The sequence below is a fragment of the Pseudomonas arsenicoxydans genome (assembly GCF_006438915.1).
GTDB classification, from domain to species: domain Bacteria; phylum Pseudomonadota; class Gammaproteobacteria; order Pseudomonadales; family Pseudomonadaceae; genus Aquipseudomonas; species Aquipseudomonas arsenicoxydans_A.
The window spans coordinates 227,054-283,901 of sequence record NZ_RCZE01000008.1 but is presented as its reverse complement, the minus strand read 5'-3'; the positions used below and the strand labels follow the sequence as shown (position 1 = coordinate 283,901).

52 protein-coding genes and 2 pseudogenes (2 of these 54 cut by a window edge) are annotated in these 56,848 nt (G+C 58.7%); 19 read left to right on the top strand and 35 right to left on the bottom strand.

Translation table 11 applies throughout. The features are described 5' to 3' along the window. Together EAH78_RS18785 and EAH78_RS18780 are read left to right on the top strand one after the other, a co-directional pair. Positions 1-71 carry the 3' end of a TetR/AcrR family transcriptional regulator gene (locus EAH78_RS18785; RefSeq protein WP_140668842.1) on the top strand. It extends 583 nt beyond the left edge of the window, so the window shows 71 of its 654 coding nt (coding positions 584-654); its start codon lies off the left edge, out of view; the stop codon is at positions 69-71. Between the two features lie 216 nt (positions 72-287). Then, positions 288-449: pseudogene (locus EAH78_RS18780) on the top strand (alkyl sulfatase C-terminal domain-containing protein); the annotation flags it as partial. Between the two features lie 32 nt (positions 450-481). On the opposite strand, the gene EAH78_RS18775 reads toward EAH78_RS18780, so the two are convergent. After that, positions 482-1,537, bottom strand: coding sequence for an AraC family transcriptional regulator (locus EAH78_RS18775; RefSeq protein ID WP_140668841.1), 1,056 nt, complete (start codon positions 1,535-1,537; stop codon positions 482-484). 272 nt (positions 1,538-1,809) lie between these two features. Here EAH78_RS18775 and EAH78_RS18770 point away from each other — a divergent pair, with 272 nt between their 5' ends. Further along, the gene (locus EAH78_RS18770; RefSeq protein ID WP_140668840.1) at positions 1,810-2,586 is read left to right on the top strand and encodes an enoyl-CoA hydratase/isomerase family protein; all 777 of its coding nucleotides are present in this window, start codon (positions 1,810-1,812) and stop codon (positions 2,584-2,586) included. 176 nt (positions 2,587-2,762) lie between these two features. Here EAH78_RS18770 and EAH78_RS18765 read toward each other — a convergent pair whose 3' ends face one another. From EAH78_RS18765 to EAH78_RS18730, 8 genes are all read right to left on the bottom strand, one after another. Next, a complete protein-coding gene (locus tag EAH78_RS18765) occupies positions 2,763-3,950 on the bottom strand; it encodes an iron-containing alcohol dehydrogenase (protein WP_161599691.1) in 1,188 nt (395 codons plus the stop codon). 42 nt (positions 3,951-3,992) lie between these two features. Then, positions 3,993-5,507, bottom strand: a complete 1,515-nt coding sequence (locus EAH78_RS18760) for an aldehyde dehydrogenase family protein (protein ID WP_140668838.1) — start codon at positions 5,505-5,507, stop codon at positions 3,993-3,995. Between the two features lie 394 nt (positions 5,508-5,901). Continuing rightward, the gene (locus tag EAH78_RS18755; RefSeq protein ID WP_140668837.1) at positions 5,902-7,368 is read right to left on the bottom strand and encodes a DUF1254 domain-containing protein; all 1,467 of its coding nucleotides are present in this window, start codon (positions 7,366-7,368) and stop codon (positions 5,902-5,904) included. A gap of 134 nt (positions 7,369-7,502) precedes the next feature. Then, positions 7,503-9,089 carry a class I adenylate-forming enzyme family protein gene (locus tag EAH78_RS18750; protein WP_140668836.1) on the bottom strand — a complete coding sequence of 529 codons (1,587 nt, stop codon included), beginning with the start codon at positions 9,087-9,089 and terminating at the stop codon, positions 7,503-7,505. A gap of 33 nt (positions 9,090-9,122) precedes the next feature. Beyond that, on the bottom strand, positions 9,123-9,899 hold the full coding sequence (locus tag EAH78_RS18745; RefSeq protein ID WP_140668835.1) for an SDR family NAD(P)-dependent oxidoreductase: 777 nt from the start codon (positions 9,897-9,899) through the stop codon (positions 9,123-9,125). 67 nt (positions 9,900-9,966) lie between these two features. Beyond that, positions 9,967-11,124, bottom strand: coding sequence for an acyl-CoA dehydrogenase family protein (locus EAH78_RS18740; RefSeq protein ID WP_140668834.1), 1,158 nt, complete (start codon positions 11,122-11,124; stop codon positions 9,967-9,969). A 61-nt stretch (positions 11,125-11,185) separates the two neighbouring features. Continuing rightward, positions 11,186-12,427 carry a thiolase family protein gene (locus tag EAH78_RS18735; RefSeq protein WP_140668833.1) on the bottom strand — a complete coding sequence of 414 codons (1,242 nt, stop codon included), beginning with the start codon at positions 12,425-12,427 and terminating at the stop codon, positions 11,186-11,188. A gap of 49 nt (positions 12,428-12,476) precedes the next feature. Continuing rightward, positions 12,477-13,262 carry an enoyl-CoA hydratase/isomerase family protein gene (locus tag EAH78_RS18730; protein WP_140668832.1) on the bottom strand — a complete coding sequence of 262 codons (786 nt, stop codon included), beginning with the start codon at positions 13,260-13,262 and terminating at the stop codon, positions 12,477-12,479. Between the two features lie 285 nt (positions 13,263-13,547). Between EAH78_RS18730 and EAH78_RS18725 the strand changes: the two genes are divergently transcribed. Next, the gene (locus EAH78_RS18725) at positions 13,548-14,099 is read left to right on the top strand and encodes a DUF2889 domain-containing protein (protein ID WP_140668831.1); all 552 of its coding nucleotides are present in this window, start codon (positions 13,548-13,550) and stop codon (positions 14,097-14,099) included. Between the two features lie 93 nt (positions 14,100-14,192). Here the strand turns inward: EAH78_RS18725 and EAH78_RS18720 are convergent, their stop codons facing one another. Both EAH78_RS18720 and EAH78_RS33045 read right to left on the bottom strand, forming a co-directional pair. Further along, positions 14,193-15,845, bottom strand: a complete 1,653-nt coding sequence (locus tag EAH78_RS18720; RefSeq protein WP_140668830.1) for a GMC family oxidoreductase — start codon at positions 15,843-15,845, stop codon at positions 14,193-14,195. A gap of 172 nt (positions 15,846-16,017) precedes the next feature. Beyond that, complete coding sequence (locus tag EAH78_RS33045) at positions 16,018-16,149, bottom strand: hypothetical protein (RefSeq protein ID WP_275671729.1); 132 nt, start codon at positions 16,147-16,149, stop codon at positions 16,018-16,020. 71 nt (positions 16,150-16,220) lie between these two features. Between EAH78_RS33045 and EAH78_RS18715 the strand changes: the two genes are divergently transcribed. Further along, positions 16,221-17,957, top strand: coding sequence for an N-acyl-D-amino-acid deacylase family protein (locus tag EAH78_RS18715; protein WP_140668829.1), 1,737 nt, complete (start codon positions 16,221-16,223; stop codon positions 17,955-17,957). Between the two features lie 277 nt (positions 17,958-18,234). Further along, positions 18,235-19,104, top strand: coding sequence for a helix-turn-helix domain-containing protein (locus EAH78_RS18710; RefSeq protein ID WP_140668828.1), 870 nt, complete (start codon positions 18,235-18,237; stop codon positions 19,102-19,104). 157 nt (positions 19,105-19,261) lie between these two features. Here EAH78_RS18710 and EAH78_RS18705 read toward each other — a convergent pair whose 3' ends face one another. The 8 genes from EAH78_RS18705 to EAH78_RS18670 form a co-directional block, all read right to left on the bottom strand. Beyond that, the gene (locus EAH78_RS18705; protein WP_140668827.1) at positions 19,262-21,625 is read right to left on the bottom strand and encodes an arylsulfatase; all 2,364 of its coding nucleotides are present in this window, start codon (positions 21,623-21,625) and stop codon (positions 19,262-19,264) included. A gap of 80 nt (positions 21,626-21,705) precedes the next feature. After that, positions 21,706-22,182 carry a 2,4'-dihydroxyacetophenone dioxygenase family protein gene (locus EAH78_RS18700; RefSeq protein ID WP_140668826.1) on the bottom strand — a complete coding sequence of 159 codons (477 nt, stop codon included), beginning with the start codon at positions 22,180-22,182 and terminating at the stop codon, positions 21,706-21,708. Positions 22,183-22,280: 98 nt separating this feature from the next. Next, complete coding sequence (locus EAH78_RS18695) at positions 22,281-22,676, bottom strand: hypothetical protein (protein ID WP_140668825.1); 396 nt, start codon at positions 22,674-22,676, stop codon at positions 22,281-22,283. A gap of 11 nt (positions 22,677-22,687) precedes the next feature. Continuing rightward, entirely contained in the window at positions 22,688-23,482 is a 795-nt protein-coding gene (locus EAH78_RS18690; protein ID WP_140668824.1) for an SDR family NAD(P)-dependent oxidoreductase, read from the bottom strand. A gap of 61 nt (positions 23,483-23,543) precedes the next feature. Further along, entirely contained in the window at positions 23,544-24,782 is a 1,239-nt protein-coding gene (locus tag EAH78_RS18685) for a thiolase family protein (protein ID WP_140668823.1), read from the bottom strand. A 69-nt stretch (positions 24,783-24,851) separates the two neighbouring features. After that, positions 24,852-26,408 carry an AMP-binding protein gene (locus EAH78_RS18680; RefSeq protein WP_140668822.1) on the bottom strand — a complete coding sequence of 519 codons (1,557 nt, stop codon included), beginning with the start codon at positions 26,406-26,408 and terminating at the stop codon, positions 24,852-24,854. Positions 26,409-26,428: 20 nt separating this feature from the next. Then, positions 26,429-27,562, bottom strand: coding sequence for a saccharopine dehydrogenase family protein (locus EAH78_RS18675; protein ID WP_140668821.1), 1,134 nt, complete (start codon positions 27,560-27,562; stop codon positions 26,429-26,431). A 48-nt stretch (positions 27,563-27,610) separates the two neighbouring features. After that, positions 27,611-28,894, bottom strand: coding sequence for an acyl-CoA dehydrogenase family protein (locus EAH78_RS18670; protein ID WP_140668820.1), 1,284 nt, complete (start codon positions 28,892-28,894; stop codon positions 27,611-27,613). Between the two features lie 59 nt (positions 28,895-28,953). Between EAH78_RS18670 and EAH78_RS18665 the strand changes: the two genes are divergently transcribed. Then, positions 28,954-29,139 carry a hypothetical protein gene (locus EAH78_RS18665; protein ID WP_140668819.1) on the top strand — a complete coding sequence of 62 codons (186 nt, stop codon included), beginning with the start codon at positions 28,954-28,956 and terminating at the stop codon, positions 29,137-29,139. A 51-nt stretch (positions 29,140-29,190) separates the two neighbouring features. Continuing rightward, positions 29,191-30,114: a carbon-nitrogen hydrolase family protein gene (locus tag EAH78_RS18660; RefSeq protein ID WP_140668818.1), complete on the top strand. Its 924-nt coding sequence runs from the start codon at positions 29,191-29,193 to the stop codon at positions 30,112-30,114. 108 nt (positions 30,115-30,222) lie between these two features. Here the strand turns inward: EAH78_RS18660 and EAH78_RS18655 are convergent, their stop codons facing one another. From EAH78_RS18655 to EAH78_RS18645, 3 genes are all read right to left on the bottom strand, one after another. After that, the gene (locus tag EAH78_RS18655) at positions 30,223-30,711 is read right to left on the bottom strand and encodes an LEA type 2 family protein (RefSeq protein ID WP_140668817.1); all 489 of its coding nucleotides are present in this window, start codon (positions 30,709-30,711) and stop codon (positions 30,223-30,225) included. 55 nt (positions 30,712-30,766) lie between these two features. Further along, the gene (locus EAH78_RS18650) at positions 30,767-32,242 is read right to left on the bottom strand and encodes a nucleobase:cation symporter-2 family protein (RefSeq protein WP_140668816.1); all 1,476 of its coding nucleotides are present in this window, start codon (positions 32,240-32,242) and stop codon (positions 30,767-30,769) included. Positions 32,243-32,467: 225 nt separating this feature from the next. Continuing rightward, the gene (locus tag EAH78_RS18645) at positions 32,468-33,367 is read right to left on the bottom strand and encodes a LysR family transcriptional regulator (protein ID WP_140668815.1); all 900 of its coding nucleotides are present in this window, start codon (positions 33,365-33,367) and stop codon (positions 32,468-32,470) included. A gap of 101 nt (positions 33,368-33,468) precedes the next feature. On the opposite strand from EAH78_RS18645, the gene EAH78_RS18640 reads away from it, so the two are divergent. Further along, positions 33,469-34,560 carry a polyamine ABC transporter substrate-binding protein gene (locus tag EAH78_RS18640; protein ID WP_140668814.1) on the top strand — a complete coding sequence of 364 codons (1,092 nt, stop codon included), beginning with the start codon at positions 33,469-33,471 and terminating at the stop codon, positions 34,558-34,560. A gap of 17 nt (positions 34,561-34,577) precedes the next feature. Further along, a complete protein-coding gene (gene speB, locus EAH78_RS18635) occupies positions 34,578-35,537 on the top strand; it encodes an agmatinase (RefSeq protein WP_140668813.1) in 960 nt (319 codons plus the stop codon). 114 nt (positions 35,538-35,651) lie between these two features. On the opposite strand, the gene EAH78_RS18630 is transcribed toward speB, so the two are convergent. After that, on the bottom strand, positions 35,652-36,704 hold the full coding sequence (locus EAH78_RS18630) for an aldo/keto reductase (RefSeq protein WP_140668812.1): 1,053 nt from the start codon (positions 36,702-36,704) through the stop codon (positions 35,652-35,654). A gap of 202 nt (positions 36,705-36,906) precedes the next feature. Here EAH78_RS18630 and EAH78_RS18625 point away from each other — a divergent pair. From EAH78_RS18625 to EAH78_RS18605, 5 genes and pseudogenes are all read left to right on the top strand, one after another. After that, positions 36,907-37,622: pseudogene (locus tag EAH78_RS18625) on the top strand (helix-turn-helix transcriptional regulator). A 52-nt stretch (positions 37,623-37,674) separates the two neighbouring features. Beyond that, the gene (locus EAH78_RS18620; RefSeq protein WP_140668811.1) at positions 37,675-38,016 is read left to right on the top strand and encodes a nuclear transport factor 2 family protein; all 342 of its coding nucleotides are present in this window, start codon (positions 37,675-37,677) and stop codon (positions 38,014-38,016) included. Positions 38,017-38,042: 26 nt separating this feature from the next. Next, positions 38,043-39,161, top strand: a complete 1,119-nt coding sequence (zapE, locus tag EAH78_RS18615; RefSeq protein WP_140668810.1) for a cell division protein ZapE — start codon at positions 38,043-38,045, stop codon at positions 39,159-39,161. Between the two features lie 18 nt (positions 39,162-39,179). Next, the gene (locus tag EAH78_RS18610; protein ID WP_140668809.1) at positions 39,180-39,761 is read left to right on the top strand and encodes a DinB family protein; all 582 of its coding nucleotides are present in this window, start codon (positions 39,180-39,182) and stop codon (positions 39,759-39,761) included. Between the two features lie 102 nt (positions 39,762-39,863). Next, positions 39,864-40,355 (top strand): GNAT family N-acetyltransferase, encoded by a 492-nt coding sequence (locus tag EAH78_RS18605; RefSeq protein ID WP_140668867.1) that lies wholly within the window; start codon positions 39,864-39,866, stop codon positions 40,353-40,355. 50 nt (positions 40,356-40,405) lie between these two features. Here the strand turns inward: EAH78_RS18605 and EAH78_RS18600 are convergent, their stop codons facing one another. The 3 genes from EAH78_RS18600 to EAH78_RS18590 form a co-directional block, all read right to left on the bottom strand. Further along, positions 40,406-40,615: a hypothetical protein gene (locus EAH78_RS18600; protein ID WP_140668808.1), complete on the bottom strand. Its 210-nt coding sequence runs from the start codon at positions 40,613-40,615 to the stop codon at positions 40,406-40,408. Positions 40,616-40,902: 287 nt separating this feature from the next. Further along, the gene (locus tag EAH78_RS18595) at positions 40,903-42,639 is read right to left on the bottom strand and encodes a phosphoethanolamine transferase CptA (protein ID WP_140668807.1); all 1,737 of its coding nucleotides are present in this window, start codon (positions 42,637-42,639) and stop codon (positions 40,903-40,905) included. A 194-nt stretch (positions 42,640-42,833) separates the two neighbouring features. Continuing rightward, positions 42,834-43,016, bottom strand: a complete 183-nt coding sequence (locus EAH78_RS18590; RefSeq protein WP_081743948.1) for a DUF6026 family protein — start codon at positions 43,014-43,016, stop codon at positions 42,834-42,836. 272 nt (positions 43,017-43,288) lie between these two features. Between EAH78_RS18590 and gnd the strand changes: the two genes are divergently transcribed. Genes gnd through EAH78_RS18575 form a run of 3 tightly spaced genes read left to right on the top strand, consistent with a single transcriptional unit; the run spans position 43,289 to position 46,607 of the window. After that, positions 43,289-44,269, top strand: coding sequence for a phosphogluconate dehydrogenase (NAD(+)-dependent, decarboxylating) (gene gnd, locus EAH78_RS18585; RefSeq protein WP_140668806.1), 981 nt, complete (start codon positions 43,289-43,291; stop codon positions 44,267-44,269). Then, complete coding sequence (zwf, locus tag EAH78_RS18580) at positions 44,266-45,789, top strand: glucose-6-phosphate dehydrogenase (RefSeq protein WP_140668805.1); 1,524 nt, start codon at positions 44,266-44,268, stop codon at positions 45,787-45,789. The genes gnd and zwf overlap by 4 nt, the downstream gene beginning before the upstream one ends. After that, positions 45,786-46,607: an HAD family hydrolase gene (locus tag EAH78_RS18575; protein WP_140668804.1), complete on the top strand. Its 822-nt coding sequence runs from the start codon at positions 45,786-45,788 to the stop codon at positions 46,605-46,607. Before zwf ends, EAH78_RS18575 begins: the two co-directional genes overlap by 4 nt. A 115-nt stretch (positions 46,608-46,722) precedes the next feature. Here EAH78_RS18575 and nhaB read toward each other — a convergent pair whose 3' ends face one another. The 3 genes from nhaB to EAH78_RS18555 form a co-directional block, all read right to left on the bottom strand. Further along, entirely contained in the window at positions 46,723-48,225 is a 1,503-nt protein-coding gene (gene nhaB, locus EAH78_RS18565; protein WP_140668803.1) for a sodium/proton antiporter NhaB, read from the bottom strand. Positions 48,226-48,301: 76 nt separating this feature from the next. Continuing rightward, positions 48,302-49,591, bottom strand: a complete 1,290-nt coding sequence (locus EAH78_RS18560; RefSeq protein ID WP_140668802.1) for a hypothetical protein — start codon at positions 49,589-49,591, stop codon at positions 48,302-48,304. Positions 49,592-49,858: 267 nt separating this feature from the next. Continuing rightward, positions 49,859-50,125 (bottom strand): hypothetical protein, encoded by a 267-nt coding sequence (locus tag EAH78_RS18555; protein ID WP_140668801.1) that lies wholly within the window; start codon positions 50,123-50,125, stop codon positions 49,859-49,861. Between the two features lie 343 nt (positions 50,126-50,468). Between EAH78_RS18555 and EAH78_RS18550 the strand changes: the two genes are divergently transcribed. Next, complete coding sequence (locus EAH78_RS18550; protein WP_140668800.1) at positions 50,469-51,794, top strand: sigma-54 dependent transcriptional regulator; 1,326 nt, start codon at positions 50,469-50,471, stop codon at positions 51,792-51,794. A 78-nt stretch (positions 51,795-51,872) separates the two neighbouring features. Here EAH78_RS18550 and EAH78_RS18545 read toward each other — a convergent pair whose 3' ends face one another. The 6 genes from EAH78_RS18545 to EAH78_RS18520 all read right to left on the bottom strand — a co-directional run. Then, on the bottom strand, positions 51,873-53,153 hold the full coding sequence (locus EAH78_RS18545; protein ID WP_140668799.1) for a transporter: 1,281 nt from the start codon (positions 53,151-53,153) through the stop codon (positions 51,873-51,875). A 45-nt stretch (positions 53,154-53,198) separates the two neighbouring features. Continuing rightward, the gene (locus tag EAH78_RS18540; protein WP_140668798.1) at positions 53,199-53,948 is read right to left on the bottom strand and encodes a hypothetical protein; all 750 of its coding nucleotides are present in this window, start codon (positions 53,946-53,948) and stop codon (positions 53,199-53,201) included. 33 nt (positions 53,949-53,981) lie between these two features. Beyond that, positions 53,982-54,662, bottom strand: a complete 681-nt coding sequence (locus tag EAH78_RS18535; RefSeq protein WP_140668797.1) for a C39 family peptidase — start codon at positions 54,660-54,662, stop codon at positions 53,982-53,984. Between the two features lie 62 nt (positions 54,663-54,724). Beyond that, entirely contained in the window at positions 54,725-56,101 is a 1,377-nt protein-coding gene (locus EAH78_RS18530; protein ID WP_140668796.1) for a heme utilization protein, read from the bottom strand. A 52-nt stretch (positions 56,102-56,153) separates the two neighbouring features. Next, positions 56,154-56,726: an adhesin gene (locus tag EAH78_RS18525; RefSeq protein ID WP_140668795.1), complete on the bottom strand. Its 573-nt coding sequence runs from the start codon at positions 56,724-56,726 to the stop codon at positions 56,154-56,156. Between the two features lies 1 nt (position 56,727). Continuing rightward, positions 56,728-56,848, bottom strand: partial view of a hypothetical protein gene (locus EAH78_RS18520; protein ID WP_140668794.1) — the 3' end only. 317 nt of this gene lie beyond the right edge of the window; the window shows 121 of its 438 coding nt (coding positions 318-438); its start codon lies off the right edge, out of view; its stop codon occupies positions 56,728-56,730.

Below are 56,848 nucleotides of genomic sequence, written 5' to 3'. Positions count from 1 at the left end.
ACTTCTTGGCGATGGTGCACTCGCGCTTGTATGCGGTAGTTGTAATGCCCAGTTCTAAACAGGGTGAGTAGTGACGGCCGGCGGCGCTAGTAATCGTCTTCAGCCGGAAGGCTTGCACGGTAGGCCTTGGGTGCGTAGCCCGGTTCAAGCCAGAGCCAGGGGAGAATGCTTTTTGGCGGCCCCCATGGCTGGGAGGCAATAGCGGTGCCTGACAGCGCTGAAAGCAGTAGCAACGCGGCTACCAAGCCGAATCAGCTGTTGAGCGCAATGCTTCTCTGGCGGGTGTGATGGAGTTGCGCAGTGGCGGCAAGAAAGTATCGCAATCCCTACGCTTGGCCAGCCCGGATACCATTCGTGCACTGTCCATCGAGAACATCTTCGACCTGCTCGGCGTGCGCCTGAATGGGTCCAAGGCTGAAGGTCAGCATATCGTCATCAACTGGACCTTCAGCGATATTGGCGGTGAGCCAATGCTGCCAATTCAGGGCTGCCGGCGAAAATCCGTCGGCGATAATCCGGTCCAGCTTTTGAAAGCCCGAGTGAAGTTGCTGGTATCGTTGAAACCGAGCAGAAAAGTGATTTCCGTCACCGGGCGCGAGGCCTGGCGGAGATAATTACAAGCGAGCTCCTTGCGGGTGTTATCCAGTAGCTGCTGGAAAGTCGTACCACGTTCCGACAGCTTGCGCTGCAGCACGGCCGGGCTCATGCAAAGCGCGCTCGCCACCTTGTCCCTGCTGCACTTGCCATTGGGTAGAAACTCGATGATCTTCTGTGTCACGCCGGTGATCACGTCGTTTTTATCCAGGCGGGCCAGGTAGCTGATGACAATACTGTCACTGGCTTGCGCCAGTTCCGGGCAGGAGCCGGAGAGATTCTGCAGTAGGTCGGCCTTATCAAAAACCAGCAGACCAGACACCTGTGAAAAGCTCACCGGCGCGCAGAACAAAACTTCGTAGGGTTCGGCGCCCTCATGTGGCATCGGCCGATGAAGCTCAACCCGCAGCGGGTTGAACTCAGGCCTGTATAGCAGACGCATGGTCCGCACCATAAAACCAAAAAATGCGTCCTCCCTCTCGCCACAGAACTCCACCAAATACTCAAATCGTAGCAAGACCTCGTCATCGACTTCAGTGAGGCTGACCTTGGCTGCCTGCGTGACCAAGCGGAAGTAGCGCTCCAAACGCCGACAGAAATCCATCAATGAGCCGCTGGCGGCCAACGAATAGCCCAGCGCGTGGAGGTGGGGAAGCTGGAGGAATTTGGCGACGGTCAGGCCGAAATACGGATTGTTGGTTACGTCCACACAGGCTCGGTATAGCCGGGTCATGGTGGTTGTAGACAGTCGGGTCATCGGGTCGATGGACAAATTCGCCGGTATTCCCACAGCTCGAAAGATCCGTACGCTGTCAACATGGCTTGCTTCCAACGCTTTAGCGATTGCCAAGGCGTAGCTGCCGATGTTGCTGGGCTGCTGCGCGTCTTCGCACAATGGCGATTCAACACCATCGCCCGGTGTACCGGTTTTCAAACCTGACATGATCCTGCCTGTACGAGATGCGAATGTGGATACTCACCTTCGGGGGTCATACGGTCAATCCCCCGGCGGAACCTCTTATTGCCGTAATAGCAACCCCGTATTACTGACCGACGATTGAATCATATTGACAGGTTCAGCCTGTGTCAGCTCCCTACACTGGTCTCTCAATCGGCAATCGCCAAACCTTGATGCTGCGTGTTGCTTACTGATCGACCCTCACTGGTTCGGTAACGCCAAAAACTCAATGAATAACAAAAGCAGCGGGAGCGAATATGAGCGAAAACTTTGAATCCAATGTGGCCAACGGCGTGCTGCATCTGGTATTTACCTCCGAAGACGGCCTTAACACCATGGATGACCGCTGGTTACAGTCGTTGGAAGCAATCCTGCGTCACTCGATTGACGACCGTGCAGTGCGCGCCATATTGCTCTCAGCTCGTGGCTCGGCGTTTTGTGCCGGCGCGAACTTTCTGGGCATGCGCACCAGCGTTCTGAATCAGTATTTTACTGGCTCACCACTGGCGAACCTGATCGATTGCCTGGCGAATTTCCCCAAGCCAATTGTGGCGGCAGTGCACGGCAAAGCTATAGGTGGCGGCGCCACCTTGCTGTTGCATTGCGACCTGGTGGTGGCCGCCGCCGATGCACAATTTCGCTTGCCATTCACCAGTCTCGGTGCGGTACCCGAATTGGCATCGAGCTACCTGCTACCCCGCGCAGCGGGATCGAAGCTGGCGAATGAACTGCTTCTGCTCGGCAAGCTTTTCGATGCGCACAAAGCGCAGCGCGCTGGCTTTGTGAATGAAGTCGTTCCTGCCGGAGAACAATTGGCCTTGGCCCGGCAATGGGCCGAGCAGTTGGCGGCACTCGCTCCGACATCAGTGCAAACGAGCAAACGCCTGTTACGCGAAGCACAACAAGAGGGTTTAGCCAAGGCCATTGCCAGTGAAGGTGCAGCGCTCGTAGCCTCGTTGAACCATGGTGAACTGCAGGAGGCAGTCGCAGCCTTTCTAGAAAAGCGTCGTCCCGACTTCTCCAAATTCCACTGACATCGACACCCACTAGCCACCGACTGGTATGGGCTCTTTCTCGTTGCAAGCCCCCATCGGTTGATGCCCATGCCGATAGCACAACTTACATCGCCAGCGATCATGAACGGGCAGCGTTTTCAGTTGAGGTTTGGAGGCACCTTGCGTGCCCCCAAATCAAACGTCAGCGCTGCGGATCAATGATTGCCGATGACGCGGGTGGCAATGGCTGCGATCTTTTCCGGTGAGATGTGATGGAGCAGGGCCACCGGGTCGCAGGCGACCGCCATGACAATACGCTCCATATCATCGAGCGCAATCTTGAACTCGGCAAAGTCTGTCGGCCGGCCGACTTCCTGCTGGAGCTGTTTGATGCGGGCAATGACCTTGCGCAGCGTGGGCTCCGGTTCTCCATCGGGGATCGAAAAGGCCTTGGCCAACTGGCTGGAAAAGGGCAGGTAGTAGTCGAGCAGTTCTTCCATCACCACAGGCAGCAACACGCCGTTGGCTCGGCCGTGAGGGATTTGATACAGCCCTTCAAGTGCACGGGAGCAGTTTTGCACCGGGGCCGACAATACGGAATTGGCTACTGACAGACACGCCATGTTTGCGGCCTGTAGCATCTCTTCACGCGCTTGCAGGTTGCGCCCGTCATGTACGGCAACCGGCAGGGCTTTCAAAATCAGCTCGATGGCGCTCAGTGCCAGACCATTGGTGAAGGGGTTACTGGCGCTATTGACCAGAACCTCAAGGGCATGAGTCAGGGCACTCATACCGTTATCGGCGGTAATGGATGGAGGCAAGCCGACGGTCAGGTGCGCGTCGAGCAAGGCAATGTCGGACTCCAGATAAGGCGCCACCAGCAATGCCTTGACGCCGGTGTTGTCATTGATGATAAGCGCGCCATTGGTCATTTCAGAGCCGGTACCTGCAGTGGTCGGGATGCTGATGTGAGCGATGCCCATCGGCTTGCCTGCAGACTCCAAACGCATACCTGCGGCCAGCGCATCACAGATATCTTCCAGATCATGGGCGAGGGCGAATTTCACACCTTTGGCCACGTCCATGGCGCCGCCGCCCAGAGCCACGATCGCATCGGCGCCGACTTCACGCGCGTAGCGCGTGGCCGCATTCACACTGTTGCTGCCCGCGACGGGGGACACGTCGGTATAAACCCCAGCCAGTTTCAGTTGATTACCGGCTGCCGCTTCGCGCAGGACGCTGGCCACCGTTTCGACCAGGCCATTTTTTTCAAGCCCTTTGTCACTCAGCAGCAGCACACGTTTGGCGCCCAGTGACGCCAGCAGAGCGGGCAGACGGACCGTTACACCAACGGCACAGTGGACTCGCGTGCGCGCCCAGAACTCAAAATATCCAGTAGACATACCATTCCTCATGATTCTTGTGGGGCCAGGTTTCGGGGCGCATTAATCGAACGTGTGCACAATGCCGTAAGTCAGGGTTTTCTTGGCCGGGTCACGCTGGAAGGCGGTCGTAATGGCCTTGGTCTCAAGGTATGACTCCAGCCCGGCGATACCCATTTCACGGCCCTGGCCACTTTGTTTGTAGCCACCAAACGGCACATCGGTGCGCAGCATGTGCCAGTCATTGATCCAGACTGAACCGGCTTGCAAGCGACGGGCGATCTTTTGTGCGGCCAGTACATCGCCGGTCCAGATGCCTGCCGAAAGGCCATAGTCGGAGTCATTGGCGATGGCAATGGCTTCGGCTTCATCGCGGTATTTGATAACTGCCAGGACGGGGCCGAAGATTTCTTCGCGTACTGCGCTCATCTGGTTGTTACAGTCGGCCAGAATGGTCGGTGCGATAAAGAATCCGCCCTCGCAGCCAAGGACTCTGACACGTTCACCGCCGCATACCAGGCGCGCACCTTGCTCCAGTGCCGAATGGATATAACCCAACACTTTCTGGCCATGAGCGGCATGGCACATTGGCCCGATCTGGGTGTCCGGATTCATTGGGTCGCCTATCTGCAAGCCCCCGGCGATGTGCGCAAGTTTTTCCAGCAAAGGTTCGTAAATGCTTTCATGGACCAGCAGGCGAGTGCCCGACTCGCAGCCTTGGCCCGAGTGCAGCAACACCCCGTACAGGGCACCATGGGCCACTGCATTCAGATCTGCATCGGCGGTGACAATGGCTGCGCCCTTGCCACCCAGCTCCAGGGTCACGCGCTTGAGGCTCGCGGCTGCGTTAACCAGGATGCGCTTACCGACAGCAGTAGAACCGGTGAAGGAGATCTTGCTGATACCCGGATGCAGGGTCATGGCTTCACCCACCACCCCACCCACGCCATTGACGACGTTGAGCACGCCCGGCGGTAACAGCGGGGCAAGCAGCTGCGCCAGGCGTACTGACGTATGCGGCGTGAGCTCGGACGGTTTGACAACCACCGTATTCCCAGCGGCCAAAGCTGGCAGCAGCTTGTTCATGAACAGCACCATCGGCAAGTTCCAGGCTGGAATCAGGCCGCAGACGCCGATGGGTTCCTTCACTACCTTGACGTCCGTCAGCTCTGGTACGGCTCTGGCTGGCAGGCTCTGGGTGAACGGGTAGGTTTTGACCAGGTCGGCCATGGTCATGATGCTGTCGATGATCAGCAGGAAATCCAGTTTGCTGATACGACTGAGAGTGCCGCCAGAACTGATGGCTTCCAGATAGGCCAGTTCCTGCGCATTCTGCTGAATGACGTCGACGAATTGGTTCAGCACTACCGAACGATCCGTGGGTGTCATGTCACGCCAGTCTGGATTGTCGAGGGCGCGCTGCGCTGCCGCAACGGCAAGGTTGAGGTCGTACTCGGTACCGCACGCGACTTCGGCGATCACCTCACCCGTCGCCGGGTTTTCCACATCCATATATTCACCACCGTTCGGCGCCACCAGTGCCCCGTCGATAAAGTGATCCAGTCTGGGAATTGCCATAGTCTCTTCCTTTTTGTTGGTCTCTGAAGCTGCCGTACCGCAGCCGGGTTCAAGCCGGTTGTTCAGCTGTTGCAGGTACGCTGGCGATGCCGGATTGGTCGAGATTTAGTGTATGGCGCAGCGGGGGGAAGGGGCCGGTCAAATGGGCTGGATCGTTGGTCGGTGTAATAACCGGCTTGCGTGCTTCAGGCGATTTATGGCGCAACTGTTGTTGCTACCCTCCGCGAGTGGAAGGTGAAGCCCGCTGTACAACCTTTTGCGATGAAAGCAGGTGCCCGAAATATGCCGTCAAGCAACGGATATGTCCGGGCACCTTTTTAACTGATCTTGCGCACAGAGCATTGCCGGTATTTTTTCTTTACTGGCCCGCGCGGTACTTTGTCGGCCAGTACGATCATTTCACTTTCTCAATGTCCGGCAGTGCAAACGAACGGTCGTAGTAGGGTTCCAGCGGGCCGTAGAGACGCAAGAATGGAAACCACGCTTTACCCGGCACGGTTTGAATCCAGTTCTTCTCATGGCCTTTCGGTGAAGTTGGACTGAAATAGATATCCACAGAGCCATCGGCATTCGTATCCAGACCGTCTGTCGAGACGCGGTCGGGCTTTTGCGCCGGGTTCTGGATGAGCGTGCGGGTGTCGATGTCGTAAACGGTCACTGACCAGAACCGTTGCGCGGGTGGGTTGGGTGGCACGCGCAGGGTGTAGGACTTGGCGCCATCGAACGGCTGCCCTTCTTTGTCCACGAAGGAAGCAAGGTAGACCTGACCGACGCCCGGCGTCTTGGAAACCGAGCCGTTGGACATGCCCCAGGCTGAGTAATAGAGAGCGATCCGCTCATCGAACTGCGTGGAGTTCTCCACGTCTTGCTGCACGTTGTATGAAGGCGGGATCACATACTCCCACGTCGCGTCAGGCCGGTATCGGATGCCCGGGAGTCGACCGCGGAAGTCCATGGTCTTGGCCATGGCTTCGCCTACCGTTGCCGCTTGCTCGAGAATCATTTTTTGCCGCGCGTCGGGAGCGAAGGGCTTGCCACTTTCGATGCCAAGCGGCTTGAGCATCGCCATGAAATAGCGGTCGCGGTCCTCACCCGGCTCGCCCGCGAGGGCTTGGGAAAGCCGCTCCCAATAGGCCGTTCCGCGGGGAATCATCTGACTGAGCAGCGCGCCGTCTGCCTTGGGTGTAAGGAGACGGGCAGGGGGCGGGTTATTATCACGCTCGCTCCAGGGATAGATGTGCACGGCGTCTACAAACGCTTTGGCCTGCGCCGGGTCGGTTTGCAGCGTTCGGAAGAAAATTTCCGTCTTGAACGTGGGCGATCTGAAGACACGATAGCCCTCGGAACCCTTAGGCGCTTCCTGTCCGGGGCCGAGGAAAAGATATTTCCCGCCCCGCCCTTGTTCTGCGCTGGGCAATCCCACGTCTGTGAGGGGACGCTCCCACCAGTCGATCACGGCACCGGCGCTCGGACCTGGCGGGAAATCCAACACCGTCGGGCCCTTTTCGGAGAGGTCGATGAAGCCGTAGTAGTAAGGGGTGTTGTTATTGCCCGCGAGGATCGTGCTCTTGCTGCGGTAGTCATCGTAAATGGCGAGGTCGCCGCTCTTTGCGCCCGTGTCATGCACCAGCCCCTGTCGGTTCTGCTCGACGCCGACGATTGGCAATCCCCACAGGTAGCACTGCACGGCACGCTGAAAATCCATTTCGTCATACAGCTTGGTGGCAGTCTGCTGCGTCGGCACGCCCAGCTCGAAGTCGAGCTTGCCAATGCGGGAGTCAATGGTCTGTGCGCATACAGTTGTTGCAGTCAGCGCGCATGCGAGCGTGGCGGCCAAGTATTGCTTGTGAATGCTGTCCATCGATGTCTCCAATTATGCATTCGGAAGATTAGCAGGCTCATCGGAATTGACGCAGACGAGCTCAAGCCGGTTGTTCTCCTGTTGCAGGTGCCCGGAATATGCTGTTCAGCAACAGAACCAGTCCGGGCATTTTTTCAACTGATCTTGCGTGCGAAGCCTTGCCAGTACTTTTCCTTCACTTGCCTGCGCAGCACTTTGCCGACCACCGATGTGGGTAGTTCGTCGACAAAAATCAGCGACTTCGGCGCCTTGTAACTGCCGAGCCTGTTTTTGGCTTGGGCAATCAACTCTTGCTCGGTAACGGTGGCGCCACTGCGCAGTACCACTTCGGCGTGAACGGCCTCGCCCCATTCGGGGTGGGGGATACCGACCACCGCCGCCATCAGCACCGCCGGGTGGGCCGCCAGACTTGCTTCAACCTCCACCGCATAGACGTTGAAACCGCCGCTGATGATCATGTCTTTGAGCCGGTCAACGATGTAGAGATAGCCATCGGCGTCGATGTAACCCAGATCGCCGGATTTCCAGGCGCCGTCTTCGAATTCGTCCGCCGTAGCCTGCGGGTTGCCGAAGTAACCCTTGATCACTGCTTTGCAGCGGATGCGGATTTCGCCGGTTTCACCCATGGGTAGAGGCTTGCCGTCCTGGTCCGCGATAAACACTTCGACCCCCGGCGTAGCACGGCCGGCAGAGGACAGGTGCTGTAGTGCTTCGGCATCTCCGGGCTGATGCGCAGCCTTGTCCAGCACGGCAATGAACATTGGCGTTTCCGTGGCGGCATAACCCTGGACGAAAATCTGCCCGAAACACTCGACCAGTTCACCGAGTTTGTCCGGGCTCATCGGCGCCGCACCGTAAATCAATGTGGTCAGGGACGAGAAGTCCTTGGGGGCAGCTCGCTGCATTTCCAGCAGGCGATAGAGGACGGTTGGCACGAGGAACGAATGGGTGACCCGTTCCTGTTCGACTTCCTGGCGCCAGCGCTCCATATCCAACTGGTTCATGGTGATGTTGGTGCCACCGGCGTAAAGCGTCGGAAAGAACAGCATCAGGGTGCCATGGGATAGCGGCGAGACATGCAGTAAACGCGTTGCATTGGAGATCGCCAGGTCAGTGTTGATAAAGCCTGCGTCGCGGCACGCCATCCAGTTGTCGATGGAATACATCGCGCACTTGCCCTTGCCGGTAGTGCCACCGGTGAAGCGCAACACGCAAATGTGTTCATCGGTATCGAGTTCAACGTCGTTATCAAGATCCGAAGCGGCTTCTACTAGCGTCCAGAAGCAGTGCACGCCAGGGCGTGCTGCTTGCTCGGTAAAAGGTGGGTCCATCAGCACAATCGCGCAACCGCGGCTGCGCAGCGTGTCGTAGTAACTGTCCAGCAGCCGGGTTTCGAGGAACACCACCTTGGGCTTGACCAGATCCAGTTGTCGCGCGTGCTCTTCCAGCGGGTCGCGCAGGTTGGTCATCACCACCGTGCCTTCCTGCTTGAAGGTGGTGGGAAACAGCATCAGGCTGAGATTGTCATTCTCCAGAATCAGCATGAAGTGGTCACCCTTGCCGATCTGCAGCGTGCTGCGCAAAACGTCGGCGATGCGATTGGTCAGCAGGTGGTATTGCTCGTAAGTGAAGCGTCGGTTGCGCTCGACATTGACGATGGCCTCCTGGTCGCGATTTCGCAATGCGATCAGGCGCATGACTCGAGAAAAATTCATCTTCATGTTTGGCTGCTCTTTTTGTTCGGGAGCCTTGGCTTATTTGGCGCGCATGCGCGAAGCGGCATCGAGGCGGATGGTCTCGCCATTGACGTAGGCGTTTTCGATCAGAAAGGCGCAGCAATGGGCGAATTCGCGGGTGTCTCCCAGGCGCTTGGGCGATTCCATTTGCTCTTTCAACGAGTTCAAGACCTTCTCGTCCAGCGCTGCGACCATTGTGGTCAGGAACAGGCCGGGAGCAATGGCGTTGACGCGTACGCCAATGGCACCGAGTTCGCGGGCCGCCGGCATGTTCATACCGATCACACCGGCCTTGGTGGCGGAGTAGGCGCACTGACCGACCTGGCCTTCATAAGCGGCGCCGGAAGACACGTTAATTACTACGCCACGCTCTTCACCGGCTTCTGCCTCATTTTTAGCCATTTGCTCAGCGCATTTAGACATGACGTTGAACACGCCATTGAGGTTGATTGCGGTGGCTTGGGCGAAGCGAGCCAGTGGCGAAGCCTTGCCTTCCTTGCCCAGTACCTTGAAGCCAGTGGGTAACGCAGCACCGTTGATGCAAACGTGGATCGCACCGAATTTCGCCATTACCGCGTCGACCGCGTTTTGCACCGAGTTTTCATCGCTGACATCGGTTTGCACGAACATCGCCCGCTCGGCGCCAATGTCGGCCACGGCCTTTTCCCCGGCTTCGATGTTGAGGTCGAAAATTGCCACGCGACCGGCTTTCTCGCCGGCCAGGTAATGTGCGGTCGCCAGGCCCAGGCCCGAAGCGCCGCCGGTGATCACGATGACTTTGTCTTGAATACGCATAGTGTGTCCCTTGTTGTTTGGCTCTGGGGAGCCGAGTCTTGTTTTCAGGTGTTAAAGCAATGCTTGATCAGAACGCGTTAACCCCGGTCAGGGCGCGGCCGATAATCAGTTGCTGGATCTGCGAGGTGCCTTCCGGGATCGGTATGACGATGGCTTCACGGGCCAGCTTCTCGACCAGGAAGTCGGTAGTCACGCCCGCGCCGCCATGGATCTGTACCGCTTGGCGGGCGATGGTGACAGCGGCTTCACAGGCGAAGTACTTGGCCATGGCCGCTTCCATTTCCGCCGGAATACCAGCACCGATCATCTCGGCGGCGCGGTAGGTCAGCAGGCGCGCCGCATCCACGTTGGTGGCCATTTCCGCGAGCATGGCGCTGATCAATTGGTGGCCGGCGATCACCTTGCCGTGTTGCTTGCGCTCCTTGGCATAACGTACGGCTTCTTCCAGCGCGCGGCGGCCGATCCCCAAGCCCTGGGCCGCGACGAATACCCGCGAGCGCTCGAAGAGCGACAGGGTGTTTTTCAACGCCTCGCCTTCCTTGCCGATAATGTTGCTGACGGGTACACGAACATCGTTGAGGAAAATTTGCGCGGTCGACTGGCTGTTCAAGGCGATCTTGTGGATGTCGCGGACTTCGTACGGATGTTCTTTGCGGTCGAGTAAAAAGTGGGTCAGTCCCTTGCGTGGGTCATCGCCGGTGCGACAGGTGCAGATCAGGAAGTCGGAGTAGGAGCCGTTGCTGATCCAGGTCTTTTCACCATTGATGATGAAGTCGTCACCCTCGCGGCGGGCGCGGGTTTTGATCTCCAGTACGTTGGAGCCGACGTCCGGTTCCGAGATACCCATGCTGACAAACAGGTCGCCGCTAATCAGGCCCGGCAGGTAGCGCTCGCGCAGCTGGTCCGGCGCCAGTTTTTCCAGTAGCTGTGCGCCGAAGGAATTGATCAGCACAGGCGTCGACAGGTCGACCGAACAAGCGGCGACTTCTTCGAAGAGCATGATCATGGTCGGCCAGTCGAGGCCCAGGCCACCGTTGGCTTCGCCGACCGCGCCCGAGATCATGCCGAACTCGGTGAGTTGGCGCATGACCTCGGCCATCTTCTCGCGCGGGATGAATTTGTCGCGGTATTCCTTGTTGAATACCGGGTCGATCTTGTCGGCCAGGAAACGGCGGAAGCTTTCAACGGCTTCAACCTGCTCCGGGGTACGCATGACATGTCCCATGATGTTTTTCCTTCACTGTTCTTGTTGACTGGGCCCCGGTGACGGGGGGCAGTGACAGGATTTAGTGTTTGGCGAGGATGGTCACGGCGACTACGGCTTCTTCGATGCCGTACAGACCACCACCGTTTTCCTGGATGGCAATGCGCGCGCCTTCGACCTGGCGTTTGCCGGCTTCGCCGCGCAATTGCGTGACCAGTTCGTGGATCTGGCCAAGGCCAGTAGCACCGATTGGGTGGCCCTTGGATTCCAGGCCTCCGGACGGGTTGATCGGGATCTTGCCGCCCACGGTGAAGTCACCACGTTCGGCCGCCGGGCCGCCTTCGCCGAAAGGCACCAGCATCAGCGATTCAGCATTAAGGATTTCGCCAATGGCCGAGGCGTCATGGACCTCCGCGACGCTGACATCGGACGGATCGACACCCGCCTGGGCGTAGGCTTTCTGCGCCGCAAGGTGGGCGACGATTTTTTCTGGCTCGTCCAGCCCGCGCGAGGTGCCGGTCTGCACAACGCTGGCCAGTACGCGAATCGCGCGTCCGCCAGCCCCCTTCAAGCGCTTCAGGCCGTCGGCGTTGCACAGCACCACGGCCGCCGCACCGTCACTGATCGGCGAGCACATAAGTGTGGTCAGCGGGTAGCAGATGGGCGGGGAGGCCAATACTTCGTCGATGCTGAAGGCCTGCTGGAACTGGGCCAGGGGGTTGTATACCGAATGCTGGTGGTTTTTCGCGGCGACCGCTGCGATCTGCCGCTGGGTCGTACCATAGCGCAGCATGTGGTTGCGGCAGATGGCGGCATACACGTCCATGAATACGCTGTATGGGCGTTCGGAAACCGTGCCCGGCGGCGGCACGATGCCTTCGCCCATGGCCAGCAGAGTATTTTTGTTCTGCTCCACGGTGGTGATATCCCAGCCGCCATCGAACACGGCGAACATCTTGGCCTTGTCGGGGACGTTCATTTTTTCCGCGCCGACGGCCAGAGCGATGTCGCATTGGCCGGCGCGCAGCGCCAGGGTCGCCAGGTTGAATGCCGAGGAACCCGAAGCACAGGCGTTCTCCACGGTGAACACCGGTACACCTTCAACGCCGAGGCGGCGCATGGCGATCGGCCCGGGAATAGCGGTCTGGCCCTGCAACATGCCGTTGGTCAAGGTGCTGTAGTACGCCGAGCCGATGTCGCTGGCGCTGGCGCCGGCATCCTTCAATGCCAGGCCCACAGCCTCATCGACCATGTCGTACACACTGCGCTCGAGCAAACGGCCGAAAGCGGTCATGCCGACGCCCACTACATAAATATCGTTCATCGTTTGTTCCTGTATCGATCGCGTGGAAAGCCCAATGGGCGAGCCGGGCTCAGCGGCCCTTGAATTGGGCTGCGCGTTTCTCGGCAAAGGCCTGCAGGCCTTCCTGGAAGTCGGCGGTGCGCAGGTGTTTGCGCAACATGACCTGTTCATGCAGCAAGGCGTCGTCGCGGGTCTTGTCGGCTGAGCTGCGTGCCACTTCCTTCATGCGGCGCAGAGCAATCGGGCTCTTCTTCGCGATCTGCGCGGCCAAGGCCAAGGCGCCATCGGCCAGTTCGGAATCGGCGTGGACTTCGCAAACCAGGCCGTAGCCTTTCATCTCGGCGGCCGAAAGCGATTTGCCGGTCATCAGCAGGTACATCGCCATATTCAAAGGGATCAGGCGCGGCAATACCGCAGCGCCACCGGCACCCGGGTACACGCCGAAGTTGGCGTGGGCATCGGCGAGGGTCGCGCTGTGCGCTGCGACGATCATGTCGGCACACATCGCCAGCTCCAGGCCGCCACCCATGGTCACACCGTTAAGGGCGGCGATGACTGGCTTCGGGAAGTTGCGCAGTTGGTCGAAGACCACACTGGCGCGGTCAAGGAAGTCCGCTTCACCGGCTGCCAGGCTGCTACCGGCGAGGATTTCCTTCAGATCGGCACCGGCGCAGAAGGCAGGCCCTGCACCGGTGAGGATGACTACCCGCAACTCGTCATCGCGGGCGATCTCGTCCAGACGCCGTTCGAGTTCGGCCAGGATCGCGAGGTTCAGTGCGTTCATGGCCTTGGGGCGGTTGAGCGTAAGGCGCGCAACCGAACCCGCGATCTCGTACAGCAAAATATCTTCACTCATGACAACTCACCTTTTTTTGTTAGCGGCATCGGGCGCCGAGTGGTTCGCAGTGGATGAGTCGATAGTAAGAATGGCCTTGATGGTGGTGCAGGTCATTGCAATGCTAGCGGTGGTCCAATTGGTGACTGGAAGGCAGGCAAAAAAAACGCGCAGGATTTGTGCGTTACGCAGGGGACCGGTGATAGGGGCGAGATGACCGGCGCACGAGCCCGCTCATCCGCACCATCGTGAGTCCTTTTCAACAACAATGCGCAACTGGCGCTCTTCACTATCAGGAGTTCAAACATGACTGACGATGTCGATGAGCAGGGGCGCCGACTGATTCACCGGCGCGAGGTCCAGTGTCTGGGGTATCTGCGAGCAGATGGTCTGTGGGATATCGAAGGGCGGCTGTCCGATAGCAAGACTCATCCAGTGACGCTGGTCGAAGGGCGCGAGCTGGTGGCGGGGCAGACCTATCACGGCATGTTCATCCGCTTGGCCCTGGACGATGACTTCATAGTGCGCGAAGTGCAGGTCGACATGACCCAGGTGCCGACCAGCGAGTGCCGTGGCGCCATGTCGGCTTACGACAAATTGTTGGGGGAGCGCATTGGCGCCGGCTTTTCGCGGCGAATCAAGGAGCTATTCGGCGGGGTTGGTGGCTGTGTGCATCTGACAGAGCTATTGCTGCCCATCGCCACCACGGCGTTTCAGACCATCCCCATGGGGCGCGCCATGGTTGCGCCGCGCACCGCTGCCGATACCGAGGCTTACCGCCGCGCCACCGGTAGACTGCTCAATACCTGTCACGCCTTGCGCGAAGACGGTTCCATTGCAGAGTTGCTGAAAAAATAATCTGTCACGGCATTTGCACTTTTCCCCGGTGCGAACAGGAGCAGGATCATCCGGTCGGCACCGCCATCGATGATGGCGGTGAGCGCAAGCGGGTTACGCTGGGTGATCCAGTGCATTGGCCTCATGACTGGCCTTTGATGCAGGTGCTGCGCGGTCCTGGCGAATAAACTCAGCCGCCTTTTCGCCGATCATCACGGTGGCTGCCGTGGTGCTGCATCCGATAATAGTCGGCATGATCGACGCATCGGCCACCCGCAGACCTTCCAAGCCGTGCACCTTCAGTCGGGCATCCACCACGGCCATGGCATCTGCGCCCATCTTGCAGGTTCCTACCGGGTGATAAAGAGTATCCGCGCGGTTGCGGATGACCTGCTCGATCTGCGCGTCGGTCTGCATTGGCGTATCCAGCACATCGCGTGGCTTGAACGCCTGGAAAGCCGGAGTCTGCATGACCTTGCGGATGACCTTGTAGCCCTCGACCATGGTCGCGACATCGTCCGGATGGCTCAGGAACGCCGGATCGATTAGCGGTGCAACCAGCGGGTCGGCGCTGGCCAGGGTCAACTGGCCGACACTTTTGGGGTGTAACAGGCACGCATGTACGCTCAAACCGTGGCCGCGATACAGGGTGCGGCCATGGTTGGCGAACATGGCGATGGTCAGCGCCAGCTCGATATCTGGCTGGGCCAGTTCCGGCGAAGTCTTGACGAAGGCGCAGGCCTCGGCAAAGTTGCTGGTCAGAGGGCCCGTGCGTTTGCGCCAGTAGCTGATCCCCGCTTTCAAGACATCCCAGAAACCGGGCAGCGACAGCCCCAGCAGCTTGCGGGACTTGACCCGATACGAATGCACATAGTCGATGTGGTCCACCAGATTTTTACCCACGCCTGGCAGTTCGTGAACGACGGGGATGTCAAATTTCAGCAGCTGGGCAAGAGGACCTACACCCGACAACAACAACAGTTGCGGGGAGTTGAAGGCCCCGGAACTCAAGATCAGTTCGCAGCGGGCGCGCAGCTCACGCTTTACCCCGTTCTGCACGAATTCGACACCTACCGCACGCTTGCCCTCGAAGAGGATTCGCGTGGCATGGGCATGGGTTTCGATGTGCAGGTTCTTGCGTGCCCGATTGGGCGTGAGGTAAGCCTTTGCCGCGCTGCAACGTTGCCCGTCTTTCTGCATCACTTGCGCGCGACCGAAGCCTTCCATGGGAGCGCCATTCTGATCCGGGCAGGCCGGGTAACCAGCTTGCCGGCCCGCCTCGACGAACGTCTCGCCAAAGGGGTTGGGTGAGGAATGGAAGCGAACATTGAGCGGGCCATTTTGCCCGTGCAAGGCGTCTTTGAAGTTCTCGTTATGCTCGGCGCGCTTGAAGAACGGCAGCACCTCTTGATAACTCCATCCCGGGTTGCCCAGTGCCGCCCAGTGGTCGAAATCACCGGGGTGGCCGCGATGGTAAGCCATGGCATTGATCGACGAACTACCACCCAGGGTCTTGCCCCGTGGTTGATAGCCGATGCGGTCATTGAGTCCAGCCTGAGGCACGGTCTGGTACTGCCAGTTGTTGATCGAAGTCGGCACCATGGCCGCAAATCCGGCGGGTATATGCACCAGTGGATTGCTATCGGGGCCGCCTGCCTCGAGCAGGCAGACTGAAATGTCCGCATCTTCCGACAACCGGCTGGCGACCACGCAGCCGGCAGCACCGCCGCCTATCACGATGTAATCGAACATGACGTTCTCCTTCATGATTTGTTCTCTTTGTTCGAAGCAGAAAATTTGCATTGTCATCAAAAGAGGCAGGGAGCACAGGTCAATCTGATCCATTCGTCGGTCACGGATTCGGGGTGGCCGAACAGCGATGGGATCGGTCAGGTTACTTCTATCAAGGATTTGACGTGGTATGTCTGTGGGGAAGTTTTCAAGCGATCTTCGGATAGGAAAGTCGGGATTGAAAGCGGATAGGCGACATCTCGGCATGAGCATATTTCGACAAAAATGTGCGCTTTCCATGTGAGTTGTCGATACCTGGAAGAACAATCATTGCATCCATGTCCAACCTCCATACAGCGGGGGGAGCCCAGCTCTACCTGCACTGTGCAACTTTCTGATTTGAGGTGAGCGATGGTGAAGGTATTTGATCTGGTGATTCGCGCAGGCATGGTGGCGGACGGTTTGGGTAATCCGTTGTTCGAAGCCGATATCGCGGTGCTGGATGGCCGGATTGTCGAAGTGGGCAAGGTATCTGGTTCGGCAAAGGAAGAGATCGATGCGCGTGGCTTGGTGGTGACACCAGGCTTTGTGGATATTCACACCTATTACGATGGTCAGGCGATGTGGGATTCGCGGCTGGCTTCATCGAGCTGGAATGGTGTCACGACTGTCGTCATGGGCAACTGCGGCGTCGGATTCGCGCCGGTGCGCACGCAGGACCGCGAGCGCCTGATCGAGCTTATGGAGGGGGTGGAAGACATTCCCGGAGCCGTGTTGCATGAGGGGCTTGACTGGGAATGGGAAAGTTTTGGCCAGTTCCTTGCTGCCTTGGAAAGGCGACCGCATGACATCGACATTTGCGCTCAGCTGCCTCACGGTGCCCTGCGCGTGTACGTGATGGGCGAGCGTGCCACCCGCCTTGAAGCGGCGACTGCCGAGGATATCGCGCAGATGCGCCTACTGGCGAAAGAGGCCATGCACGCGGGAGCCATCGGCTTTTCGACGTCGCGCACAATCAACCATCGGACTCTCAATGGCGATCCGACCCCTTCGCTGCGCGCCGCTGAAGAGGAGCTGATGGGCATCGCGATGGGCCTGAAGGATGCGGGGCGTGGTGTCATTGCCCTGATCACCGATTTTGATGCACCCGACCTTGAAACGGAGTTCGCGATGATGCGTCGCATCGTCGAGCGGTCGGGTAGGCCAATGTCATTTTCCCTGGCGCAGCAGACACACAAGAAGGAAGCGTGGCGCCAGTTGCTTGCACTGACCGCCGATGCGGTCGAGGCGGGGCTGCCTATGCTCGCGCAAGTGGCACCGCGTCCGATTGGCACTCTGCTCGGTCTTCAGGCAAGCCTCAATCCATTCTTTGAGTGCGCCAGCTACATGGCAATTGCCCAGGAATCCCTGGCGCAGCGCGTTGCACTGCTGAAGGAGAGTGATCTTCGACAGCGGTTACTGGAAGAAATAGAGCTGCCGCCAGCGAGTGGTTTGGCGCGGCATCTGACGACGTTCGAGATGATTTTCCCGCTTGGTAACCCGGCAAACTATGAGCCGGACCGCGATACGTCGGTGGCGGCGCAAGCGGCCAGACAGGGCCGCAAGCCTGCGGAGTTGGCGTACGACATGTTGTTGGAGGATGAAGGCCGCAGTTTCCTGTACGCGCCGTTTGCGAACTACGCGGATTTCAATCTTGATGCCTGCGGCGAGATGATTGCCGACCCGAACACGGTGATGGGACTGGGCGACGGCGGAGCACACGTGGGCGTCGTTTGCGATGCCAGCTTCCCGAGCTATCTGCTGACACATTGGGGGCGGGACCGTAAGAGTGGAAAGTTCACCTTGTCCTGGCTGGTCAAGCGCCAGACGAGCGACACGGCACGTGCTGTCGGGCTGTTTGATCGAGGGGTGATCGCACCCGGCATGAAGGCGGACCTCAACGTCATCGATATGGATCGGTTGGCGCTGGACCAGCCGCAAATGCACTTCGACCTGCCGGCTGGCGGCAAGCGGTTGCTGCAGGGCGCGCGTGGATATGTCGCCACCATTGTGTCAGGAGTCCCGATCTATCGGGAAGGAGAGGCTACAGGTGCATTGCCAGGACGACTGGTACGTGGCCCGCAGAAGAGCGATGGCGTAGCACTCTGAGAGTAGGTTCGATTTGGCCAAGGGGGACAAAACGTCGGCCATGCTCTTTTTGTCGAGTTCTTGGGTGATGGCTCGCAGGGCATTTTTTGCAGTCGGATGCACGGGCTGCTAAATGGCGGATTCTTCTTCAGTCAGCGGCGTTTCAAAGGCCGCCTCAACCAACGGCGGGCAAATGCCGGTTGTCATGTAAATTGACCATCGCGCTTCCTCGACTGAAGATGCAACGGCCTGCTTGGTGTTTGCACGGGGCTTGAACATGGCTGCGATGGAGATACCGATGAGTCCGCAACAACAAGTCCACGAGGCAATGGGGTTGCCGATGGTTGGCGGCATGCTGTGCCGTGAAATGCCTTTGTATGCCGAGCGCTACTTCCTGCATGCGACCGATCATGCCGTTCCACCGATTGGTGTTATGACGTTGCTCACCCAGTTGGGTGGTTCGCGGGTACAAGAGAGCATGAAAGGGGAGCTGCGCTCGACATCGCTGCCTTGCGTCTCGCTATTGATGCCCGCCGGTTGCGCAACCCATTGGCATTACTCCGGCAGTGTCGATTTCGCGGTGTTTTACCTCCCTGAACGAACTGACGGGGTTTTTCAGAGCTTGCGTGAACTCTGCGTTGGCGCCCAGGCTCCGTTGCCTTTCAGTGATGCCTTGGTGAGCGCCGCTGCGCGGCAACTGATGGACGAGCTAAACCTGCGGGCAAAGGCCGATCAGGGCTTCATGGCAAGGTTGGCCACGGTCATGCTCGAGCAGGTGGGCCGGGCGCTGCGTGCTGATACCAGCAGCGGCATTCATCCGCCTCATATGCACCTGGCGCGTCTGCAGGCGGTGCTGGCCTACATCCGCGAGCATCTGGCGCAAGAACTGTCGATCAACCAGCTGGCGGAACAGGCCGGGGTCAGTCCGGCGCATTTTCGCCGGCTGTTTCAGCGCGCCATGGGCCTGCCACCCCATCGTTACGTGATGAATGCGCGGCTGGAACATGCACGTAATTTACTTATACAAACCGATCTGCCGATTCTGCACATAGCTCTGGAATGTGGCTTCTGTACCCAGAGCCACCTGACGGCTGCATTCAAGACGGCACATGCAACTACGCCGGCTCAGTATCGAGCCCAGGCCGGGGACAACAGGGGACGAGCATGAAGGCAGTCGGTTAAACGCCATTTTGCGAGTCACGGAAACCAGAAAACCCGCACGGGGCGGGCTTTCTGGAGTGGTGCAGCCTTTCAGAGCCCGCTCTAAGTGGCGGGGCAGGGGCATTTGAACACGCTCCTGCTCGGCCCGGGACTCTGTAGCAAAGTCAAGGCAGGTAGGTCACGTGTACATCATTGACCTTGCCGTTGAAGGCGAATGGTGCACGGTCAAAATAATCCAGGGTGACCGGGGAGCCGAGGTCTTCAGCCACGTCGAAGGTCTCGCTCGCGGTGAAGGTCAGGGACGGCGTAAACGGCGTCACGCCTTTGGCAACTTCCTTCCCATTAAGCAGCAAGCTCAAGTTGGCGGGTGCACCGAGTTTGGCTGACGACATCGTGGTGAGTACTTCGATGCTGACTTTGCCGGCGGGTACTCGTTCGGTGGACCGGAGTTTGACGCGAGCAATTGCCAGGTCGTTGTATTCGTAAACCAGGAAGCCGTCATCCATATACAAGCTGACCCCACCACCAATACCGCCCAACGCATACAGCACGCCACTGGCGCCGGCTGGAACTTCGGCGTCGACGACTACTTTGCTGTTCTGGCTACGCAGGTTCGGTGCGGCGAACTCAGGGAAGCGCTTGATGCGATCGCTGAAGTGCCACTCGTGCTGCGTGGTGGCTATCCGTGCGGCCGGATTGAGGAACGGGTACAGACCCGCGCCAATCGGGTAAACGTGGTTGGCCTTGGCCTGCACGTCGAATTCCGCTTTCAGCTCAGCCAGTTTTTCCGGGTTGGCCGCGGCGACGTCTTTGGCCTGGGAGTAGTCATCCTGCAGGTTAAACAGCGACCATTGATCCTTCTCAGGATTCCATCCCATGAACTGGGCAAAACCTTGTACCCAAGGTTTGCGCGGGCCGAACACCGAAGCCATCCAGCCGTCCTTGTAAACGCCACGGCTGCCGAACACTTCGAAGTATTGAGCCGGTTTTTTCGATTTCACCTGAGCGTCATTGAAGGTGTAGCGCATGCTCACACCGTCAATTGGGTCTTGAGCGATACCGTTGACCTCTTTGGGCGGCGTGATCGACAGCACGTCGTAGACGGTCGGGGCAATGTCGTTAACATGATGGAATTGCCCGCGAACCTTGGCGTCTGCCTTGATCTGCTTCGGCCAGGAAACGGCCAGTGGCGTGCGCGTGCCACCGAAGTAGCCGGCGACCAGTTTGGTGCCGACAAACGGCCCCGAACCTGCCCAGGCCCAAGCCGAGTTGTACATGCTTTCAAGTTTGGGGCCGCCGAGCGCCGACAGGCCGCCGTACATTTCATCAAGGACTTTCAACTGCTGTTCTTTGGGAACCGGGATTCCGTTCTGAGCCAGCAACTCATTGATCGTGCCTTCCATGCCTTCGGCAGACGCACCGTTATCGCTGAAGACATAGAAGATCAGCGTATTGTCGCGCTTCCCTTCACGCTCCAGCTCGTCGAGGATCTTGCCGGCCTGAGTGTCGGCGTGTTCCAGGAACCCGGCATACACTTCCATCAAGCGTGCCTGATATTGTTTCTGCTCAGCCGACAAGCTGTCCCAGGCGGGCATTTCCGCCGGGCGCGGCGTGAGGACGGCGTCCTGCGGGATAAAGCCCAAGGCTTTCTGGCGCTCGAATGTCTGTGCGCGATAAGCATCCCAGCCACCGTCAAACTTGCCTTTGTATTTGTCTGCCCACTGCGCGTTCACCTGGTGTGGGCCGTGTACGGCACCCGGCGTCCAGTACATGAAAAACGGTTTGTCCGGCGCGTAGGTTTTTTGATCCTGCAGCCAGTTCACGGCCTGATTCGCCAAGTCCTCACTGAGGTGATATTTCGGGTCGCGTGGCGGCTCGATTGGCGTGGTGTCGCGGTACAGGCGCGGCTCGTACTGCGAGGTTTCGCCGGCCAGGAAACCGTAGAAATGTTCGAAGCCGTAGGCGGTCGGCCAGCTATCGAATGGGCCCGCAGCCGTCGTTTCCATCGGCGGGGTGTTATGCCATTTGCCGAACGCAGCGGTGCTGTAGCCGTATTGCTTGAGCACTTCGGCCATGGTCGCCGAGCTTTTCGGAATCTTGCCGGTGTAGCCATCCCAATCGGTGGCCAGTTCGGCAATCACGCCGTTGCCGACGCGATGGTGATTGCGTCCGGTCAACAACGCGGCCCGGGTGGCGGAGCTGATCGCGGCAGTATGAAAGGCGTTGTAACGCACGCCGCTGTCGGCAACCCGGCTCAGGGTCGGCGTATGGATCGCACCGCCGACGGTGTCGGACTGCGCGAAGCCGGCATCATCGAGCATGATCACCAGGATATTCGGCGCGTCGGCCGGCAAGTGAGATTGTTGCTGGCGTTTTTGATGCTTCGATGCTTGCAGCGTCGGTTGGGCGTCACTGGCCGAAGGCGTCGGCGGGAAGGGCAGCGAGTCTTGTGCAGAGGCGACCGAGCTGGCCAGCAGCGCGCAGAGTTTTAATGTGAACCGCCCGGCGGGTTGCAGCTTCTGGGACATGGATGTCTCCGTTTTTTCTTGTAATTGCAACAACACAGCCGCCCGGTCGAAACCGGGCGCCTGCGACACTGGGAGGCTGATCAGACCGAAAAGCTGGTGATGTCTTTAGGCTCGATATCATTGGCTTTGCAGAACGCCAGATAACGCTCGACACTGGATTTCCAGTTTTCGATGGCGACAAGGTTGTTGTTGTCGTCGAAATACAGCAGGTCACCCACCGTAATGTTCAGGGTGATGATTTCATCGCCATATTCAGTCAACCCGATCGGGGTATGACTGGTGCCGGCGGTTTCGAAAACCACGCCGCCCTGTTTCGAAATCCAATCGTGTTCCAGGTATTTCCAGGCGCCCTTGATGGTGTAGACGACGACCGTGCCGGAATGATGATGCTTGGCCAGAGGAACGCCCGCCGGAGCCTTGAGCAGGGTGATGGTCTCGCCGCGAATCGGGTCGCACTTCAGGTATTTGATGAAGACTTCATCGCTGTAAGGCGTGAAGGGGACCCACGGCAAGTCATCGGCGTCGATCGAGGCGGTATCGATGTTTTCATAAAACATTTTTGTTGTTCTCTTGTGGGGTGAGAGGGTTCACGGTGTTCAGAGGCATCCTGTATCGCCTGCGCATTTACCACCCCCCCATTGGCGAGGGGGGATGATCAGCAGCGCTGTGCCGCAGCCAGTCGGCTGCCGCTCAAGTAACGCCAGAACAACACCGCAAAGAGGATGTCACCCGATGCCAGGGCCGGCAGTTGCAGAGGGATGCTGCCCGCCAGCCAGTGCCCACCTATGAGGATGGCTACCATGATTTTCAGGAGCAGCCCGAGCACGATGTAGGGCCTGAAACGAACCGGATCGCGGCTGACCATCCAGTACGCCCAACCAAACATAACCACCAGTCCCATGGTGATTTGAATGAACAGGGCAGACGTCGGCGTGATCTCCAGTCCCATCAGATCGGCAACCGGACGCAGGGCTATCAGCATTGGCAGGCCGGCGAGTACGTTGAAGCAAGCGGCGGACTTGAACAGCCCATTGGTGTATTTGGTTTGCATGATTCGATTCCTCAAGCCATCAGTTTGAGCAGTTTTGGATAACTGTTCGGGAACAGTCGACTCACCCAGAACACGGTTCTCGACTTGTTCCCGGTCAAAATGCGTTTCGAGCCTTTGCGCAGGCCTTTGATGATGTCGGCGGCACACTCCTCAGCAGGGGTCAGCAGCATGCCGGCGGCGAGGGCCGCGAACTTTTCTTCTTCTGGGCCGCCTGCCTTGCAGCGCCGGCTGGCTTTTTCGATGTTGGTCTTGATGCCGCCGGGGTGAACACACACCGCGCGTACGCCGGTGTTCTCGAGTTCCGACCACAGGCATTCGGTCAGGCCGCGAATGGCAAATTTCGACATGTTGTAGGCACTCTGCATCGGATAACCCAGCATTCCGAAAATGCTGGAGATGTTGACGACGCAACCTTCGCGTTGCTCCAGCATCATCGGCAAAAACGCCTTGGTGCCGTAGAGCACGCCCCACAGGTTGATGCCGAGTTGCCACTCGTACTCTTCGATCGACGTGTTGGCTACCGTGCCGACAACGGTGGCGCCTGCGTTGTTGATGACGAAATGCACAGTGCCGAAATCGCGTTTGACCTCGTCAGCGTGGGCTTGAAAGGCGTCCCATGACGCCACGTCCAGTAGATAGCTGTTGACGTTGCTACCGGCGGGCAGGCGCCGCAGGGTTTCGTCGAGACCCACGCGATTAATGTCGGAAAGCGCCAGGCGCGCACCGGCTTCTGCCAGTTGAATCGCCAGTTCCCGGCCAATGCCGGAACCTGCACCGGTAATGACCACTACTTTGTTTTGAAACATGTCTTTTATCCTTGTTATTTTGATGTTTCACCCGCCACCGCCCATCACCAGGACTGGAGGGTTACTTACTGAGAATGTGAATGGCGACAGCGGCTTCTTCGATGCCCTGCAATCCGCCACCGTTTTCCTGAATGCCGTGGCGCGCGCCTTCGACCTGGCGTTTGCCGGCCTCACCGCGCAATTGAATGACCAGCTCGCAAAGTTGACCGATGCCGGTAGCGCTGATGGGATGTCCCTTGGATTCGAGACCGCCCGACGTGTTGACCGGGATTCGGCCACCGAGCGTGAAATCACCGCGTTCGGCGCACGGCCCGCCCATGCCGGGTTCGGCCAGTCGCAGGTTTTCGACCTGGATGATTTCGCCCATCGCCGAGGCGTCATGCACTTCGGCGACATCGATATCTTCCGGGCTCAGCCCTGCGAGTTCATAAGCGTGGTCGGCTGCACGTCGCGAGATGTTCAGCTCTGGCTGATCGAGGCGACGATGGCTGAAACTGCGGATCACGCTGGCCGCCACCTTGATGCAGCGACTGCGATCCGCGCCGATACGCTTGAGGCCTTCCTCGGTGCAGAGGATTGCGGCTGCAGCGCCATCCGAAAGCGGTGCACACATCGGCAGGGTGATCGGGTAGGTGATCGGCGGTGCTGCGAGGATCTCTTCGATGGTGAACGGCTTGCGAAACTGCGAAAACGCGTTGTGCACCGAATGGGTATGGTTCTTGGCCGAGACCGCCGCGATCTGCCGTTGTGTGGTGCCGTAGGTTTTCATGTGATAGCGGCACATGGCGGCATAGATTGCCATGAACCTGCTGTAGGGTTTGTCCGACTCCGAACCTTCGGGAATATCGACACCTTCGCCCATGTTCACCAGCGTTTGGTAGTTCTCTTCGACGCGAGACACGTCCCATCCACCCTCAAAAATCTGGAAGGCCTTCGCTTTGTCGGGAATGTTCATTTTTTCGGCGCCCAGCGCCAGAGCGACATCGGTCGTGCCAGCCTGGAGGCTTTGCACGGCCAGGTTGAACGCCGAGCTTCCAGAGGCGCAGGCGTTTTCCACGTTGTAGACCGCAATGCCCTCAATGCCGATCTTGCTGAACACGACCTGGCCCGGTATGGAAATCTGGCCTTGCAGCGGGCCGTTGGTCATGCCGGCATAAAAGGCGATGCCCAAGTCCTGGCGGCTGCAGTTGGCGTCTTTCAGTGCGCCTTCCAGCGCTTCGCGCGCGAGGTCGTCGAGGCTGCGCTCCAGATGACGGCCGAAAACTGTCATCGCGATGCCGGCAATGTAGATTGTGCTCATGCAACTCTCCTGACGGACGCCGCATGACTGCGGCGCCGTTTTACGATGGTGGGGGCGAGGGGCGGTGAATCAGATCTGGCGTTGCGCGCCGTCCCAGTAGCGGGCACGCAGGTCTTTCTTCAGAACCTTGCCCACCGGGCTGCGTGGCAAACTGTCAACGAAGTCCACGGTTTTGGGTGCCATGACGCCACCCAGCCGGGATTTGCACAGATCGATGAGTTCCTGCGACGTAACGGTATGCCCGGGGTTGAGTTCAACCACGGCCTTGACCGCCTCGCCCCATTTCTCGTCGGGCACGCCGATCACGGCGCAGTCCTGTACAGCCGGGTGGCTCCACAAGACTTGCTCGACTTCACTCGGATAGACGTTGAAGCCGCCGGTGATGATCATGTCCTTCTTGCGGTCGGTCAGGTGCAGGTAGCCTTCAGCGTCGATATGGCCGATGTCGCCGGTGTGCAGCCAACCATCGACGATGGTCTGCGCGGTCACTTCCGGCTGTTTGTAATAGCCCTTCATGACCAGATCGCCCTGCACGCAGATTTCACCGGTTTCGCCCCGGGCCAGAATCTGCCCTGCATCGTTCATCATTTCGACCCGAATCAGCGGGTTGGGGCGGCCGACCGAGGACAGACGGCTGTCACTGGCCAGTTCACCGTTTACCAGATGCTCGTCCGGGCGCAGGTTGGCGATGCTCGCGGGGGCCTCGGTCTGACCATAACCACCGGCCATGATCGGACCGAAGATTTCAATGGCCTTTTTCAGCTTTTCGACTGACATCGGCGCGGCGCCGTACAGCAGGTATTTCACCGAGGAGAAGTCGACCTTTTCGATGCCGGGGATTTCCAGCAGCTTGTAAATCACCGTCGGCGGCAGAAAGAATTCGCTGACCTTGTGTTGTGCAATGGATGTCAGCATCAACGCGGGATCTGGTTTTGGAAGCACGACTACCGTGCCACCTTGAGCGGTGCAGGGCACTGCCAGCAGACCTGCGGTGTGGGTCATTGGCGCGGCGGCCATATTCACCGGTTTAAGCCCGTCGCGATAAGCACAGGCGAGCATGAAGTGCGCAATGAAGGTTTGCGCACTGCGATGCGTATTCATCACGCCTTTGGGCTTGCCGGTGGTGCCGCCGGTGGGCGACAGCATGACCACGTCGTCCATGTCATAGGCGACTTCCGGGCGTGTCGACGGCTGGCCTGCGGTCCAGGTGTCCAGCGACGGTGTATCGCCGTCGGTGGCGTCGATGCAGATCCAGTGCTTGATCTTCGGCAGGGAAGGCCGGATGTCGGCCATCGCTGCTGCGAATTCGTGCTGGTAGAACATCACGTCACAATCGAACGCGTCGAGAATGTCGGTGTTCTCCTGAACGGCATTGCGCCCGTTGACCGGAATCCAGGTCATGTTCGCGCGCCACAGCCCCAGGGTACAGGTCCAGGCCGTCACGTCATTGCCAGCCCAGATCGCGCCTTTGGTTCCCTTCGGCAAGTCCAGTGCGAGCAGCGCGTTGGCGATGCGGCAGGACAGTTCGCCGATTTCATTAAACGTAAAGGAACGCTCGCCCTGGATGTAGGCGATGGCGCTGGGATCAATGCGCCAACCGCGATCATAAAAATCGATAATTGCCATGTCAGTTCCTGAGTTGCAGGTCAGAGCTGGGTAACGGTGGCGCGGGCCAGACCACGTTCTTCAAGGAAGCCCAGCAGGTAGCGATGACCAAAGGCTTTGGAGCCGGAGACGAAACCGACCTTGTTGGTGTCGCCATCGATCAGTTTGATCGCCGCTGCAGTCTGCAAGGCGCCGGTGGCGATGTAAGCGGTAGTGCCGTGCACGGTGGCCCGCACGGCAGACAGCTGGCCGCGGCCGATGGCGGTATCGACCATGCGTGTAATGGTGGTGCGCTCGCGCGGCGGCATGGTCGGAGTAGTCGACTGGACCAATTGCTGGATGACGGCGTCCTGCTGTTCGGGTGGCAGGAACTTGTACTCTGACTCCCACTTCTGGCCCACGGCATGCACCATTTTCATGACGTCGTTGTCGTAGAAGCCGACGCAGGAAACGCAGGAACGCACCCGGGGATCATTCTCGAAATACACCGGCAACGAGGTGCCGCCCCATGGCAAGGCGAAGACCGGGCTCAAGAAGTCAGGCGAGGCGATGTTGAAGGAAGTGCCCATCGCGTGCGGTACAAGCTTTTTCTCCCACAGGTAGCATTGTTCTGAGCGAAACAGCTCGAAAATCGATGCGGTCGAACCGACGGTGACACCGGCTGCGCCGCCACGCGGGCCACGGCAGAGTGTCGAGGTTTCCAGCGCGTCGATGCCCGGGTGTTCCAGGGCCAGTTCGGCGGCGATTTCAGCGTAGGTGTACATGTAGGACAGCGAGGGTGATACCACCAGACCGGCCTGCGCATACAGCTCGCCGAACTGCTCACGGACCTGGCGCATGTAGCCCTGTTCCCCGGTGGTGTCGAGGTGATGGCAACCCGCCTTGAGTGCTGCTTCAACGGTGGTCAGACCGAAGTGGACGAACGGGCCGACGGTGTTGCAAACGACCTTGGCGCCTTTGAAGGCGTGGGTGAGTGCTTCAACGGTATGGTCGGCTTCGATGATTTCGTAGGTGGCCGATTCCAGACGAACCACGCGTTGCGCCATCATTTCTTGCGCGCGCTTGGCATTGCGAGCGACGGCGGTGAACGGGATGTTCTGGTCAATCAACCAGTCCATGGTCAGCATGCCGGTGTAGCCGCTGGCGCCGTAAACTACTACAGGGTATTTAGCCATTTCGTGAGCTCTCTTGTTTTTGGAGTATTGCTGGATGGGGTGTCGAGGTCAGTGCTGCGACCAGCCTTCGGCATAAAGTTGTTGGCACAGCAGGCCAACACGCATGGTGATGACGTAGTTCTCGCCGTCCTCGATCAACGCCGAGCGGGCATCGCGGAACAGCTTTTCAATCGGGTATTCACGGGAAGTGCCCGCGCCGCCGAACAGTTGCAGGGCTTCGCTGACGACCTTCATGCATTCTTCGGTGACGGTCACTTTGGCCGAAGCAGTGGCGTATGGATGGGTATGCGGGGAGAGGCGGGCGTAGGCCAGCGAGCGCCGCGCGACACTGCGTGACAACTCGACACGGCGCATCATGTCGCCCAGGCGATAGCGGGTCAGCTGATGGTCAATCAGTAACTGGCCGCCCTGTTTGCGCTCGTGGCAATACTGCAAGGCCAGCTCAAAAGCCGAGCGGGCGACACCGGTGAAAACCTGCGACATGTGCGTGCCGGCGTAGGACCACGCCGACGATTGATTGCCGTAGTACTGGTCTTTTTCTGCGACCGCAAAACGGCGCGGTACGGTGACGTTGTCGAAGTAAATCTCGCCCTGGGGCAGTGAGCGCTGGCCAATCTTGTCCAGCGGTTTGCCACGGGAAATGCCGGGCAGGTCAAGGGGGATAATGACCGCCAAGCCGTGGGGCCGACCGTCGGCATCGAAATAACCGTCACCGTAATCGGCGGCGATGTAAGCCAGACCGACCTGCGCTACGGCACCGTTCGATACCCAGGCTGAACACTGGCCATTAAGGACGATGTTGTCCTTTGTGACCCTGGCGCTGAGATTGCCCTTGTTGCCGGCTTGATCCTTGGGCCATTCGCGTTTCATGTCGTAGACCATGATGTCGCTGCCCTTGTCCGGATGGGTAATCATCCAGCAACCGATCTTGCCGGTGCACAGCTCCACCAGTTCCTGGTTGCCAACTGACATCGCCATCTGCAAAGGAAAACCTGCAGCGCCCAACGAGACCCCCAGGCCAGCATCGCCCCATCCCATCTCTTCGCCAATCAGCGATTCCAGCCGAATCGCGACGTCGGGCTCGAACTGGGAAAAGAAATCAGGGGTAAGTCCCAGCTTCGAGGCTTCCTGATAGACCGTCCAGAACGGCGAGCCAGGGGCGCAAACATCCTCGGCGCTCATTTTATCGAGCTCCTGGCCGATCGGACGCAGAACGTTTTTGGCGAATTGGTGCACGGAATGCTGGACGGCGCGCTCCACTTCGTTAAGCGGCGTTTCAAAGCCGGTCAGTCCTACATCCGGCAGCTGTAAGGTGTCGTGCAACTTGATCATTGTCATACCCCTGCGCCTGTTATTGGCATTCAGATGCATCTGTTTTCTGGGGTAGGAAAATGACGTGGTTTGATCGTTTAAACCCCCCCATTGAAGAGGGGGAGAAGAGAGCGCGAGAAATGTTGCATCCGGATCGTTGCGGGCTCTTCAGGCAGCGCTTTGAAGACGTTGAGCAGGTTGAAGTCGATGGTGGTGATATTCATCGTGCTCATATCATTCAGCAGCGAATCGGGCTTTATTCATGACCCTGCGGCGCCGGAGAATGAGCAATACCTGATGCCAATGGAGTCACTGCGATGCCCAAGTCAATCGTTGCCGCGCTGCAAATCGGCGCCTTGCCCGGAGGCAAAGCCGACACCCTGGAACAGATCCTGTCCTGGGAAAACGCCCTTACCGAATCCGGGGCGCAATTGGTGGTGATGCCCGAAGCGTTGCTCGGCGGTTACCCCAAGGGCGAAGGGTTTGGTACGCAGCTGGGTTATCGCCTGCCGGAAGGGCGTGAAGCGTTTGCCCGGTATTTCGCCAATGCCATCGACGTGCCGGGCGCCGAGACTGAAGCCCTGGCCGGGTTGTCGGCACGTACCGGGGCCAATCTGGTGATTGGTGTGATCGAACGCGCGGGCAGTTCGCTGCATTGCACGGCACTGTATTTCGACCCGCAGGCCGGGCTGATTGCCAAGCACCGCAAACTGATGCCCACCGGCACCGAGCGGTTGATCTGGGGCAAGGGCGATGGCTCGACGTTGCCGGTGATCGACAGCCAGATCGGGCGGATTGGCGCGGTGATTTGCTGGGAAAACATGATGCCGCTGCTGCGCACGGCGATGTACGCCAAAGGTATTGAGGTGTGGTGCGCGCCGACGGTGGATGAGCGCGAGATGTGGCAAGTCACCATGCGCCATATCGCCCACGAAGGACGCTGCTTTGTGGTCAGCGCCTGCCAGGTTCAGGAGTCACCGCAGGCGTTGGGCGTGGAGATTGCCAACTGGCCGGCGGATCGGCAGCTGATTGCGGGGGGGAGTGTGATTGTCGGGCCGATGGGTGACATTCTGGCCGGGCCGTTGCGCGACGGCGCGGGTTTGCTGACGGCTGAAATCGACACGGACGATTTGATTCGCGCGCGATATGACTACGACGTGGTCGGGCACTATGCGCGGCCGGATGTGTTTGAGCTGACGGTGGATGAACGCGCCAAACCCGGTGTCCGATTCATCGCATAACAAATGTGGGAGCGGGCTTGCTCGCGAATACGGTTCATCATTCAGCAGAGTATTGACTGATCCACCGCTTTCGCGAGCAAGCCCGCTCCCACATTGGATTTGTGGTGATCAAGATTGCGGGGTTTGCCGGGGGACTGCGATCGTTCCCGGCAGGCTCAGTTTGCCGGTATCCGTGAACCGCATCGTGCCAAACAATCCGCCCGCCAATTTGCCGCGCAGCACGTACGGCAAATCATTGAGCGATTGCGCCTGACTCAGTCCGAGGGTTTGGCGCAGCACCGAAAACGCCGAAACGCTGACCGGCACTGTCAGCACCGTTTCAGAGAAGCGCGCAATCGACCCCGACTGATCGCTCATGCCCGAAGCCAGCGGCTGTCCATTGACCTCCAGGTCCAGCGCTACGCCGTTGTAGTCGATGGGGCTTTCATTGGGGTTCTGCACGCGGATTTTCACCGCAAAACGAATTTCCATGCCCTGGCTTTGCAGCGGTTCGATGCCGACCACATTGATGTTCAACGGGTCGCGATTCGGGAACAGGGCGCAGGCGCTCAACGACAGTAAAAGCAGAGAAAGCAGGACGGCGTGGACGCTGCGCATGAAAAGACTCTCGAAAAGAAAAGGGCTGAACCGCTCAAGGCTCAGCCCTTGAGCCTTACGGACGGTTCAACTGTGCGACAGCCCCAGGCGTTGCGGGTTCAGCCTTGGCCGGCACATCGGGGTTTTCCATGACCTGCAGGATCGAGGCTTCCGGATCGAAATCGTCTTCTTCCAGCGCCATGAACTCCTCGGGCAGGAAGATGTTCAGCACGATAGCGCACAACGCCCCGACGGTAATCGGCGATTCAAAAATGTTGTGCAGCGCCAACGGCAGCTCGCGCAACACCTCAGGCACCGCCGCTACGCCCAGGCCCAGGCCGAGGGAGATCGCCACGATCAGCATGTTGCGTCGATGCAGGCCGGCTTCGGCGAGGATCTTGATCCCGGCCACCGCCACGGTGCCGAACATCACCAGTTCGGCGCCGCCGAGTACCGGTTTTGGCATCAGTTGCAGCACCGCGCCGATCATCGGGAACAACCCCAGCAGCACCAGCAAACCGGCAATGAAGAACGCCACGTAACGACTGGCCACACCAGTGAGCTGGATCACGCCGTTGTTCTGCGCAAACGTGACCATCGGCATGCTATTGAATACGGCAGCCATGGCAGAGTTGAGGCCGTCGGCGAGCAGGCCGGATTTGATCCGGCGAATGTAGATCGGGCCTTTCACCGGTTGCCGGGAAATCATCGAGTTGGCAGTCAGATCACCGGCGGCCTCCAGCGGCGATACGAGGAAAATCACCGCGATCGGCACAAACGCGACCCAATCGAAGTTGAAGCCGTACTTGAACGGCACCGGCACACTCATCAGCGGCACATCGGGCAGGCTGGCGAAATTGACGTCGCCCATCAGCCAGGCCACGACATAACCCAAGGTCAGGCCGATCACGATAGCGCCGAGGCGCAGAAACGGCACATCGACCCGGTTCAACAGCACAATGGTGCCGAGCACCAGGGCGGCCAGCGCCAAATGACTGGCCGCGCCGAGGTCTGCTGCACCGAAGCCGCCGGCAATGTCAGTCATGGCCACTTTGATCAGCGACAAGCCCATCAATGTGATGATCGTGCCAGTCACCACCGGGGTGATCAGCATCCGCAGTTTGCCGATGAACTGGCTCAACGCGACTTCAATGAACGCCGCAAAAAAGCACACGCCAAAGATCGTCGAGAGGATTTCATCGGTTCCGCCGCCCCGCGCCTTGACCATGAACCCGGCGCTGAGAATCACACTGATGAACGAAAAACTGGTGCCTTGCAGACACAGTAAGCCAGAGCCGACCGGGCCAAAGCGCCGGGCTTGAACAAAGGTGCCCAGGCCCGAAACGAACAACGCCATGCTGATCAGGTAGGGTATTTCGTTTTGCAGGCCGAGGGCACCGCCCATGATCAGGGTCGGGGTGATGATGCCGACAAAACTCGCCAGTACATGCTGCAAGGCGGCGAAGACGGTGGCGGTCAGGTGCGGACGGTCGTTGAGGCCGTAAATCAGGTCGTTGTTGCGCAAGACGGGGGCTTTTTCAGAGGCGGTCATGGTGGGTTGCGTGCCAAACGGCGGGCCGGGTCAGAAAATGGAGGCGCAGGATGCCAGCAGTGGGCACTGAGGGCAAACGGTACAGTGGTCGTGTACGCAGACCTGTGGCGAGGGGGCTTGCCCCCGTTGGGATGCGAAGCGGCCCCTGCATTTCGTCAGGCTTACTTTGCATGCTGATCTTACGACGGCTACGCCGCCCAACGGGGGCAAGCCCCCTCGCCACATTTACTTTGAGGTGAAGGCTGAAAGCAGGTCCTGCTCAAACGCCTTTTGCGCATCCCCCGGCACCTGAGCGCGATGCCGCGCCAGGTGGAATGCCACTTCAAAACTCATGTCGCCCTCGCGCACGGCGCGCAACAATCCCTTGTCTACCCAGCTGCGGGCGAAGTGATCGGGCAAATAACCGACATGCTTGCCAGACAGAATAAAGGCGAGGGTGCCTTCGACCTGTTCCGAGCGCGCCGAACATAATTTGCCCTGAAACGGCTCGTCACTGCGCAGGAAGCGGTAAGGGTGATCGACCCGGTCGCAGGCTTGCAGCGCTTCGTCGTTCGGCGCGTCATCGGTGAACAATGGATGACCGGGGGCGCAGTACAGGTGCTGGGTTTCGGTGAACAGCTCGCGATAGTCAAACGCGCTTTGTACCTGGGAGAAATAACCGATGGCCAGGTCCAGTCGTTGCTGCAGCAGCAAGCGTTCCATTTCCCCGGGCATGGCACTGATCAGCTCGATGCGCACCGACTCGTCCCGCTCACGAAAGCGCCGGATCGCGTCCGCCACCTGTTGCAGCACGGATTGATCAAGGGCTTCGGACAGTCCCATGCGTACTTCGCCGATCAATCTGCCCGCCACGCCGTTGGATTGATGCCGAAACGCTTCGATGGATTCAAACAGTCCGCGCGTCGCGGTCAACAGTTGCTCACCCTTGGGCGTGATCTTGAAGCCACCCTTGCCGCGACTGCACAGGCGATAACCCAGCCGGGTTTCCAGCTTGGCCATTTGCTGGCTGATGCTTGATTGGCTCAGGCCCAGTTCACCCTGGGCGGCGCTGAAGCCACCGCACTCGACCACGCGGACAAACAGGCGCAGCAGTTGCAGGTCGAGATCGTGAAGTTGCCCGAGCATCAAACATTACTCCGTCATAAAGTCAGGTTAACAAACTTGATATTTCGCCAATGTAACCGAGCGCGCAACCTGCAACCACTTCCTCTGGTCAGGTGTTCGTCATGGCTCTCAAGTTCAAGCTGTGTTTCCCCGCGTTATTGCTCGCCATGGCTGTGTCGGCCCAGGCGCAGGAAAAAACCGTCAACCTCTACAGTTGGGCCGATTACGTGGCGCCTGAAACCTTGCAGGCCTTCGAAAAGGAAACCGGGATTCACGTGCGCTACGACACCTTCGATTCTTCGGAAGTGCTGGAAACCAAACTGCTGACGGGCGGCAGTGGGTATGACGTGGTGGTGCCGTCGTCTAGCGTGTTGGCCCGTGGTCTTACGGCCGGTGCACTGAAGGAAATCCCGCACGAAGGGCTCAAGGGTTACGCCAACCTGGATCCGGATCTGCTGGAAAAACTGGCCGTTGTCGATCCCGGCAATCGTTACGGCGTGCCGTATACCTGGGGCACGTTGGGTTTGGGGATGAACGTGGAAGCGGTGCAAAAGCGTTTGCCGAATGTGCCGCTCAACAGCCTCGACCTGCTGTTCAAACCGGAATACGCCAGCAAGCTGAAAGACTGTGGCATCGCGATTCTCGATTCGCCGCAAGAAGTCATCGGCCTGGCGCTGCACTACTTGGGTAAAGATCCCTACAGCACCGACAAGGCTGATCTGACAGCCGCCGAGGCGTTGTTGCATCAGTTGCAACCCAATGTGCTGTACGTTGCCACCGGCCGGCAGATCAGCGACCTGGCCAATGGCAGCGTGTGCCTGGCGCTGACCTACAACGGCGATGCGAGCGTGGCCGCCGATCAGGCACGCAAGGCCAACAAGCCGTTTGAGGTGGCGTACCGGATTCCCAAGGAAGGCACGATCGTCTGGCAGGACAATCTGGCGATTCCCAAAGACGCGCCGCACCCCGAAGAGGCCCGGGCTTTCATTGAGTTCATGTTGCGTCCTGAGTCCGTCGCGGCGCTGACCAATACGCTGTTCTTCGCCACGGCCAACCAGGCGGCCACCCCGCTGGTGGATGAAGCCGTGCGCACCGACCCCGATATTTTCCCACCGTCCGATATGCGCATACGCCTGTATGCCGACCAAAGCATGAGTCTCAAGGACCTGCGTTTGCGCACTCGCCTGTGGACCACCTTCCGTAGCCACCAATAATTAAAAAGGAGATCACCATGGACGTCCCGATGCAAAACGATCAAGCCATGACCCGCGACAGTCTCTACGGGACTTGCGCCGAAAGCACCTACGCCGGCATCACCAGTTTCATGCGCCGTCGCTACAGCCGCGACCTGCGCGGTGTCGACGTCGCGGTCAGCGGTGTCCCGTTCGACACCGCCACCAGCAACCGCCCCGGCGCACGGTTTGGACCACGCGGGATTCGCGCCGCATCCACCGGAATTGCCTGGGAGCGCCACTGGCCGTGGACGTTTGACCCGTTCGATCACTTGGCTGTCATCGACTACGGCGATTGCGACTTCGATTACGGCTCGCCGCACACGGTGCCGGAAAGCATCGAAGCCCACGCCGAGCACATCCTGAACAGCGGTAGCGCGATGCTGACGTTCGGCGGCGATCACTTCATTACGTACCCGCTGCTCAAGGCCCATGCGCGCAAACATGGTGCGTTGTCGTTGATCCACTTCGACGCCCACAGCGACACCTGGCCGGACGAAGAGGGCAAGCGGGTCGACCACGGCACCATGTTCTGGCACGCGGCGAAGGAAGGGTTGGTGGATCCGTCGCGTTCGGTACAGATCGGTTTGCGCACCACCAATGACGATCACCAGGGGTTCCAGGTGCTGGATGCGCGCCAGGTGCATCGCCAGGGTTGCGAGGCGATTGTCGAGGCGATCCGGGCGAGGGTAGGGGATAACCCGGTGTACCTGACGTTCGACATCGATTGCCTCGATCCTGCTTTTGCGCCTGGTACCGGGACGCCGGTTTGCGGCGGCTTGAGTACCGTTCAGGCACTGGAGATTCTGGGTGGTTTGCGCGGGATCAATCTGGTGGGCATGGACGTGGTGGAAGTTGCACCGGCCTATGACCATGCGGACATCACCTCGCTGGCGGCAGCGACCTTGGCGATGGAAATGCTGTGTCTCTATGCCGCCAGACACAAGGTCGACCGGTAGTACACCAACCCGATGTGGGAGCGGGCTTGCTCGCGAAGGCAGAGTGTCAGCCGGTACAAATGCTGACTGAAACACCGCCTTCGCGAGCAAGCCCGCTCCCACATTAGATCGCTGTCAGGCCACCGGGATGATGGGCAGGTCGAGGGTACGGTCACCGCTAAACCGTGAAAAAGAGCCGGCAAGCGTTTCGTGCGGCACACCTTTGGCCACATCGCTTGCGCCATCGAGTCGCGACAACTGATCCGCGCTCAGTTGCACGTTCAGTGCGCCCAGTGTTGCATCCAATTGTTCACGGGTGCGCGAGCCCAGAATCGGAATCAGCGCAGTGCTAGAGCGCTGCGCTTTTGCCCGCAACCAGGCAATGGCCACGTGCGTCGCGCTCGCCTCGAGTTCGGCTGCAACGGCGAGCAACGTATCAAGAATGGCGGTTTCCCGGGCGCCTTTTTCCGCATGAATCAACATGCCGAGTTTGGCCGCGCGATTGTCGCCATCGTTGGCGCGGTACTTACCGGTGAGAAAGCCACCACCCAATGGTGACCATAATGTTGCGGCCAGGCCCAAGGCTTCAGCCATTGGAAGTTGTTCACGTTCGGCAGTGCGTTCCGCCAGGCTGTATTCCACCTGAATGGCTGCGATCGGCGAAAAACCACGCACCTCGGCCAACACGTCGGCGCGGGCGATGCGCCACGCGGGGAAGTTCGACAGCCCTGCGTAATGGATCTTGCCGGCGCGTACCAGATCATCGAAGCCGCGCAAGATTTCTTCCATAGGCGTCACGCCATCGCTCATGTGCGCCCAAAACAGGTCCAGGTGATCGGTTTTGAGCCGGGTCAGGCTTTCTTCCACGGCACGAACCATGTTTTTGCGGTTGTTACCGGTGTGGGAAATGCTCGCGGACGGCGTCGTCCCCAAGGTGTACTTGGTGGCGATGACCAGGCGATCGCGCTCTGCCGCAATAAATTCGCTGAGCATGACTTCCGACTGACCCGCCTGATAACCGTTGGCGGTGTCGATGAAGTTGCCGCCGGCCTCCAGGTAGCCATCGAAAATACGCCTGGCTTCGTCGCGCTCGGCGCCGTGCCCCCAACCCGTGCCGAAATTGCCAGCGCCCAGCGCCAGTTCCGAAACCCGCAAGCCGGTTTTGCGGCCGAACACTTTGTAATGCATGGAGTGACTCCTGATAAAAGACGCCGGATTAAATATAGATGTCTAACAACATGTATTAAATATGATGCCAGTAATCTATGTCGTCAATGTGCTTTACCGGCAGAGGCCGATCAGGTGACCATCGGACGTTTTCTCTGCTGCCACTTTCTGACAGGGGCCTCTGCTAAGCTCCGACGACTTTTCCAGAAAGAGCCTGCCCATCGTGTCGCGTACCACTCGTTTACTCACGTTGTTACAAGTGCTGCGGGGCAAGAGTCGTCCGGTGACAGCTGCGACGCTCGCCAGTGAGTTGGAAATTTCCGAGCGCACGCTGTACCGCGACATCGCCGAGCTCACCGCGCTCGGCGCTCCGATCTTCGGCGAAGCGGGGGTTGGTTACGTACTGCGTAGCGGTCTGTTTCTGCCGCCCTTGATGCTCAATGCCGACGAGACCGAAGCCATCGTGCTGGGGTTGCGCTACGTCGATCAGCGCGGCGACGAAGTGTTGAGTAAAGCGGCGGCTAACGCATTGGCCAAGATTGCCGCCGTGTTGGCCCCTGAAGCCCAGGACGCGTTGCGCAACCCGACAGTGCTGCCGGGGCCGCCCGGTTATGGCTATCCGGAAAATGTGGTGCCGTTGAGCGTGATTCGCCAAGCCATCCGCGACCAGTCCAAGCTGAACATCGACTACGCCGACGCCAACAAGGTGCCCAGCCAGCGGCTGATCTGGCCATTGGCGTTGGGTTTTCTCAATGAAGTGCGGATCATTGTCGCCTGGTGCGAATTGCGCAGTGCCTACCGGACCTTTCGCACCGACCGGATTTGCGCCGCCAATGAGCACGGCGAGCGTTACAGGGGCGCCGCAGCGACCTGTTACGGGTCTGGCGCAAACAGATGCAACTGGATGAAGCGGGGCGTTTCACTCCTGACAAGAATTGACACAGACTTGTCTTAGCATGGTTGCAGAATCAATAAACAAGGAGCCGTAACCATGTCCAATCCCGCCTCTTCACTGGCCCCCGCCATCGCCGCCTACATTGCCGCTGCCAATGCCCGCGACACCTCCGGGGTCGGCAGTTTTTTCGCCGAGGATGCCAACGTGTTCGATGAAGGCCAGCACCAGATCGGCACCCGCGAAATCGCCCAATGGATGGAAGACACCGCACAGCGCTATCAGCCCCGGGTCGAGGTGCTGGATGTTCAGCAGCGCACTGGCAAGGTGCTGGTGCACAACCTGATCTCCGGTACCTTTCCCGGCAGCCCGCTGGAACTGCGCTACATGTTCCGCCTCAACGAACAGGGCAAGATCGCCCGGTTGGACATCTCGCTCTGACCCGACGGCATGGCATACTCCCGCGCATGAATGTCGACTCTCCGTTAAGCGCCTGGCAACACGCCATTGAAACCAAGGGCTTCGTCCAGGACGAAGCCCAGGAACACGCGGTGTGGGCACTGCAAAAATGCCACGAAGCCTTGCATGAAGGGCGAACGCCGATTACCGGTGTTTACCTGTGGGGACCGGTCGGGCGGGGCAAGACCTGGTTGATGGATCAGTTCTATCAAACCCTGCGCGTGCCTGCCCGGCGTCAGCATTTCCACCACTTCATGGGATGGGTGCACCAGCGCTCGTTTCAACTGACCGGCACCGCCGACCCCTTGAAAGCGTTGGCGCGGGAGTTGAGCGAGGAAGTGCGCGTCCTGTGTTTCGACGAGTTGTTCGTCAATGACATCGGTGACGCAATCATTCTCGGGCGCTTGTTTCAAGTGATGTTCGAGCAAGGCGTGGTGGTGGTGTGTACCTCCAACCTGCCGCCGGACCAGCTCTACGCCGATGGTTTCAATCGCGACCGCTTTATGCCCGCGATTGAGGCGATCAAGCGGCATATGCAGGTGATCGCGGTGGAGGGCGGCGAAGACCATCGTCTGCACCCGGGCACTGCATTGCAGCGCTACTGGGTGACCGATGACGCGCATCCCGACGCACTGGGCGACGTGTTCAAGGCCTTGACCGTGGGCCAGTCCGTGTCCAGCGACCCGGTGACGGTCGGCTACCGTCACGTCAATGTCCTGCAGGCCAGCGCCGGGGTGCTGTGGTGCCGTTATGCCGACCTGTGCGAGCAACCTTTTTCGGCCATGGACTTCATGGCCCTGTGCGACACCTACAGCGCTATTCTGTTGAGTGAAGTGCCGAACCTCAGCGCGCAAAAACGCGAAGGACGCATCGCCCGCGGCACCGAAGACGCCGCTGAGCACGTTGTTGCAGGAGACCGCGAACTGCCGCAATTGTCCGTGCACGACGATGGCGTGCGGCGGTTCATCGCGCTGGTGGACGAGTGCTACGACCGCAAAGTGCCGCTGTACCTCGAAGCGCAGGTGCCGATGGAGGCCTTGTATACCGAGGGTTATCTGGAATTCCCGTTTCGCCGCACGTTAAGCCGTTTGAAGGAAATGCAGCTGCAACGCTTTGCTGAAGCCTGATTTTCGGGAGCCGCGAACATGAATCAGCCCCTGTCTCACCATTTGCTGACCATGGCTTATCAAAACGCCTGGGCTAATTATCGACTCGCCAAAGCCTGGAGCCAGTTGACCCCGGCCGAGCTGGCGGCTTCGCGAGTCAGCTTCTTCCCCAGCCTCGTCGCCACCCTCAATCACATCCTGACCTGCGACTGGTTTTACGTGGACGCACTGGAGCGCGAGTTGCGCGGTGATGATCCACACCCCGACTGCTACGTTTTTTTCAAGGACGACCTGCGGTTCACCGTTGGCGCTGACCTCAAGCGCGAGCAATCGCTGGTCGACAATCGGTTGATCGCTTATTGCGAGCAATTACGCGATGCCGACCTCGGGCGAATCGTCACCATCGCTCGGGACACGCCGCAACATGACAGCCGTTTGCGTCTACTGTCCCACTTGTTCGAACACCAACTGCATCATCGCGGCCAGGTCCATGCGATGCTCAGCGGCACCTCGGTGGCACCGCCGCAACTGGATGAGTTTTTTTGCTCCGGCGAGTCGGGTTTGCGTGCGGCGGATTTTGCCGAGCTGGGCTGGACCGAGACGCTGATCTGGGGTGTTTGAGGCAGGATCAGGTTGTCGGCGATGGCGACTCACGCTAATGTCCTCCGACTTTGTGGCGCGAGTAACGCGCCGGGACAACTCGACGGGATAGCAACGATGGAAATGGAATCCGCAGACATTCTGGTACTTCAGGCCAGCTACACCAATCCGGTGCACGCCGAGGCGATTGGCGTGGTGCTCAATGCCTATGCCCAGGACCCGATGGGCGGCGGGCACGCATTGCCCGAAGATATTCTGCAGCAGTTGCCGGGAGAGCTGGCCAAGCGTCCACATGCCTTCAGCGTGTTGGCGTTTGTGGACGGCGCGCCGGCCGGGCTGGTCAATTGCTTCGAAGGTTTCTCGACCTTTGCCTGCCGGCCACTGGTCAACGTGCACGATGTGTCGGTGGTGCCGCAGTTTCGCGGGTTGGGGCTGAGCCAGAAGATGCTGCAAAAGGTTGAAGACATTGCCCGTCAGCGAGGCTGCTGCAAGATCACCCTGGAAGTCCTCGAAGGCAATGCGGTCGCTCAGGCGTCCTACGGCAAGTTCGGTTTTGCCGCCGGCATGTTCGATCCAGCCCATGGCCGCATGCTGTTCTGGACCAAGAACCTTTAACCGCACAGGCATAAAAAAGGGCGCCCCTCAGGACGCCCGGCCGGCTTGGATTACTTCGGCTTATAAGACTCGGTCATTTGTGCGGTTGGATCAGTGGGTACTGGCAGTTCGATGTTTTTGACCTCGAAGCCATTAGCCCTCTGTTGGGCGAGATGTAATTTTTCGTAGTAGTAATGCATGCGTTCGCCGCCGCGTTCTGCAAAGGCTGGGGCTGAACTGAGGATCAACAGGCTGGCGAGGATCAGGGGTGTACGTTTCATGGGTTTCTCCCATTACGTGTAGTGGGCCTTTCGTCCGTGAACCAATGTCGAAAGGACATTATCCGCCGATTCAAGCAAATGGGAATGCGCTTGTTAGAGCTTCCAATCGAGGCTCAATGTGAGGGCGCGCGGGTCACCCCAAAACACACCGTTGTAGAACCCGACTTTGTCGTAGGTCAGGGCCTGCCAGTCGCCAGTCGCCAGTCGCCAGGCACACGGTGTCCGAGTCCGACGTCTGTAAGCTTCAGGGCACAGCGAAAGGGGCCGGAATCGGCCCCTGAATGGATCTACTGCTGAACGACGGTCGGATCAACTTTCGGCTTCATCAGGCTGAAGTCGATCAGTGGGCGCACCTCGCGCTCATAAGGGTTGCCGATCATCAATGGGTGCGGCTTAAAGTTGGCGCTGACCAGGCTCTTGCTGCGGTCCAGTTCATCAAAACTCAAACCGGCCAGATCTGCCCAGGTGTGAATCAGTTGCGAGCTGCTGTAAGGCCGGCTCAGGTCCGCGGCAAAACTCCAGTCATGGTTTTCACGCCATTTCGACGAAGCCCAGGCCATGAACGGGATGGTGTACATCGGCGCGGTCGGCTTGTTCTCGTTACGGCCAAGGGTGGTGTGGCCGACGGAGTCGAATACGTCTTCGCCGTGGTCGGAGAGGTACAGCAGGAAGCCATTCGGATCGGACTTGGCGTAGTCCTTGATCAGGCTCGATACCACAAAGTCGTTGTACAGGACTGCGTTGTCATAGCTGTTGTATGTCGGCACCTGGTCGTCGCGCACGCCGTCCGGCACACCTTTACGGTCGGTGAACTTGTCGAACGTCGGCGGGTAACGGTACTGGTAGCTCATGTGCGTGCCGAGCAAATGCACCACGATCAACTTGCGCGGCGCGGCATCGGCCAGTGCCTTGTTGAACGGCTCGATCACGTCGCCATCGTACTGCGCAGCGTTCTGGTTACGGTTGTTGTTCAGGTACACCTGCTCGTCGGCCTGCTCGGAGAAGGTCGTGAGCATGGTGTTGCGCTTGGTCATGGTCTGCTGGTTGGTGATCCAGAACGTCTTGTAACCCGCCTGTTTCATCATGCTGACCAGCGACGGCGTGGACAGGTAAAGGTCCGGATTTTCTTCGTCAGCGAAGGTCAGCACCTGCTGCAACGCCTCGATGGTGTAAGGGCGCGGGGTGATGACGTTGTCGAAGACCGTCAGTTGATCCTTGAGCTTGTCGAGTTCTGGCGTGGTTTCCCGCGGGTAGCCGTAGAGGCTCATGCGCTGACGGTTGGTGGACTCGCCGATCACCAGCACCAGGGTCGCCGGCTGGTTGGCCATGGTGTCCGTCAGGTTTTTCAGCGGTGCAATCTTGCTCGCGCTGTGCAGCATGTCTTGCATGCCCGCCAGAGTTTCCAGATAGCGGTGATAAGCCACGGCCATCTGCCAAGGCACGGCAGGCTCGATGCGGGTTTCGAACTTGTCGAAACCTTCTGCAAAACTGCCGGTGCGCGCGGTCTGTTTGACCAGCGGGTAACCGACCACGGCAATCACAATGGCCGTCGCGGCCACCAGTGCCTGCCAACGAGGAAGGACCACTGGGCGCAGGCGAGTCCACAGGAAATAAGCGAACAGTGTGTGGGCGAGGAACGCCGCGACCATCCACCAGGCGAAATACTGGGTCATGTACTCGCCCGCTTCAGAGATGTTCGACTCGAACATGATGAAGATGACGCTCTGGGAAAACTCCTGCTGGTAAATAAAAAAGTAACCCAGGCTGGCCATCGAGCAGGCCCACAGCACGACGCCGATCACCGCCGCCATCACGCGCGTCTGTTTAGGGAACAACAGCATCGGCGCAAGCCAAATGGCGCTCATCACAAAGGCCTGGCGGAACCCGGTAAAGCCCGAGGTGCCGGTCAGTTGAATGAGTAATTGGGTGATGCCGGAAAAATACCAGAAGAACAGGAACAACCAGAGGAATCCTGCCCAATCGAAACCTATCGCAGACGTAGTGCTGCGTTTAAACAAAGCCATTCAACGCTCCAGCCAGAAATCACTTCGACGTCGTACCATCCCTTGCCGACGAACGGAGACCACACGAGAACCGAGCGGCCATAATGAAAGGAATTATCAGTCAGTATTTGTGAAAAATTAGTGAAATAGCGGGTGTCGCGAGGGCAAAACGAGGTCGGAAACAGCGCAGGGCTGTCTCCGATTCACCTGAAAAATCAGGCGTGAGGTGCGCGCTGGGTAACGGGCAAGGAGGGCGATTGAGTGCCTTGAGTCAGTTGGCGCAGTTGCGCGAGTTCTTGCTTCAAGAGGTCGCGCTCTTCTTTCAATTGACGCAATTCATCCCGACGAATCGTAACGTAAAGGGTCTGTGCTGGCCGTGCTGCGTGTACTGTGCCCATTGCTCACCTCGCAAATGGTTGACTCAACTGTAGAACCGCCCCTTGTAAGCGGGTGCTGATCTACTATCGGCGCTGATTTTGATTTCTTTTGCCTCACAAGGGAACTTTTTTATTTTTCATGGTCGTTGTGTCTTCGGCGCGATTACCGACGTTATCAATCTGGATCGGGCACAATGCCCGGAAACTATGTGCCAACGCTCTGGACTAACCCCATGACTCACGTTGGGCTATAACCTTTGACACACATTATTTGTAGTAGGGAGCATCAGCACATGCAACTCGGGATCATTGGACTGGGCCGCATGGGCGGTAATATTGCGCGGCGCCTGATGCTCAATGGGCATACCACTGTCGTATACGACCGCAATACCGCCTTCATCGACACCCTGGCTGCCGAGGGCGCCACGGGGGTCGCAGACTTGCCGGCGCTGGTCGCTGGCCTGGCCAAACCGCGAGCGGTCTGGGTCATGCTGCCAGCCGGCGCACCGACCGAAGACACCATCGATACCCTGAGCACCTTGCTCGAGCCCGGCGATACCATCATCGACGGCGGCAACACCTTCTATAAGGACGACATCCGCCGGGCCAAGACCTTGTCGGAAAAAGGCCTGCACTACATCGACGTCGGCACCTCCGGTGGCGTCTGGGGCCTGGAGCGTGGCTACTGCATGATGATCGGCGGTGATGCCGAAGAGGTTAAGCGCCTTGATCCGCTGTTCGCCAGCCTGGCGCCAGGTATGGGTGACATCCCGCGCACCAAGGACCGCAAGTCCGATGACGATCGCGCCGAGCGCGGCTACATCCACGCCGGCCCTGCGGGTTCGGGTCATTTCGTGAAGATGATTCACAACGGCATCGAATACGGAATGATGCAGGCCTTCGCCGAGGGTTTCGACATCCTCAAGACCAAGGCCAGCACAAACCTGCCGGAAGACCAGCGCTTTGACCTGAACGTCGCCGACATCGCCGAAGTCTGGCGTCGTGGCAGCGTGGTCTCGTCCTGGCTGCTCGACCTGACCGCCGACGCGCTGGCCAGCGACCCGAAACTCGACGGCTATTCCGGCTCGGTCGCTGACAGCGGTGAAGGTCGCTGGACCATCGAAGCCGCCATGGAGCAATCGGTGCCCGTCCCAGTGCTGTCGAACTCGCTGTTCTCGCGCTACCGTTCACGCGGGCAGGGCACGTTTGGCGACAAGATTCTCTCTGCCCAGCGCTTCGGCTTTGGCGGCCATGTGGAGACACCGAAAAAATGACTCGTCTGATCCGCAATAAATCCAAGGCAGAACCCGCACCACCGACCACGCTGTTCCTGTTCGGTGCCCACGGTGACCTGGTCAAGCGTCTGCTGATGCCGGCGCTGTATAACCTGAGTCGTGACGGTTTGTTGGGGGATGGATTGCGGATCATCGGCGTTGACCACAACGCCATCACTGATGATGCCTTTGCCCGCAAGCTCGAAGACTTCATTCGAACCGAAGTGGCCGCCAAGGTCGGCAAGGGCGATCAAGCCCTTGATCCGCAGGTGTGGGCCAAATTGGCCCAAGGCATCAGCTACGTACAGGGCGACTTTCTGGACGACAGCACTTATCAAGCGCTGGCGGCGAAAATCGCCGACAGCGGCACGGGCAACGCGGTCTTCTACCTGGCGACCGCGCCCCGTTTCTTCAGCGAAGTGGTGCGTCGGCTCGGCGCGGCCGGTTTGCTTCAAGAAACGCCTGAATCGTTCAGAAGGGTAGTCATCGAAAAACCGTTCGGCTCCGACCTGCAAACCGCCGAAGCCTTGAATGCGTGTTTGCTCAAGGTGATGACGGAAAACCAGATCTACCGGATCGATCACTACCTGGGCAAGGAGACCGTGCAGAACATTCTGATCAGCCGGTTTTCCAACAGCCTGTTCGAAGCGTTCTGGAACAACCATTACATCGACCACGTGCAGATTACCGCCGCCGAAACCGTCGGCGTCGAAACCCGTGGCAGTTTTTATGAACACACCGGCGCCCTGCGGGACATGGTGCCCAATCACCTGTTCCAGTTACTGGCGATGGTGGCAATGGAGCCGCCGGCCGCGTTTGGCGCCGACGCGGTACGTGGCGAGAAGGCCAAGGTGGTGGGGGCCATTCGTCCCTGGTCCACCGAAGAGGCCCGGGCCAACTCGGTTCGCGGTCAATATGCCGCCGGCGACGTCGACGGCAACCCGCTGCCGGGTTATCGCCAGGAAAACAACGTGGCGCCCGACAGTACGACCGAAACCTACGTGGCGCTCAAAGTCATGATCGACAACTGGCGCTGGGTCGGCGTGCCGTTTTATCTGCGCACCGGCAAACGCATGAGCGTGCGCGATACCGAGATTGTTATCTGCTTTAAACCGGCGCCGTATGCGCAGTTCCGTGACACCGAGGTCGATGAGTTGCAACCGACCTACCTGCGGATCCAGATTCAACCGAACGAAGGCATGTGGTTCGACCTGTTGGCCAAGCGGCCTGGTCCGGCATTGAAGATGGCCAATATCGAACTGGGTTTTGCCTACAAGGATTTCTTCGAAATGCAGCCGTCCACCGGCTACGAAACGCTGATCTATGACTGCCTGACCGGCGATCAGACGTTGTTCCAGCGCGCCGACAACATCGAGAACGGCTGGCGCGCCGTCCAGCCATTCCTCGATGCCTGGCAGCAGGACGCAACGGTTCAGCCTTACGCGGCAGGTGAGGACGGCCCCGTCGATGCCGATGAACTGCTGACCCGTGACGGTCGCGTCTGGCACGGCCTCGGATGACCGGCGTAACGCAACAACCCATCCGTTTTCTGCTCAGTGACATGGACGGCACGTTGCTGCTGCCTGATCACAGCCTCAGTCAGCGCACTATCGAGGCGGTCCGTTCGTTGCGCGAGGCGGGCGTGTTGTTCAGCCTCGCCACCGGGCGCCCGCCCAAAGCGATGTTGCAGCAGATTGAAGCGTTAGGCGTCGATGTGCCGACGGCGGCGTTCAATGGCGGCACGATCGTCAACCCGGACGGCAGCTTGCTAGTGGCCCATTACGTGCCGGCCACCGCTGCGCTTACCACCCTGACGCAGTTTGCCGATCTGCCGGACATCGAAGTCTGGGTGTTCAGCGGCGGCGATTGGCTGTTGAAGGATGCCAACGGCCCGATGGTTCCCCGTGAGCAGCATGGGCTTGGGTATCCGCCGGTGGTGGTGGAGAGTTTCGAACCGTACCTTGAGCGCATCGACAAGATCGTCGCGGCCAGCAACAACACCGGGTTGCTGATCGAACTGGAAGCGCTATTGCTGCCCAGGGTTGAAGGCCAGGCCCAGGTTTCGCGTTCACAGCCAGTGTATCTGGACGTGACGGCGATGCAGGCGAACAAGGGCGCGGCGCTGGCGACACTGGCCGAGTACCTTGGGGTTGCGCTGGAACAGACCGCCGCGCTGGGCGATGGTGGCAACGACCCGGCGATGTTTCATCGTGCCGGGCTGTCGATTGCCATGGGGCAGGCGGAAGAGGCGGTCAAGCGACAGGCTGATGTGGTGACCGGGCCTAACACCGAAGACGGCGCGGCCCAGGCGATTGAGCGCTACATCCTCCCTCGATAAACACACATGCCTAATGTGGGAGCGGGCTTGCTCGCGAAGGCGTCGTGTCAGTCAATATTAAAGCTGAATGACACACCGTCTTCGCGAGCAAGCCCGCTCCCACATTTGACCGGCGTTAAAGCCAGAAACTCACGGCGTACCACCCAAGCACACCCATCACCACCGTATACGGCAACGCCATCCACACCATCCGCCCATATGACAGCCGAATCAGCGGCGCAATCGCCGAGGTCAGCAGAAACAGAAACGCCGCCTGGCCATTGGGTGTCGCCACGCTAGGCAGGTTCGTCCCGGTATTGATCGCAATGGCCAGTGTCTCGAAGTGCTCGCGGGTCATATGACCGGAGATGAACGCCTGTTTCACTTCCGTGATGTAAATGGTCGCCACAAACACGTTGTCGCTGATCGCCGATAGTAAACCGTTGGCAATGAACAACATGCCTGGTTGCTGATCGGCCGGCAGTGCCAGGACCCACTGGATCAGCGGCGTAAACAGCTGCTGATCATGAATCACCGCCACCACCGCAAAAAACACCACCAGCAACGCGGTGAACGGCATGGCGTCCTTGAACGCGTTGCCGATCCGGTGTTCGTCGGTGATGCCGGTGAACGCGGTGATCAAGATGATCACCATCAGCCCGATCAGGCCGACTTCCGCGATGTGAAACGCCAACCCTGCAATCAGGACCAACGCCGCAGCGCCCTGAACCAACAAGGCGGCGCGCTGGCGTGCGGTGCGTTCGGCGTTGTCTTCGTCGGCATAGTTGGCCAGCACGGCGCGCACGTTATCTGGCAACAAGGTGCCGTAACCGAACCAGCGCAGTTTCTCCAGCAGCACACATGTCACCAGGCCGGCCACCAGCACTGGCAGGGAAACCGGGGCCACTTTCAAAAAGAACTCGGCGAAGTGCCAGCCCATCTCATGGCCGATCAGCAGGTTCTGCGGTTCACCCACCAGCGTACACACGCCGCCTAACGCCGTACCTACAGCGCCGTGCATCAACAAGCTGCGCAGGAAGGCGCGGAACTGCTCGAGGTCTTCATGGTGAAGGGCAGGCAAGTGTTGGTCATCACTGAACTCGCTGTCCTGGCGTGGATCATTGCCCGAAGCGACGCGGTGGTACACCGAATAAAAGCCCACGGCCGCACTGATAATCACCGCCGTCACGGTCAAGGCATCGAGGAATGCCGACAGGAATGCCGAGAGGAAGCAGAACATCAACGCCAACAGGGCCTTTGAGCGAACCCCCAGCAACAAGCGCGAAAACAGAAACAGCAGCAGGTCTTTCATGAAGTAGATGCCGGCCACCATGAACATCAGCAGCAGGATTACCGGAAAGTTGTGCACCAGTTCGTCATACAGTGCCTGCGGCGTGGTCATTTTCAGCAGCAGTGCTTCGATCAGCAGCAGCCCGCCGGGCATCAACGGATAACATTTGAGCGCCATGGCCAGAGTGAAGATGAACTCCAGCACCAGCAGCCAGCCGGCAACCACGGGACCTACGGTCCACAGCACCAGTGCGTTGAGAATCAGGAAACCGAGAATGCTCGCCTTGTACCAGCGAGGTGAGTGGCCGAGAAAGTTATGCGCGAACGCCTGGGCCATTGAACCGGACATCGGCTACTCCTTGTATAAAGAAGCGCGCAACTTGCCGTAACAAGATGGGAATATCAAGTGTGAGAAAGCGAAGTGCCTAGCCGAGATAGCGCACTACGACAGCCTTGTAGTTGCCATCCAACGAATAACCGCCGACGACGATTCTTCCATCAGCTTGCACGGCCACCGACGTCGCGGTGTCGAGGCTGCGACCCAGACGCGTGCGAACCCAGCAGGTGCCTTCGGCAAAGCCTGGGTCCAGCTGTCCACCGGGTAAATACCGGGCCAACAGGAAATCGGCTTCAACGCCGCCAATCGTGGCGCCAACTGCTATCACACGTCCATCGTCCAGACGCCGGGCGGCTGTCCATTGGCAACCACTACGGCCAATTTTCAATAGTTGGGGATGGCCGGTGTTGCAGTGGGTGTCCGGGCGACCATTGCCGTGCACTTTGAAGGCGAGGCAATGCATCGGGTCGCGGCTGCTGCCGAAACACTGCAAGTCGCCATTGTCCTGCTCGATGATCTGACTGACCTGAGCGCCGCGTTCCTCGGCTCTGAACGTCATAAAACCATCCACGGCAAACGTGTCATCCAGGCGGCCATCGGGGAGGTAGCGGGCGAGCAAACCTTCTTCGGGGAAATTGATTGATCCCCCCACCATGATCCGGCCGTCGCATTGCACCAGCAGGCTGCTGAGCCAGGAGTTCATCAGTAAATGCCGGACGATGACGAAGCCGCGGCCGTTGAAGGACGTGTCCAGTTCGCCCTGTCGGGTGAGGCGTATCAGCAGACCGACGTGGTCTGCCAGTTCAAAATGATGGTTGGCCAGCAGCAGGATCCGGCCATCTGCCTGGACCTGGACGTCGCAGGCTTCGGCCCCGGGAACACCCGGGGGAAGCCAGAGGTCGCGCATGCCCTGGGACAGGTTTCCCGGCAGGCGTACGACACAGCGCCCGTTGTCACCAAAATGTTCGACCGGGTGACCTTGTGAATCAAACAGTGCCAGCGCTGGCAGCGTCCGGTGAGCATTTTCATAGTGCAGGCCGGCCACCAGCAGGTGTCCGTTGGCGAGGACGTGGACTTTGCCCGCCATGGCCTCGTGGCCGCGCTGGAATTGCCCGATAACGCTGCCATTAAGGCCAAATGCCAGGTCTGCCGAGCCGTCTTCCAGTAACCGGGCCAGGCCAAAGCAATTGCCATCTCGCATGCCGACGGTGGCCGCCACCAGTACACGACCATTCCGGTCGATTTCCACGCTGTTGGCGATGCTTGACGTACTGCCCGCGAAATACACTTGGGTCTTACCACCGGCGGCAAAACTTTTATCGAGGTCGCCAGCAATACTTCGCGATGCAGGTAGGGCAAATGCAGTCTGGTGTGGCATGCGCGCATCTCCTTGCGAGCTGACCGAAACCCGGAAACGGGAGGGCAACTGCCTGCGAAACATTCAATCCCTGAATGAGCGATCGCACAACTGTCATAACTAACAGGCGGAGGGTCACTGTGTGCCAGAACAGTGTCTTTTCGAACCACTGACAAGGCAGCCAAGTAACACGCGGCGGGGAAGTTGGAGTATCGAGTGCGCTGTTAATGTCACAAACAGCCAGATAAAGAGGGGGGCGGATTACCTTGAAGTAATCCGCGAACGCCCTTAATGCGGCATTGACCATGATTGCAGCTTATAACCTTCCTGGCTCAATTCGGCGCGGGCCTGCTGCAACAGGTGTTCGAGTTGTGCAGGATCGGAATAGGCGCTGCTTGGGATTTGGGTACGACCGATATGGGTATTGGTGCGGTCGATAACGGTGATGCAGAGCTCGCCGTTGCCGTCTTGTTGAGCCCAGGCGACGCATTCGAAAGGTTGAAATGCGCGGTCGGCAATCAAAAGAGCTTCGTTGATACGGAGCGGGGCGGTCATGGGGTCTTCTCTCTGTATGCCCAATCAAGTGATGTGCCGTCGGTTGGGCTTACCGTTCGGCTGGTTACTTGTACTGATGCCCCCAATAGGGGGTCAGGTCACACACAAACAAAAGAAATTTCAACTTTCTTTCATATACTCAATAGCAGGGACTTCTTTTGAAAGCTGAATGAAAGGTTCAACTCGTTAGGTAACTAACCAAGTCGCGCTTATAACTTATTAAGTGGCTGCTCTATAGTCAATCGATACAAGGCCGTGTCAAATTCTTGCTAATGTTACAGCCAGGTCCGCCAAATGACTGTTTTTACTAATATTTCCTAAAATTTGGCGTCAAGGAACAGTCATGATCGAAGCGCCCGCGTTACGACGTCTGTTAGTAGTAGACCCCTGCGACGACTGCCATCGTCTGTTACCGGGTTTGCGCTCGGTGGGTTGGGATGTTGATAGCTGTTCTCTAGAGAACGCCGCCGATAGAACCTGCGACGTCGGCCTCTTGCGATTGCAACCTTTCCATCTGGAACGCCCGGAAGCCGTCAAAGAGCTGATCAGCCGCAGCGGCACCGAGTGGATTGCCGTACTCAACCAGGAAGTCCTGCGTTTGCAGAATGTCGGGGACTTCGTTTGCGAATGGTTTTTCGATTTTCACACCTTGCCGTTTGACGTCTCCCGGGTTCAGGTCACTCTGGGGCGGGCGTTCGGCATGGCGCGCTTGCGCGGGCAAGGCACGATTCACATCGATCAGCCTGAGCACGAACTGTTGGGCGACAGCAAACCGATCCGCGAACTGCGCAAGTTGCTGAGCAAATTGGCGCCCACCGAATCCCCGGTGTTGATCCGCGGCGAAAGCGGCACCGGCAAGGAGTTGGTTGCCCGCACCCTGCACCGACAATCGCAGCGCCACAGCAAACCTTTTGTGGCGATCAATTGCGGTGCGATTCCGGAACACCTTATCCAGTCCGAGTTGTTTGGCCATGAGAAAGGCGCTTTCACCGGCGCCCATCAGCGCAAGGTCGGACGGATAGAAGCGGCGAACGGCGGCACGTTGTTCCTCGATGAAATCGGTGATTTGCCGCTGGAGCTGCAAGCCAATCTGTTGCGCTTCCTGCAGGAAAAGCACATTGAACGCGTCGGCGGCAGTCAGCCGATTCCGGTGGATGTGCGGGTATTGGCGGCAACACACGTCGACCTTGAAGCCGCCATCGAGAAGAAACGCTTCCGCGAAGATTTGTACTACCGCCTGAACGTGCTTCAGGTGGTGACTGCGCCACTGCGTGAACGCCACGGTGATCTGTCGATGCTGGCGAACCACTTTTCCCACTTCTACAGTCACGAAACCGGCCGCCGTCCGCGCAGTTTCAGCGAGGATGCGCTGATTGCCATGGGCAAGCATGACTGGCCGGGCAATGTCCGCGAATTGGCCAACCGGGTACGTCGTGGTCTGGTGTTGGCCGAAGGACGGCAAATCGAAGCGCGGGACTTGGGGTTGATCGGTCAGCAGAGCATTGCCGCGCCGATGGGCACACTGGAAAACTACAAACACCGGGCAGAGCGGCAGGCCTTGTGTGATGTGCTTAACCGTCACAGCGACAATTTGAGCGTCGCCGCCAAGGTGCTCGGTATATCGAGGCCTACCTTCTACCGTTTATTGCACAAGCATCAAATACGTTGAGCTGAAAGCTGACCGTAAAACACAGTCACTCACCCACAAAAAAACCGCCGAAAAGCGGTTTTTTTTGTGCGGGTCAGATCAGAAGTAATAAGGGAATTTCAGGCTGAAGGAAAAGCCTGGTGCGTCGTCGGTCAGGCCGATGGCCAGGTTGGGTACGATCGTCAGTTTATCGGAAGCTGCCAGGGTCATGCCGATGTTGAAGTTAGCCGCGTTGTAGTCGCTGTTGGTAATTGATTGCCAATCGCCACCGTCCGGCTTGACCTTGCTCTTGCGAGCAAACTGATCGGAGAACGAGAACGACATACTCATTTTCTCGTTCAAGGCAAATGCTATGCCGGCACCGGCCTGCCAGGAATTGCCCAGCTTCACGTCCCCAGGCACCTTGGAGTCGACCTGAGGGCTGATGTCGTTGAAAGAGTTCTCCAGGTTATAGGTGTAAGCCAGGCTGCCGAACAGCACGGCCGGGTCGAAGGTTTTGACCAGAGAGATACCCGGGGTGACCGACCAGACACCATTACCTGTCGGCAAGCTCTCGGGTACCGAGAGATTATCGTTGTTCGGGTCATTAACCAGTTTGATGCCGTAAGGATCCTGACCGGTCGGCGCCTTGATGCGCAGTGTAAAGACCGAGTCGGGCAGACTGGCGGTTTCATCCAGAAACTTGTAGGCCACGCCAACGTTCACATCGCCGATGGTCGGGTCACGCGTAACCGTTGCGTCCGACGACACCGGGCCTGCGCCACCTGCGCCACCCGAGGAATAGGTTGATTCGCGATATATCACTGGGACGTTGATGTCGAACTGCCAGCGTTGCGCAACGTTGTAGCGGGCGGTCAGGTCCAGGGTCCAGTTGTCGGCCTTGATGCGGTCGAGGTTAATGTTGCCGAGAAAGATCGAGTCCAGTGCCAGGAAACCGTTGAGCACCAGCGCACGGGTATCGTAGTGCGTATAGGTCATGCCGGTTTCGAAGCTGAACTTGCCACCGCCGAAGAAGCCGCTGGCTTCGTCATACAGGTTGGAAACGCTTTGCGCCGGCTCCGAGTCATCCTTGAGCTGTTGGCCATATGAACTGCCTGTGGTTCCCGGCGCAGCGGCGGCCACCTTCTGGCCGCCGGAGGTCGTTTCGGCGGGGGATTTGGTCAGGCGTTTGGGAGCAGGTGCCGCAGGTGCTTCTTCGACCTGGCGAACGCGTTGCTCGAGGACCATCAACGCGTTCTGTTGTGCTTCGTATCGTTGCTTCAACTCCATGAGTTCTTGTTTTAATGCTTCTACCTGCGGGTCCGGTGCTGCGTATAGCAAAGATGCCGGAGCCAGACTGCTCAAACAAACGATAGCTCTGAACGTAAAAGATCGGTGCATGGGTTAGCCGTCCCTTCTGACACATCATTTGAGACTGAGCGTAGATCAGAATCCGGGCGTGCGAAGACCTTTTAGTTGGTCCAGGCTGCCATTGAGCGACCCGGCTGTCGGCACGTTGTCACGCAGCACGACATTGAGAGATGTGAGGTTGGTGACGCGATTGCCGCCGCCGAGCAAGGTAGTGTTTTGCATTAACCCACCCTGGGCCAGGCGTTGCATGGCACTCCCCTGGTTGTTGTTGGCCACAATGTTGAGTTGCACACCCGATCCGCTCGAGGAAACGCTCAGCGAGCCCGCGCCATTGGCGCCGACCACCGTCGAGCCGTCGGCCAATGCCTGGCCCTGCGGTTGCGTTGCTGGCACTTGGTTAGCCTTGGTGACGTTGATATCAACGTTGTTGTTGGCCATATTATTGTCGCCCGCAGCACGTACCACTTGTGTGACGCCTTCGGTGCTGTTCAAGCCGCTGCCGCCAGTGACGATCCCGGTGCCGGTGGTGCCTTGCGAACCAGTTGAGTTACTGCCTTTGTCGTTGATCATCGACACATAGAACTGTGGCTTGATGGTCGTCTGCTGGATTTGCATTGAGGAAGTCGCCCCGATCAATGCGCCGTTGGCGTTTTGCCACGTGGTGGTCATGACAACGCCGAAACTGATGATCCGTCCCGGCATGACGAAGCGGCCTCTCAGGACGGCCAATTCCTGATCGTTCAACTCGATGGGTTTGAACGACTGTGCGTGGGTCGGCAGGCTGGCGACCAGGCAAACGACGGCCAGCCAGGTTGGAGTCTTCATTGGATACTCCCGGAGCTTCGTGCTCCCTTGTTATTAGAAGAAGTCGCTTTGAATGAATCCGAAATCCATCAGCTCAGTGTCTTGCACCGGGCTGAAGGCGTTGATGCGGTTCTTGGCGGACAGTGGCAACGGCGGGTCGAGCAACGCATTGGTTTTGTCGTAGCCCTGGCCAATGACGGCAAAGATGATGCCGTTCCAGCCTTTGACAAAGTCTTCGACTTTGTAGCGTTTATGACCGAGTACCGGATCACCGATATATACCCAGCCTTTTTGCACTCTTTGCATGACCACAAAATGTTTGTAGCCACGGATGTCCATGAGCACTACAACCGGAATTTTGATGTCATTTAACGTTTCCGGCGCAACCCGGTAGCCACGGGCTCGCATGCCGATACTTTCCACGTAATGCTTCATATCGAGCATGGAAAAGCCTTGGACGCGGACAAGTTTTTGATCGGAGTGTTGCAGCATGCCTTCGATGATCTGTTCTTCATTCACGTCCAGCCAATAGGCCTGGCGCAATATCGTTGCCAGCGCTGCTGCGCCACAACTGAAGTCAGTTTTCTGTTGCACCAGATCGGCGAATTTACGCTCGCGTATGCTCTGGATCGGTTTGTACACCACCGCGCCGCCAGGCAAGACGGAAAGCGGCATTTGTGCAGCCTCGATCAAAGTGGCCACGCAAAGCAGAAATGCCAAGGCGATGATGCGCATGGTGAGATGCCTTCTGGTGGTAGTTGAAAAGGCCCCCAAAAGGGGGCCTCCAAAGACAGCAGTTAGAAGGAGTTGTTGGAGATGGCCAGCGAGTTGCTTTGCTGGTTACCCACACCGGCAGCCACGTTGACGCCCAGGTTGCCACTACCGCCATTAACCGAACCACTCAGGACGGCCACATTGGTCACTGGGTTTGCCCAGCCAGTTGGAGTTAGCACTTGATAGGAGTAGCTGTTGCTCAAATCAAATGCACTGCTTTCACTGAAGCTTTTCGATTTGTCGCCTGAAGATTGGGACGTATTGCTGCCCGAACTTTCGGACGATTTGCTGCCAGATTTCGCGAACGAAGACTCATACGCTTTTGAGAACTCGGAACTGGTCGATTTCTCGTGCGATTTGTCGACCGAAACGTCAAGCGACGCGTTAAGCGATGCATCAAGCGATGCGCTGCCAGAAGAACTGTTGCTGTGCGTGTGATTGCCATTAGTCCACGAAGCGGCTTGGGAAGCCTGCGCGGCAGCGTCCAGGGTAGCGTTTAAAGTAGCGCTCAAAGAAGCACTGGAAGACGAGCTAGAATCAGAGCTTTTTGAGCCGCTCACATTAGCGCTATTTGAACCGCTTACATCAAAGCTGGAAGACTTGCTTCGATCAAAGCTTGAGGCTGCGTTATTGCTGTAGCTCGAGTTGGCTTGCCCGGAAGCAGATTGACTACCGCTGGCCGTTTTGGTCACCGTCAGCGTATCTACGCGATAAGTCCGATCGGCGTGGTTATCGACGGTCAGGCCAGGACCGTTTTGAGTGGCAGAAGCGGTGGCTGTTGCGTTACCGAGCGCGGCATGGGTGTTGGCAATTGCCATGGTGTTTTTCTGTTGGTTCAGGTCGCCACCAGCAACGTTGATACCCATATTGCCGCTGCCGCCATTACCAGACCCGCTCATCGAAGCCGCGTTGGTGCTGCCGTAGTTATAGACTTTGTTGTTGTTGCTCGTTTGCATGACTGAAGCGGTGGCAGTGGCACTGCCGAACACGAAGCTGTTATCCAGGGTGGAAGCCGCGGCTGCGTTTGCAATAGCGGCCGCATTATCCTGCTGGTTGCCTGCGCCCGCTGCCACGTTGACGCCAACGTTGCCGCTGGTGCCTGTAGCAGAACTGCTCATTGCGGCGCCGTTCTGAGTCCCTTCGTTGGTGATGCGGTTGCCAGTGCTGCGCTGTGTGTCGTTCGCATTTGCATTCGCGCTAATAGATATCACAGTTGGAGGAGGTGGGTTGTTCTGTTGGCCGCCGCCATCGCCTCCGCCGTTGTGATTGCCATGGTTGTGGTTATGGTTGTTGTTGTTGTTGTTGTGATTATCGTTATCGTTCTGCCCAGCTTGTACAGCAACAGCCATGACCGCAGCAATTGCGAAAACCAGAGGCTTTATTGCCATCAGAGGTTTCATGGTGATTCTCCGTACTTATTTTAGGTTAAGTGTTGTTGTTTACCTGGTTTGGTCACTCCGTGACCCTTACGCTCAGGGTGTTGGCAGTTCGATTTCCCACCCCGGCGCTCTGATTCAACTGAATAAGTCCGCGGCTACCGGTGAAAGCCTGGTCACTGGTAGTGACCTGGCGATAGCCTGGTGCAGAGTCAGTTGGATCGGAGTTGTTGAGCAGCGCCACGTTCTGTTGCATGAGGACGCTGTCGTCGATACTTTGCGGCTGAGTACCAATGCTGATACGCATTGCGTTGGCTTGCTGGTTACTGGCGCCAGAGCTCTGGTTGACACCCAGTGCGCCGCTGCCGTGACTGAAGGAGTCGCCCTGGATGCTGGATCGGGCATCGAGCGAGGGGTCGACAACGGTACGCATCCGTTGGCGAATCTGAGTCGTTGCGTTGGCGCCATGGCCAATGGCGATGGCCCGGGCGTTAGCCTGTTGCTGTTGATCGCCGGCCGCTTCGTTGACCGTGAGGTTGCCCTGATACTGCGCGCCTGAACTGTCGATGTTGGCGGTATTGTTGACGGGTGGTTGGGCAAAGACCGATGAACTGCAAAACATGGCGATAACCAGCAGGGTACGATTCATCTTAACGGTCTCCCGTCAGAATTTTCAGAGCACCCATGCCTTGCTGGACGTTTGAATTGACCATGTTGGCAATACCGCTTCCGGAGTTTCCGGAGTGTCCTGCGGGAAGGTTTGAAAGTTGA

Coding starts and splice junctions, on each gene's coding strand:
- EAH78_RS18710 (WP_140668828.1), top strand. CDS start 18,235: ATGAGTCCGCAACAACAAGTCCACGAGGCAATGGGGTTGCCGATGGTT.
- EAH78_RS18715 (WP_140668829.1), top strand. CDS start 16,221: ATGGTGAAGGTATTTGATCTGGTGATTCGCGCAGGCATGGTGGCGGAC.
- EAH78_RS18620 (WP_140668811.1), top strand. CDS start 37,675: ATGTCCAATCCCGCCTCTTCACTGGCCCCCGCCATCGCCGCCTACATT.
- EAH78_RS18645 (WP_140668815.1), bottom strand. CDS start 33,367: ATGCTCGGGCAACTTCACGATCTCGACCTGCAACTGCTGCGCCTGTTT.
- EAH78_RS18695 (WP_140668825.1), bottom strand. CDS start 22,676: ATGCAAACCAAATACACCAATGGGCTGTTCAAGTCCGCCGCTTGCTTC.
- EAH78_RS18605 (WP_140668867.1), top strand. CDS start 39,864: ATGGAATCCGCAGACATTCTGGTACTTCAGGCCAGCTACACCAATCCG.
- EAH78_RS18610 (WP_140668809.1), top strand. CDS start 39,180: ATGAATCAGCCCCTGTCTCACCATTTGCTGACCATGGCTTATCAAAAC.
- EAH78_RS18700 (WP_140668826.1), bottom strand. CDS start 22,182: ATGTTTTATGAAAACATCGATACCGCCTCGATCGACGCCGATGACTTG.
- EAH78_RS18765 (WP_161599691.1), bottom strand. CDS start 3,950: ATGTCTACTGGATATTTTGAGTTCTGGGCGCGCACGCGAGTCCACTGT.
- EAH78_RS18725 (WP_140668831.1), top strand. CDS start 13,548: ATGACTGACGATGTCGATGAGCAGGGGCGCCGACTGATTCACCGGCGC.
- EAH78_RS18525 (WP_140668795.1), bottom strand. CDS start 56,726: ATGAATCGTACCCTGCTGGTTATCGCCATGTTTTGCAGTTCATCGGTC.
- EAH78_RS18640 (WP_140668814.1), top strand. CDS start 33,469: ATGGCTCTCAAGTTCAAGCTGTGTTTCCCCGCGTTATTGCTCGCCATG.
- EAH78_RS18595 (WP_140668807.1), bottom strand. CDS start 42,639: ATGGCTTTGTTTAAACGCAGCACTACGTCTGCGATAGGTTTCGATTGG.
- EAH78_RS18775 (WP_140668841.1), bottom strand. CDS start 1,537: ATGTCAGGTTTGAAAACCGGTACACCGGGCGATGGTGTTGAATCGCCA.
- zwf (WP_140668805.1), top strand. CDS start 44,266: ATGACTCGTCTGATCCGCAATAAATCCAAGGCAGAACCCGCACCACCG.
- EAH78_RS18720 (WP_140668830.1), bottom strand. CDS start 15,845: ATGAAGGAGAACGTCATGTTCGATTACATCGTGATAGGCGGCGGTGCT.
- EAH78_RS18630 (WP_140668812.1), bottom strand. CDS start 36,704: ATGCATTACAAAGTGTTCGGCCGCAAAACCGGCTTGCGGGTTTCGGAA.
- speB (WP_140668813.1), top strand. CDS start 34,578: ATGGACGTCCCGATGCAAAACGATCAAGCCATGACCCGCGACAGTCTC.
- EAH78_RS18675 (WP_140668821.1), bottom strand. CDS start 27,562: ATGGCTAAATACCCTGTAGTAGTTTACGGCGCCAGCGGCTACACCGGC.
- EAH78_RS33045 (WP_275671729.1), bottom strand. CDS start 16,149: ATGGATGCAATGATTGTTCTTCCAGGTATCGACAACTCACATGGAAAG.
- EAH78_RS18750 (WP_140668836.1), bottom strand. CDS start 9,089: ATGAAGATGAATTTTTCTCGAGTCATGCGCCTGATCGCATTGCGAAAT.
- EAH78_RS18535 (WP_140668797.1), bottom strand. CDS start 54,662: ATGCGCATCATCGCCTTGGCATTTCTGCTTTGCGTGGCCACTTTGATC.
- EAH78_RS18590 (WP_081743948.1), bottom strand. CDS start 43,016: ATGGGCACAGTACACGCAGCACGGCCAGCACAGACCCTTTACGTTACG.
- EAH78_RS18650 (WP_140668816.1), bottom strand. CDS start 32,242: ATGACCGCCTCTGAAAAAGCCCCCGTCTTGCGCAACAACGACCTGATT.
- EAH78_RS18545 (WP_140668799.1), bottom strand. CDS start 53,153: ATGCACCGATCTTTTACGTTCAGAGCTATCGTTTGTTTGAGCAGTCTG.
- EAH78_RS18575 (WP_140668804.1), top strand. CDS start 45,786: ATGACCGGCGTAACGCAACAACCCATCCGTTTTCTGCTCAGTGACATG.
- EAH78_RS18670 (WP_140668820.1), bottom strand. CDS start 28,894: ATGATCAAGTTGCACGACACCTTACAGCTGCCGGATGTAGGACTGACC.
- nhaB (WP_140668803.1), bottom strand. CDS start 48,225: ATGTCCGGTTCAATGGCCCAGGCGTTCGCGCATAACTTTCTCGGCCAC.
- EAH78_RS18705 (WP_140668827.1), bottom strand. CDS start 21,625: ATGTCCCAGAAGCTGCAACCCGCCGGGCGGTTCACATTAAAACTCTGC.
- EAH78_RS18745 (WP_140668835.1), bottom strand. CDS start 9,899: ATGCGTATTCAAGACAAAGTCATCGTGATCACCGGCGGCGCTTCGGGC.
- EAH78_RS18550 (WP_140668800.1), top strand. CDS start 50,469: ATGATCGAAGCGCCCGCGTTACGACGTCTGTTAGTAGTAGACCCCTGC.
- EAH78_RS18760 (WP_140668838.1), bottom strand. CDS start 5,507: ATGGCAATTCCCAGACTGGATCACTTTATCGACGGGGCACTGGTGGCG.
- EAH78_RS18665 (WP_140668819.1), top strand. CDS start 28,954: ATGACGTGGTTTGATCGTTTAAACCCCCCCATTGAAGAGGGGGAGAAG.
- EAH78_RS18755 (WP_140668837.1), bottom strand. CDS start 7,368: ATGGACAGCATTCACAAGCAATACTTGGCCGCCACGCTCGCATGCGCG.
- EAH78_RS18600 (WP_140668808.1), bottom strand. CDS start 40,615: ATGAAACGTACACCCCTGATCCTCGCCAGCCTGTTGATCCTCAGTTCA.
- EAH78_RS18540 (WP_140668798.1), bottom strand. CDS start 53,948: ATGAAGACTCCAACCTGGCTGGCCGTCGTTTGCCTGGTCGCCAGCCTG.
- gnd (WP_140668806.1), top strand. CDS start 43,289: ATGCAACTCGGGATCATTGGACTGGGCCGCATGGGCGGTAATATTGCG.
- EAH78_RS18660 (WP_140668818.1), top strand. CDS start 29,191: ATGCCCAAGTCAATCGTTGCCGCGCTGCAAATCGGCGCCTTGCCCGGA.
- zapE (WP_140668810.1), top strand. CDS start 38,043: ATGAATGTCGACTCTCCGTTAAGCGCCTGGCAACACGCCATTGAAACC.
- EAH78_RS18555 (WP_140668801.1), bottom strand. CDS start 50,125: ATGACCGCCCCGCTCCGTATCAACGAAGCTCTTTTGATTGCCGACCGC.
- EAH78_RS18680 (WP_140668822.1), bottom strand. CDS start 26,408: ATGGCAATTATCGATTTTTATGATCGCGGTTGGCGCATTGATCCCAGC.
- EAH78_RS18740 (WP_140668834.1), bottom strand. CDS start 11,124: ATGGGACATGTCATGCGTACCCCGGAGCAGGTTGAAGCCGTTGAAAGC.
- EAH78_RS18685 (WP_140668823.1), bottom strand. CDS start 24,782: ATGAGCACAATCTACATTGCCGGCATCGCGATGACAGTTTTCGGCCGT.
- EAH78_RS18730 (WP_140668832.1), bottom strand. CDS start 13,262: ATGAGTGAAGATATTTTGCTGTACGAGATCGCGGGTTCGGTTGCGCGC.
- EAH78_RS18530 (WP_140668796.1), bottom strand. CDS start 56,101: ATGAAACCTCTGATGGCAATAAAGCCTCTGGTTTTCGCAATTGCTGCG.
- EAH78_RS18735 (WP_140668833.1), bottom strand. CDS start 12,427: ATGAACGATATTTATGTAGTGGGCGTCGGCATGACCGCTTTCGGCCGT.
- EAH78_RS18690 (WP_140668824.1), bottom strand. CDS start 23,482: ATGTTTCAAAACAAAGTAGTGGTCATTACCGGTGCAGGTTCCGGCATT.
- EAH78_RS18655 (WP_140668817.1), bottom strand. CDS start 30,711: ATGCGCAGCGTCCACGCCGTCCTGCTTTCTCTGCTTTTACTGTCGTTG.
- EAH78_RS18560 (WP_140668802.1), bottom strand. CDS start 49,591: ATGCCACACCAGACTGCATTTGCCCTACCTGCATCGCGAAGTATTGCT.
- EAH78_RS18770 (WP_140668840.1), top strand. CDS start 1,810: ATGAGCGAAAACTTTGAATCCAATGTGGCCAACGGCGTGCTGCATCTG.